This is a genomic window from Pseudomonas sp. LM13 (genome assembly GCF_041381355.1).
Classification (GTDB): Bacteria; Pseudomonadota; Gammaproteobacteria; order Pseudomonadales; family Pseudomonadaceae; genus Stutzerimonas; species Stutzerimonas frequens.
On the sequence record NZ_JACBXH010000007.1, the window covers coordinates 57672 to 114722 of the forward strand.

General features: G+C 61.5%; 49 protein-coding genes and 1 tRNA gene (2 of these 50 running past the window's edge). 18 read left to right on the forward strand and 32 right to left on the reverse strand.

The window, feature by feature from the left end:
* The 16 genes from HZR81_RS07790 to rpsU all read right to left on the reverse strand — a co-directional run.
* Positions 1-135 carry the beginning of a lysophospholipid acyltransferase family protein gene (locus HZR81_RS07790; RefSeq protein ID WP_500127750.1) on the reverse strand. Its footprint begins 810 nt before the window's first position, so only the first 135 of its 945 coding nucleotides appear in the window; it begins with the start codon at positions 133-135; the stop codon falls past the left edge of the window.
* Positions 132-947 (reverse strand): glycosyltransferase family 2 protein, encoded by an 816-nt coding sequence (locus HZR81_RS07795; RefSeq protein WP_500127751.1) that lies wholly within the window; start codon positions 945-947, stop codon positions 132-134. Before HZR81_RS07795 ends, HZR81_RS07790 begins: the two co-directional genes overlap by 4 nt.
* Positions 944-2620: an ApeI family dehydratase gene (locus HZR81_RS07800; protein WP_500127752.1), complete on the reverse strand. Its 1677-nt coding sequence runs from the start codon at positions 2618-2620 to the stop codon at positions 944-946. The genes HZR81_RS07795 and HZR81_RS07800 overlap by 4 nt, the downstream gene beginning before the upstream one ends.
* Positions 2617-3192 carry a COG4648 family protein gene (locus tag HZR81_RS07805; protein ID WP_500127753.1) on the reverse strand — a complete coding sequence of 192 codons (576 nt, stop codon included), beginning with the start codon at positions 3190-3192 and terminating at the stop codon, positions 2617-2619. Before HZR81_RS07805 ends, HZR81_RS07800 begins: the two co-directional genes overlap by 4 nt.
* A 49-nt stretch (positions 3193-3241) precedes the next feature.
* Entirely contained in the window at positions 3242-3499 is a 258-nt protein-coding gene (locus HZR81_RS07810) for an acyl carrier protein (protein ID WP_019405658.1), read from the reverse strand.
* 12 nt (positions 3500-3511) lie between these two features.
* Entirely contained in the window at positions 3512-3775 is a 264-nt protein-coding gene (locus HZR81_RS07815; protein ID WP_061373892.1) for a phosphopantetheine-binding protein, read from the reverse strand.
* The gene (locus HZR81_RS07820) at positions 3756-4562 is read right to left on the reverse strand and encodes a lysophospholipid acyltransferase family protein (RefSeq protein WP_256043113.1); all 807 of its coding nucleotides are present in this window, start codon (positions 4560-4562) and stop codon (positions 3756-3758) included. Before HZR81_RS07820 ends, HZR81_RS07815 begins: the two co-directional genes overlap by 20 nt.
* Entirely contained in the window at positions 4538-5263 is a 726-nt protein-coding gene (locus HZR81_RS07825; RefSeq protein WP_500127754.1) for a beta-ketoacyl synthase chain length factor, read from the reverse strand. Before HZR81_RS07825 ends, HZR81_RS07820 begins: the two co-directional genes overlap by 25 nt.
* Positions 5264-5459: 196 nt before the next feature.
* Positions 5460-5897 carry a thioredoxin TrxC gene (gene trxC, locus HZR81_RS07830; RefSeq protein WP_063539643.1) on the reverse strand — a complete coding sequence of 146 codons (438 nt, stop codon included), beginning with the start codon at positions 5895-5897 and terminating at the stop codon, positions 5460-5462.
* 69 nt (positions 5898-5966) lie between these two features.
* Positions 5967-7244, reverse strand: coding sequence for a bifunctional O-acetylhomoserine aminocarboxypropyltransferase/cysteine synthase (locus HZR81_RS07835; RefSeq protein ID WP_256043112.1), 1278 nt, complete (start codon positions 7242-7244; stop codon positions 5967-5969).
* Positions 7245-7336: 92 nt separating this feature from the next.
* On the reverse strand, positions 7337-9148 hold the full coding sequence (locus HZR81_RS07840; RefSeq protein ID WP_336604891.1) for an SLC13 family permease: 1812 nt from the start codon (positions 9146-9148) through the stop codon (positions 7337-7339).
* Positions 9149-9501: 353 nt separating this feature from the next.
* Complete coding sequence (locus tag HZR81_RS07845) at positions 9502-11352, reverse strand: reverse transcriptase domain-containing protein (protein ID WP_500127755.1); 1851 nt, start codon at positions 11350-11352, stop codon at positions 9502-9504.
* 124 nt (positions 11353-11476) lie between these two features.
* Positions 11477-11552, reverse strand: a tRNA-Ile gene (locus HZR81_RS07850).
* Between the two features lie 588 nt (positions 11553-12140).
* Positions 12141-13994 (reverse strand): RNA polymerase sigma factor RpoD, encoded by a 1854-nt coding sequence (gene rpoD, locus HZR81_RS07855; RefSeq protein ID WP_063539646.1) that lies wholly within the window; start codon positions 13992-13994, stop codon positions 12141-12143.
* A 67-nt stretch (positions 13995-14061) separates the two neighbouring features.
* The gene (gene dnaG / locus HZR81_RS07860; protein ID WP_208217432.1) at positions 14062-16014 is read right to left on the reverse strand and encodes a DNA primase; all 1953 of its coding nucleotides are present in this window, start codon (positions 16012-16014) and stop codon (positions 14062-14064) included.
* Between the two features lie 137 nt (positions 16015-16151).
* Complete coding sequence (rpsU, locus tag HZR81_RS07865) at positions 16152-16367, reverse strand: 30S ribosomal protein S21 (RefSeq protein ID WP_003290642.1); 216 nt, start codon at positions 16365-16367, stop codon at positions 16152-16154.
* Between the two features lie 195 nt (positions 16368-16562).
* Between rpsU and tsaD the strand changes: the two genes are divergently transcribed.
* Positions 16563-17588, forward strand: coding sequence for a tRNA (adenosine(37)-N6)-threonylcarbamoyltransferase complex transferase subunit TsaD (gene tsaD, locus HZR81_RS07870; protein ID WP_110778173.1), 1026 nt, complete (start codon positions 16563-16565; stop codon positions 17586-17588).
* Between the two features lie 11 nt (positions 17589-17599).
* On the opposite strand, the gene plsY is transcribed toward tsaD, so the two are convergent.
* A complete protein-coding gene (plsY, locus tag HZR81_RS07875) occupies positions 17600-18169 on the reverse strand; it encodes a glycerol-3-phosphate 1-O-acyltransferase PlsY (protein ID WP_063539649.1) in 570 nt (189 codons plus the stop codon).
* Between the two features lie 75 nt (positions 18170-18244).
* Between plsY and folB the strand changes: the two genes are divergently transcribed.
* Together folB and folK are read left to right on the forward strand one after the other, a co-directional pair.
* Positions 18245-18598 carry a dihydroneopterin aldolase gene (gene folB / locus HZR81_RS07880; RefSeq protein ID WP_063539650.1) on the forward strand — a complete coding sequence of 118 codons (354 nt, stop codon included), beginning with the start codon at positions 18245-18247 and terminating at the stop codon, positions 18596-18598.
* On the forward strand, positions 18589-19131 hold the full coding sequence (gene folK / locus HZR81_RS07885) for a 2-amino-4-hydroxy-6-hydroxymethyldihydropteridine diphosphokinase (RefSeq protein ID WP_063539651.1): 543 nt from the start codon (positions 18589-18591) through the stop codon (positions 19129-19131). The genes folB and folK overlap by 10 nt, the downstream gene beginning before the upstream one ends.
* Here folK and HZR81_RS07890 read toward each other — a convergent pair whose 3' ends face one another.
* From HZR81_RS07890 to ltrA, 12 genes are all read right to left on the reverse strand, one after another.
* Positions 19132-20307, reverse strand: coding sequence for a multifunctional CCA addition/repair protein (locus HZR81_RS07890; RefSeq protein WP_500127756.1), 1176 nt, complete (start codon positions 20305-20307; stop codon positions 19132-19134).
* A gap of 95 nt (positions 20308-20402) precedes the next feature.
* Positions 20403-21950, reverse strand: a complete 1548-nt coding sequence (locus HZR81_RS07895) for a SpoVR family protein (RefSeq protein ID WP_500127757.1) — start codon at positions 21948-21950, stop codon at positions 20403-20405.
* A gap of 10 nt (positions 21951-21960) precedes the next feature.
* On the reverse strand, positions 21961-23232 hold the full coding sequence (locus tag HZR81_RS07900) for a YeaH/YhbH family protein (protein WP_063539654.1): 1272 nt from the start codon (positions 23230-23232) through the stop codon (positions 21961-21963).
* Positions 23233-23314: 82 nt separating this feature from the next.
* A complete protein-coding gene (locus HZR81_RS07905) occupies positions 23315-25237 on the reverse strand; it encodes a PrkA family serine protein kinase (RefSeq protein ID WP_102839617.1) in 1923 nt (640 codons plus the stop codon).
* A gap of 271 nt (positions 25238-25508) precedes the next feature.
* Positions 25509-25838, reverse strand: coding sequence for a thiosulfate sulfurtransferase GlpE (gene glpE, locus HZR81_RS07910; RefSeq protein WP_102839618.1), 330 nt, complete (start codon positions 25836-25838; stop codon positions 25509-25511).
* Positions 25835-26662, reverse strand: coding sequence for a symmetrical bis(5'-nucleosyl)-tetraphosphatase (locus HZR81_RS07915; RefSeq protein ID WP_200600394.1), 828 nt, complete (start codon positions 26660-26662; stop codon positions 25835-25837). The genes glpE and HZR81_RS07915 overlap by 4 nt, the downstream gene beginning before the upstream one ends.
* Positions 26659-27042 carry a Co2+/Mg2+ efflux facilitator ApaG/CorD gene (gene apaG, locus HZR81_RS07920; protein ID WP_102839619.1) on the reverse strand — a complete coding sequence of 128 codons (384 nt, stop codon included), beginning with the start codon at positions 27040-27042 and terminating at the stop codon, positions 26659-26661. Before apaG ends, HZR81_RS07915 begins: the two co-directional genes overlap by 4 nt.
* Before the next feature lie 34 nt (positions 27043-27076).
* Positions 27077-27871, reverse strand: coding sequence for a 16S rRNA (adenine(1518)-N(6)/adenine(1519)-N(6))-dimethyltransferase RsmA (rsmA, locus tag HZR81_RS07925; protein WP_102839620.1), 795 nt, complete (start codon positions 27869-27871; stop codon positions 27077-27079).
* A 133-nt stretch (positions 27872-28004) separates the two neighbouring features.
* Complete coding sequence (gene pdxA, locus HZR81_RS07930) at positions 28005-28994, reverse strand: 4-hydroxythreonine-4-phosphate dehydrogenase PdxA (protein WP_230726039.1); 990 nt, start codon at positions 28992-28994, stop codon at positions 28005-28007.
* Between the two features lie 107 nt (positions 28995-29101).
* The gene (locus tag HZR81_RS07935; protein WP_253750042.1) at positions 29102-30409 is read right to left on the reverse strand and encodes a peptidylprolyl isomerase; all 1308 of its coding nucleotides are present in this window, start codon (positions 30407-30409) and stop codon (positions 29102-29104) included.
* The gene (locus HZR81_RS07940) at positions 30390-33161 is read right to left on the reverse strand and encodes an LPS-assembly protein LptD (protein ID WP_500127758.1); all 2772 of its coding nucleotides are present in this window, start codon (positions 33159-33161) and stop codon (positions 30390-30392) included. The genes HZR81_RS07935 and HZR81_RS07940 overlap by 20 nt, the downstream gene beginning before the upstream one ends.
* Positions 33162-33324: 163 nt before the next feature.
* A complete protein-coding gene (ltrA, locus tag HZR81_RS07945) occupies positions 33325-35010 on the reverse strand; it encodes a group II intron reverse transcriptase/maturase (protein ID WP_500127759.1) in 1686 nt (561 codons plus the stop codon).
* Positions 35011-36125: 1115 nt separating this feature from the next.
* Here ltrA and HZR81_RS07950 point away from each other — a divergent pair.
* From HZR81_RS07950 to HZR81_RS07960, 3 genes are read left to right on the forward strand one after another with little or no spacing between them, the layout of a single operon-like run.
* Positions 36126-37145, forward strand: coding sequence for an aminoglycoside phosphotransferase family protein (locus HZR81_RS07950; protein ID WP_264884347.1), 1020 nt, complete (start codon positions 36126-36128; stop codon positions 37143-37145).
* Positions 37142-37813: an N-acetylmuramate alpha-1-phosphate uridylyltransferase MurU gene (murU, locus tag HZR81_RS07955; RefSeq protein ID WP_200595933.1), complete on the forward strand. Its 672-nt coding sequence runs from the start codon at positions 37142-37144 to the stop codon at positions 37811-37813. The genes HZR81_RS07950 and murU overlap by 4 nt, the downstream gene beginning before the upstream one ends.
* 1 nt (position 37814) lies before the next feature.
* Entirely contained in the window at positions 37815-38582 is a 768-nt protein-coding gene (locus HZR81_RS07960; RefSeq protein WP_125866311.1) for a TerB family tellurite resistance protein, read from the forward strand.
* Between the two features lie 5 nt (positions 38583-38587).
* Here the strand turns inward: HZR81_RS07960 and HZR81_RS07965 are convergent, their stop codons facing one another.
* Positions 38588-39610, reverse strand: coding sequence for an alpha/beta hydrolase family protein (locus HZR81_RS07965; protein ID WP_500127760.1), 1023 nt, complete (start codon positions 39608-39610; stop codon positions 38588-38590).
* Between the two features lie 253 nt (positions 39611-39863).
* On the opposite strand from HZR81_RS07965, the gene gabT reads away from it, so the two are divergent.
* The 6 genes from gabT (at position 39864) to HZR81_RS07995 (ending at position 48248) form a co-directional block, all read left to right on the forward strand.
* On the forward strand, positions 39864-41144 hold the full coding sequence (gabT, locus tag HZR81_RS07970; RefSeq protein ID WP_500127761.1) for a 4-aminobutyrate--2-oxoglutarate transaminase: 1281 nt from the start codon (positions 39864-39866) through the stop codon (positions 41142-41144).
* Between the two features lie 103 nt (positions 41145-41247).
* Positions 41248-41922 carry a ribulose-phosphate 3-epimerase gene (rpe, locus tag HZR81_RS07975; protein ID WP_061373909.1) on the forward strand — a complete coding sequence of 225 codons (675 nt, stop codon included), beginning with the start codon at positions 41248-41250 and terminating at the stop codon, positions 41920-41922.
* Positions 41919-42620 carry a phosphoglycolate phosphatase gene (locus HZR81_RS07980; RefSeq protein ID WP_110778155.1) on the forward strand — a complete coding sequence of 234 codons (702 nt, stop codon included), beginning with the start codon at positions 41919-41921 and terminating at the stop codon, positions 42618-42620. The genes rpe and HZR81_RS07980 overlap by 4 nt, the downstream gene beginning before the upstream one ends.
* 180 nt (positions 42621-42800) lie before the next feature.
* A complete protein-coding gene (trpE, locus tag HZR81_RS07985) occupies positions 42801-44279 on the forward strand; it encodes an anthranilate synthase component I (RefSeq protein ID WP_500127762.1) in 1479 nt (492 codons plus the stop codon).
* Positions 44280-44425: 146 nt separating this feature from the next.
* The gene (locus HZR81_RS07990) at positions 44426-46579 is read left to right on the forward strand and encodes a putative bifunctional diguanylate cyclase/phosphodiesterase (protein ID WP_500127763.1); all 2154 of its coding nucleotides are present in this window, start codon (positions 44426-44428) and stop codon (positions 46577-46579) included.
* A gap of 481 nt (positions 46580-47060) precedes the next feature.
* Complete coding sequence (locus HZR81_RS07995) at positions 47061-48248, forward strand: tyrosine-type recombinase/integrase (protein ID WP_500127764.1); 1188 nt, start codon at positions 47061-47063, stop codon at positions 48246-48248.
* A gap of 66 nt (positions 48249-48314) precedes the next feature.
* Here HZR81_RS07995 and HZR81_RS08000 read toward each other — a convergent pair whose 3' ends face one another.
* Positions 48315-49169, reverse strand: a complete 855-nt coding sequence (locus HZR81_RS08000; RefSeq protein WP_500127765.1) for a hypothetical protein — start codon at positions 49167-49169, stop codon at positions 48315-48317.
* Positions 49170-49507: 338 nt separating this feature from the next.
* Here HZR81_RS08000 and HZR81_RS08005 point away from each other — a divergent pair, with 338 nt between their 5' ends.
* Positions 49508-49708, forward strand: coding sequence for an AlpA family transcriptional regulator (locus HZR81_RS08005; RefSeq protein WP_500127766.1), 201 nt, complete (start codon positions 49508-49510; stop codon positions 49706-49708).
* Positions 49709-49993: 285 nt separating this feature from the next.
* On the forward strand, positions 49994-50650 hold the full coding sequence (locus tag HZR81_RS08010; protein WP_500127767.1) for an inovirus Gp2 family protein: 657 nt from the start codon (positions 49994-49996) through the stop codon (positions 50648-50650).
* Between the two features lie 659 nt (positions 50651-51309).
* Here the strand turns inward: HZR81_RS08010 and HZR81_RS08015 are convergent.
* Positions 51310-52488: an NUDIX hydrolase gene (locus HZR81_RS08015; protein WP_500127768.1), complete on the reverse strand. Its 1179-nt coding sequence runs from the start codon at positions 52486-52488 to the stop codon at positions 51310-51312.
* A gap of 167 nt (positions 52489-52655) precedes the next feature.
* On the opposite strand from HZR81_RS08015, the gene HZR81_RS08020 reads away from it, so the two are divergent.
* From HZR81_RS08020 to HZR81_RS08035, 4 genes are all read left to right on the forward strand, one after another.
* Positions 52656-53540 carry a helix-turn-helix transcriptional regulator gene (locus tag HZR81_RS08020; RefSeq protein WP_500127769.1) on the forward strand — a complete coding sequence of 295 codons (885 nt, stop codon included), beginning with the start codon at positions 52656-52658 and terminating at the stop codon, positions 53538-53540.
* Positions 53541-53612: 72 nt separating this feature from the next.
* Positions 53613-55193, forward strand: coding sequence for a type I restriction-modification system subunit M (locus tag HZR81_RS08025; protein ID WP_500127770.1), 1581 nt, complete (start codon positions 53613-53615; stop codon positions 55191-55193).
* Positions 55190-56191, forward strand: a complete 1002-nt coding sequence (locus tag HZR81_RS08030) for a virulence RhuM family protein (RefSeq protein WP_290344248.1) — start codon at positions 55190-55192, stop codon at positions 56189-56191. Before HZR81_RS08025 ends, HZR81_RS08030 begins: the two co-directional genes overlap by 4 nt.
* Positions 56188-57051, forward strand: partial view of a restriction endonuclease subunit S gene (locus tag HZR81_RS08035; RefSeq protein WP_500127771.1) — the 5' portion only. The gene runs 378 nt beyond the window's last position; the window shows 864 of its 1242 coding nt (coding positions 1-864); its start codon is at positions 56188-56190; its stop codon lies off the right edge, out of view. Before HZR81_RS08030 ends, HZR81_RS08035 begins: the two co-directional genes overlap by 4 nt.

Genomic DNA, 57051 nt, shown 5'->3' on the forward strand with positions numbered 1-57051 from the left:
CACGATCAGATACAGCAGCGGCGCCATGGTGCGCCGACCAAGTACCCGTACCGCCCAGGCGGTCAGGCGCATCAGCGCGAAACTGCCGCGCTCGCGCTGCGCCGCCCAGTGCGAGGGCATTGGGGCTTCGCTCATCGCTGCAGGCGCCGGGCGAGCAGTTTTGGCGCGCGCAGCAGCATGCCGCAGAACAGCCGGGCATGCATGGCGGAGATCAGTGCATTGTCCAGCCAGAGGCGGAAGTGCGAGACGCCATCGGCCGGGTAATGCACCCGCGTCGGCAGCCAGACCATCGGCTGCTGCTGCCAGTGCAGGCGCACCAGGATCTCGGTGTCGAAATCCATGCGCCGGCCCAGGCGCACGCGGTCGAGCAATGCCAAAGTCGGCTCCAGCGGGTAGACACGGAAGCCGCACATGGAGTCGCGGATCGCCAGCGACAGGGTGTTGATCCAGACCCAGACATGGGTCAGGTAGCGGGCATACAGGCGCCCCTTGGGCACGCTGGCGTCGTATCGCGGATAGCCGCAGATCACCGCGTCCGGCGCCTGGCTGGCGCGGTCGAGGAACAGCTCGACACCGGACAGGTCGTGCTGGCCGTCGGCGTCGACCTGCAGCGCATGGCTGAAGCCCAGTCGCCGCGCCTCGCGCAGGCCGCTGATTACCGCACCGCCCTTGCCCTGATTGCGCGGATGGCGGAGCAGGAAGACGCCGTCTTGCTCCGCCAGTCGGTCGATGACCGTTGCCGCGGCAGGGGAGGAACCGTCATCCACCAGCACGCAGGGCAGGTCCGCCGCCCGCAGCGCGCCGACCACTGCCGGCAGGCTGCGCTCGTGGTTGTAAACCGGGATCAGCGCGCAGGGCTTGAACCAATCCTCTTCGTTGGGCAGAGCGGGCGCCACGCTGGCGATCGGCTGCTCCTCGACGGGCGGCAAGGGATTCGGCGTGGTCATGGGCGAGCTCCCAGCAGGATGCGGCCGGACGAGCAGGGCTTGCCGGCGTTGTGATAGGCGAAGTACAGCTTGCCGCGGGCATGATCGAAACGCAGGCTCAGCTCCAGGTGATCGCCCGGGCGAGCGAGCTGCTGGAACTTGAGCACTTCCATGCCACCGAAACGTGGCGGCAGGTCGTCGATCAGTTCGCGCGCGAGGTTCATCGCCCACTCGATCTGAACGACGCCAGGCAGGACCGGCGTACGCGGGAAATGGCCGCTGAAGTGCGCCAGGTCCAGCGGCACGCGCAGCTCGATCTGCCAGTGATCGTCCTGCCACTGCTGCTGCAGACGCTCCGGTTCGCGCGGGCGCGGCGCCAGCAGCAGAGCGTCGAGTTCGGCCTGAGGCAGTTTGCCCTGGGCATTGCCTGGTAGCTGATGCAGCAGTCGCCAGCGCCGCGGCAGGGCCAATGCTTCGCAGTAGTCGTTCAGATGCTGGCGCAGAGTCTGGGTGACGGCGCGCCGGCCCTGGTTGCGCAGGGCGAATATGCCAGCCTCGCTCAGCGCCACCAACGCGCCGAGATAGGCTCGCTGGTCCTGGATGACGCCCAGGCGGGCCTCGCTGACGTAGGCGTGCTCGGCCAGGGCGCTTTCCAGCATCGGTAGCGAGATCCGCTTCTCTTCCAGCTTGACGATGCGATCCAGCCGGCCACGCAGGGCGAAGCGGCCATCGGCATGCAACTCGGCACCATCGGCGGTCTGTTCGACGTGCCCGCCGGCGACCCAGGGCGAGGCCACGCGCAGCGCGCCCTGTTCGTCCTGGCCGAGCTCGACGCCCGGTAGCGGCTGCCACAGTTCGCCGCCCTGGCGCCAGGCGATGCCGCCGGTTTCGGAGCTGCCATAGATCTCCGTTGGCCACTGGCCGAGGCGCTCCCGCAGCAGTTGTGCGGCCTCGGCCGGCAGTGGCCCGCCAGAGGAGAACACCCGACGCACCTGGCGCAGCGCCGGCCAGTCGAGGTTGTCGCCCATGCGCTTGAGCAGGGCGGGACTGGCCACCCAGCAGAACGCCGGTTGTTCACGGCTGGCCCGCTGCATGTCCTCGGCGAACGGCAGGGGGCGGCGCAGCATCGGGCGGCCGGCGCACAGCGGCCAGAGCACACGGAACAGCAGGCCATAGATGTGTTGCGTGGCGACGCTGCCGATCACGCTGGCAGCTCCGAGGTCGGCGCCCCACAGCGCTTCCAGCGTCTCGATCTCACGGGCGAGCTGCGCCAGACGCTTGTCGATCAGTTTGGGCTGGCCGCTGGAGCCCGAGGTGCAGAGCGTCAGGCCGAGCAGCTGCGGATCGAGTTCGGCGGCACTCAAGGGTTCGCCCAGCAAATCCATCAGGCTGTGATCACCAGGCTGATCGGTCAGCCACAGCTCGGTCTGGGCGTCCAGGCGCTCGCGGTTCGCCGGCTGCAGGTCCGCCGGCAGCAGCACACGCGCGCCGGCGCGCCAGGCACCGAGCAGGGCGATCGCCAGCTGCGCGGCATCCTCCAGGTGCACGGCCAGGCTGCACACATTGCGTCGATGCAGCTCACCGGCCAGCTGCAGCGCCTGCAGTTGCACCTGGCCGAGCGACAGTGCGGGGGCATCGGTTACCCGCCGCGATTCGCCTGAAATCAGCAGTTCACACAGGCCGATCCAGCTCATGTGCGACCTCTGACCCGCTGACGTACCAGCCACTCGCCGGCGAACAGCAGGCCCATCAACAGATAGGCGATCAGCCCGTTGTACAGCGTCCACCAGGCCAGCGGCGCCCAGAGCGTCAGGGCGGCGGCTATGGTGCCGTTGATGACGAAGAAGCCCACCCAGACTTTGGTCACCTGCAGCGTATAGCGCACGCCAGCTTCCGCCAGATCCGGCTCCTGTAGCCGGGCCAGACGCTCGATCACCGGCATGCCGACGAACAGGCTACCGGCGAACAGCGCGAGCATGGCGGCGTTGATCAGGACCGGATACCAGCGCAGCAGGACATCGTCGTCGAGCAACGCCAGGGCAAGGCAGAACAGCAGGGCGACAACAGCCGTCGCGCGGCTGGCGGCGCGCTCGCTGCTCAGCAGGCGGGCAAGCCAGAGCGCCCCGAGTAGCGCGGCGAATACACGCGGCGAGAGGTGCTCGATACCGAAGTAGACGGCGAACGGATAGGCCAGCCCGGCGAGCAGCAGGGCGAGGCCGGCCATGCGGGCCAGGCCGGGCGGGATGGTGGATGAGCGTGGAAGCATCAGGAGTCCGAAAAACCGTGGTTGTGCTGCGGGGCGGGCGCGATGCCGGTCAGGCTGTCTCCGTGCTGGTCAGACGATAGACCGCCTCCACCACGTCACCGACGGTGCGCACGGCCTTGAACTCCTCGGCGGCAATCTTCTTGCCGGTCTGGCGCTTGATATGGTCGATCAGGTCGACGGCGTCGATGCTGTCGATCTCCAGGTCCTGATAGAGGTTGGCCTCGAGGGTGATGCGCTCGGGTTCGAGTTCGAACAGTTCCACCAGGGCGTCGCGCAGGGTTTGGAAAATCTCGTTGCGGCTGTTCACGGCAGATGCTCCTCAGGCGGTGGCGCGGCTGGCGCTGACGAAAGCTGCCAGGCTGTCGACGCTGGCGAAATGCTTGCGGGTGTCCTTGGCGTCGGCGTCGATCTTGATACCGAAGCGCTTCTGAATCGCCAGGCCGAGTTCCAGGGCATCCACCGAGTCGAGGCCAAGACCTTCGCCGAACAAGGGCTGGTCGGCAGCGATGTCGTCCGGGCCGAGGTCTTCCAGACCCAGGGCGTCGATGATCAGTTGCTTGATTTCAAGCGTCAGTTGGCTCATCGAGTGCGAGCTCCTTTATGAAGTGTCGGTGCAGATGGTCGTTGAGGCGGCGCGAAGCGATCGGGGCGGCGCCCAGGGCGGCGAATGCCTGCGGGTCGATGTCGTCGCCCACGCGTAGATGAAAGTGAAAGCGCCGCGAGGGGATGCGGTACCAGGGTTCGGCCTTGGTCAGGGTGGTCGGTGTCACGCTGATCACCACCGGCGTCACCAGCCGCGCGCCTCGCAGCGCGATGGCCGCCGCTCCGCGATGGAACTGCGGGGGCTGGCCGGGCGTGGTGCGGGTGCCCTCGGGAAAGATGATCAGCGTCTGGCCCTGCTGCAGGGCTTCGGCCGCTTCGTCGAGCATCTCGGCGCTGCCGTTGTTGCTGATGTACTGCGCGGCGCGGATCGGCCCACGGGTGAAGGGGTTGTCCCACAGACTCTGCTTGACCACGCAGTTGGCGTCGCGGATCAGCGCGATGAGCACCACCACGTCGATCAGCGAAGGATGATTGGCGATGATCAGCTGGCCGGGGCGCCCCAGCCGCTCGGCACCCTCGACCTCATAGGTCAGCACGCCGCTGCGGTACATGAACTGCACGAACAGCCAGAACAGCCGGCTGACGGTCTGCCGCGCGCGACGCCGCTGGGTGATGGCATCTCCCGGAAGGAGTGCGAGCAGCGGAAAGACCAGCACGCGCAGGCAAAGTCCGCCGATGCCGAACAGGGCGAACGACAGCCCGGTGGCGAACAGGCGCCACAGCCACGGCGCATTGGGCCGCTTCAGCGCGTCCGCTGCCAGGTCCATCTGCGCGTTTTCCAGTGATGTGTGAATCGGGTCCGGCCATCGAGCAGCGCCCGAATCAGCTCCAGCGCATGTGGCGTAGATGTCTGCAGGGCGGGCTCGCCGGCCGGCTGCAACTGCAGCTGCCAGGCGTCGCCAGCGGTCAGTCGCAGCGCCAGCGCGTAGGGAGTCTGGACATCATCGATCCACGGCCGGTAGGCGTCTGGTGGCGTTTCTTCGGCAATCACCAGCAGCACGGCCGGCGCGCCGTCGTTCAACAGAAGCATGGCTTCCAGCACCGCGTGCTCGAGCCCGTCACCTTCGGCGGCGAGGGCCGTCATTTCGCTGCCGTCGCCTTGAAAGATCGACCAGAGACCGATGATCGCATTGTGGACCGACAGGCTGAACTGGGTGGGCGATAGCGGCTGCTGTCCGGCGAGATCGCTGAGCAGGGCGAAATTGCGTGTGGTTTCACCGTGACGCGAGGCATAGACCAATGGCATCGGCGGCTGATCTTCGACCAGGGGCGCCGCGACGGCGAAGACCATGCGCGCCAGCCGGCTCAAGCGACGACGTTGCATGGCCGGAAGAAAGGAAACGTCTGGTTGCGCGTCAGGATCTTCCAGCCAGTCGTTGGCCTGCGCCCAGCGCGCCCAGTCTGTGCGGCAGGCGCGGCCCGGGGCCCAAGCCTGCCACTGCTCGATGTCGAAGCGTATTGCGCTCATGCTTGCGCGGCTCTCGTGGCGAGGCCAGCGCACAGACGTCCGTGTAATGCTTGCATTGGAAGTGCCGCTCGAAAAGTGCGGGCATTATCCAAGTGCTATCAACGCTAGGCAAACATTGCGATACAGATCCTGATAGGAGGTCGCAAATGCCTGCGGAACTCCGCGTCGCCATGACTGTCGCGCGAGAGTTGCCCCCTCACCGCACGCCCTGCTGCGCCAGCCAGGCGAGCAGTTGCGGCAGTGGCATGGCACCGCTCTGGCGCGCGACTTCGCGGCCTTCGCGAAAGAGGATCAGGCTCGGAATGGAGCGGATGCCGAGCTGCGTCGACAGTTGCGCGTTGGCTTCGCTGTCGAGCTTGGCCAGGCGGCAGCGGCCCTGCAGCTGGCGCGCGGCCTGTGCGAAGGTCGGGGCAAAGCTGCGGCAGGGGCCGCACCAGCTGGCCCAGACATCCACCAGTAGCGGCAGGTCGCCCTTGATCTGGTTGGCGAATTGCTCCTGTTGCAGGTCGAAGGGTTGGTCCGGCAGCGCCTCGGACTTGCAGCGCCCGCAGCGTGGCGCGTCATGTATGCGATCGGATGGGATGCGGTTGAGGCTGGCGCAGTGTGCGCAGGGGACGATCAGCGAATCGGTCATGGCGAGGCTCCCTCGGCGATATGCCGATAATGTGGAGCCTCGCTGGCGGATATCAAGCTGCGCGTCGTCTCAACACTTGGATGCGGCCAGTGCCTGGGCCAGGTCGGCGAGGATGTCGTCGATGTGCTCAATACCGATCGACAGCCGGATCAGGTCCTGCGACACGCCGGCGCGGGCCAGTTCGTCGGCATTCAGCTGGCGGTGCGTGGTGCTGGCCGGATGGCAGGCCAGGGACTTGGCGTCGCCGATGTTGACCAGGCGCACCACCAGTTTGAGCGCATCGATAAAGCGCGCGCCGGCCTCCATGCCGCCTTCGATGCCGAAGCAGAGAATCGACGCCGGCATGCCGCCCATGTAGCGGCGGGCCAGTTCGTGCTCAGGGTGATCCGGCAGTCCAGCGTACTTGACCCATGCCACCTGTGGGTGGGATTGGAGGAACTCGGCAACCTTGAGCGCGTTTTCGCAGTGGCGCTCCATACGCAGCGCCAGGGTTTCCAGCCCCTGCAGGATCAGAAACGAGTTGAACGGGGAAATCGCTGCGCCCATGTTGCGCAGCGGCACCACGCGGCAGCGACCGATGAAGGCGGCCGGGCCGAAGGCCTCGGTGTAGGTGACGCCGTGGTAGGACACATCCGGCGTGTTCAGCAGGGCGAAGCGCTCCTTGTGCTGTGCCCATGGAAATTTGCCGGAGTCGACGACGATGCCGCCGATGCTGGTGCCGTGGCCGCCCATGTACTTGGTCAGCGAATGCACGACGATGTCGGCGCCATGCTCGAACGGCCGGCAGAGCATCGGCGTGGCGACTGTGTTGTCGACGATCAGCGGCACACCGTGGCGGTGCGCGGCTTCGGCCAGGGCGGCAAGGTCGATGATGTTGCCCGCCGGGTTGCCGATGGATTCGCAGAACACCGCCTTGGTGCGACCGTCGATCAGCGCTTCCAGGGCTGCGATGTCATCGTGGGCGGCGAAACGCACCTCGATGCCCTGGCGCGGCAGGGTGTGGGCAAACAGGTTGTAGGTGCCGCCATAGAGTTTGGCCACCGAGACGATGTTGTCGCCCACTTCGGCGATGGTCTGGATGGCGTAGGTGATCGCTGCCATGCCCGAGGCTACGGCCAGTGCAGCCACGCCGCCTTCAAGCGCTGCGACGCGCTGTTCGAGCACGTCGGTGGTGGGACTCATGATGCGCGTATAGATGTTGCCCGGCACCTTCAGGTCGAACAGGTCGGCGCCGTGCTGGGTGTCATCGAAGGCGTAGGAGGTGGTCTGGTAGATCGGCACCGCCACCGCCCTGGTGGTGGGGTCTGGGCTGTAGCCAGCGTGGATGGCGAGGGTTTCCAGTTTCATGGCGCGCTCCTTTTTCTTGTTCGTCATGGCAAAGGCCCGAGAGCATGAAACTGAACACCTGACCGGTCAATGATCCAGCGCAAGCCTTGCCGTCAAATCGGCGTGAGTGGCCAGAACAGCGGGATCACCAGCGTTCCGACCAGCCAGAGCAGCAGGTTCAGCGGGATGCCGATCTTGAGAAAGTCGGCGAAGCGATAGCCCCCGGCGTTGTAGACGAAGGTATTGGTCTGGTAGCCGATCGGTGTGGCGAAGCTGGCGCTTGCTGCGAACATCACCGCCACCACGAAGGCGCGTGGGTCGACGCCCAGGTGCTGCGCCAGGCCGATGGCGATGGGGGTGATCAGCACCGCCACGGCGTTGTTGGACAGCATCTCGGTGAGCAGCGAGGTCAGCAGGTAGATGAACGACAGCATGAACAACGGCCCGGCCCAGGGCGTCACGGTGGTCACGTTCTGTACGATCAGCTGTACCAGACCTACCTTGTCCATGGCGATGCTGATGGCCAGCATGCCGAAGATCAGGCTGAGGATCTTCCAGTCCACGGCCTTGTAGGCGTCCTCGACATCGAGACAGCGCGTGGCCAGCACCGTGGCGGCGCCGATGATCGCCAGGCCTTCGATCGGCATCACGCCGAAGGCGGCGAGCCCCATCACTGCCAGCGTGGCGATGATGGCGATCGGCGCCTTGTCACGGCGGAACGCGCGTTCCTGTACGGCGTTGAGGCTGATCAGCTCGCCGTTGTCGGCGAAACGCTTGATCTGCGCCGGCGTGCCTTCGACCAGCATGACGTCGCCGAACTGCAGCTGAAAGTCATCGAAGTTGCCCTGAATGTTCTCGTCCTGGCGGTGCACCGCGAGCACGCTGATGCCATAGCGGGCGGACAGGTCGAGGTCGCGCATCGGCCGGTGGCTGTAGCGCGACCCGCGGCCGACAATGGCTTCGGCGAGAATCACGTCTTCACTGCTGATGGTCTCGAAGGCGTCGCCACGGTTGAAGGTCAGGTGGCCGCTCTCGCGCAGCTCCACCACATCCTTGACCTGCCCGTGGATCATCAGCAGGTCGCCGGCGCTGAGGACGAAGTCGTGCTCCGGGCGGCTGAACAGCTGGCTGTCGCGGTTCACTTGCAGCACCTGCAGGCCGCTGCCGCCGTTCAGGTTGGCCTCGGCGATGGTCTTGCCGATCACCGGGGAGTTGAGCGGCACGCGCAGTTCGGTCATGAAGTTGCGATCCAGGCGCGGGCCGAGCAGCTTGGACAGGGTGTCGCGCTCCGGTAGCAGATGCCTGCCGACCGTCAGCAGGTAGACCATGCCGGCAGCTGCCATGATCAGGCCGGCCGCAGTGATCTCGAACATGCCGAACGGCGCCAGGCCGGCCTTGCGCGCCACGCCATCGACGAGGATGTTGGTGGACGTGCCGATCATGGTCAGCGTGCCGCCGAGAATGGTCGCGTAGGACAACGGAATGAGCAGCTTCGACGGCGTGGTGCCGGCGCGCTTGGCCAGCGAAATCGCGACCGGCGTGAGGATCGCGACCACCGGGGTATTGTTCAGGCAAGCGGAAATCACCAGTGCGGTAATGGTCAGCCCGAACAGCACCCGTGTGGGACTGGTGCCGACCAGGTCGCCGAGCCAGGTGCCCAGTGCGTCGATGCAGCCGGTGCGTTCCAGCGCCGCAGAAATGATGAACATGCAGGCGATCGTCACCGGCGCCGAGTTGGATAGCACGCTTAGCACTTCGCCCGGCGTCAGTAGCTGCGTCGCCAGCAGGACGGCCACGGCGATCGCGACGACGATATCCGGGCTCCAGGTTTCCCGAACGAACGCCACCAGTAGCCAGATCAGCAGGGCGCAGACGAACAACAGCGGCAGCGATTCTGGGAGCATGGACGTCCTTAAGGATGGCAACTGCGGCGCGTCGAAACAACGAGCCCGCGGCGCAAGATAGAGACGTCAGCTTAGAGAGTCCAGAAACCTTTCCTGCTGTTTATATGCGATCTGGTTATTAGTCTGCGGTCAGCACGGCTGGTAAGCGAAGAGCCGGAACGAAGGTCTCCGCGAATCGCGTCATCAATAAAAGGGATAAACGAAAAAGCCGCGCGGTGCGCGGCTTTGAAGGTGGTGGGCCCACACGGACTCGAACCGTGGACCAAAGGAGTAGGATGGCCTGCCAGAACCTTCTCCTCACAGAGTTAGGCGACCAACAGGCTTCCTCCGAACGCAGCGTGCAGGTTTCCAAGCACTGCGCTCTCCAGATGTAATCAGGCCGCTGCCACATGAGGTAGGGCGAATTGGTTGAGGGAGATGCCGTCGTACTTCCCACTGTGTATCTTGTGGTGGCATTCGTGGCATACCGGTATTTGCTTTCTGTTTAGGATTGCCATTACCCGGTTGAACCCTTTTACCTCCTTACCCAACTTCCTTATGTGTTTCACGTGGTGCATGGCCACACGGTCGCCACTTCCGCAGATGACGCATAGTGATCCCAGTTTAGACCTCGTTCGAAGCCTGAGGTTGCGTTCGAGGAAGTTGATGTCAACTTCGTTCGTTTTAAACCTATCTGGCGATGATTTCCATGATTTTACAAGCGGGAGGCTCACCGTTTTAACCACTTCGCCAGCCTCATTTCTGACCCTAAATCGTAGGTTTGCACCGTGTTTAGAGAAGACCTTACTACGCGACGACCGATGTTTGGCCGCCAGTGTCTTGGCTGCTGCGTGTTGGAGGATGAACTGGATTCTTGAAAGCTTGGCGAATCCGTCCACGAAGGAGTAGTAGTTACTGATTCCCCTCCATACCGCTCCAACTTGCTCGACGATTTGTGTATCGTCCAGGTATATCCACTTGTTGATCGCTGTAGGTTTGCCTTCGGGGTCGCAAAACCCCTTGGCGTGTAGTCTCTTAATGATATCGCCTATAGGCGCGTACATTAGTGGAGTCCACCCGGCAACTCTCTTTTTGAATGTGGTGCCGTTTCGACGGACTTTCATGATCTTCGGTGATGCGGAACCCACCCTAAAGGTAGTTCCTAGGAATTTTGCCGATTCAGTCTTTGCATGTCGGATGTGAGTTTTCTCCAGGCTGAGTTCAAGACCCGTTGTGGAGAGGAATACACCGATTTCTGCTCGGATTTTCTCTGCTAGTTCCTTTGGCCCGTTGACCCCTATTACCCAGTCGTCGGCATACCGGACATACTTAACCCTGATGAATCCATTGCTCGCGATCAAGTTTGACGGCGTATCGAGCAGCTGTTTCTCCAGCGCCTTAATTTCGGCGATGGTAGCCTCTCTGTCTGCCCCCTCCCTCTTTTCTAGAGACTTTTGGAGGTAGGCTCTCCTCGATTGGATCTTCTTGTAGACTGGGTTGATGGCTTTTTTGCCGTCTTCACCGATTTCGTTTTCTTCAATTATTGCCTCTGCCTTACGGTCGAGTTGGTGCATGAAGATGTTAGCCAGTATGGGAGAGATAATGCTCCCCTGTGGCGTACCGATTTCGCCGGTGAAGAATGCCCCGTCCTCGAAGTAACCAGCGTTTAGAGCTTTCCTAACAAGGTTAATAAATCGCTCATCCTTGATTCGCTTAGCCAGTTCCCCGATCAGTTTTTCATGGTCAATATTATCGAAGCAGCCTTTAATGTCTCCTTCGATTATCCATGTTATTCCTGACCAGTTCTTCCGGATCTGCTTCAGAGCTGTGTGGCAACTCTTACCTGACCTAAACCCGTGACTGTTGTTGCTGAACGTGGGTTCGAAGATGGCTTCCAGGATCATTCGCATGACCTCTTGTACAACCTTGTCGGTAGGTGGCGCGACCGATAGTGCTCGGGTTTTGCCATTAGCCTTGGGGATGAGAACCCTTCTGGCGCCTCTGAATGAGAAACTTTCGTTTTTCATTTTATCGATGATGTTCTTAATCGTTCTTATCGAGAACTCATCTAGGGTCGTACCATCTGCGCCCGCAGTCATGTTGCCGGGTTTGCTCTTAATCTTCTCGTACGCGGCTATGTACAAGTCTTCCTTGAACATAAGCCGGTAGATACGATCATTCGCATAGGTAGGGTCGGCGTTGGCCTTCCTGATTGCCTCTATTCTGGTGAAGCTTTTATTTTGCATCGCGCATACCCCCACCGTCCTAGAAGCGTTACATCCTAGGTTCCTTCCCTTTCTCCGGTGATTAGCCGGACGTATATGCGGTGGGTGGCGATAGATGACGGGCACAGCCCCTCACCTCGAAAGATGGTGGGCCGGGCGGGATTCGAACCCGCACTCAACGGCTTATGAGGCCGCTGCATTAACCGTTATGCTACCGGCCCTTGCAAATAGGTACTACGAACCTTCCGTCACCATGGGGATTACTCCCTTTAGGTGATCCCGCAGTTAACACAACAACGTGCTCAGGTTTTAGGTCGCCCTTTCGGTTGTCTTTCACGCTACTAGCGCTAGTGCCTTCGTGGTGACTTGAGGGAAACTCATAATCGTTTTCCCTCACACAAAGGGAGTGGCGTCAATCTCAGTGCCACCCTGATGGCGAACTACCCACACTTCACCTAGGCTTCAAGCAATACAGCCTTGACCATGACCTGCACTAACTGACTTCCTCTCTTGGTGGTGAGATTCCACCGCAGGATGCCTTTTCACGGCATGCTCTTGTCCCTTGCGGGGTTTCCCCCTCCGGTAAGCCGCTGTTTTACTCCCAATGTCACAGGGAGGTGGCTATTAACCACAACGTTGTTGCGCCATCTTACGGCGCACTTATGAGTCCTCTGCTCTAACCAACTGAGCTATAGGCCCCCAGAAGGCCGGCGGATTATACCGGCGGTATGGCGGCTGCGCCAATCGAAGCGGGCCGCAAGACGGTGAGTAGGACAAAAAAACAACCCCCGGCATGCCGGGGGTTGGATTTACTCGTCGAGGAAGGAGCGCAGGTGCTCGCTTCGCGTCGGGTGGCGCAGCTTGCGCAGCGCCTTGGCTTCTATCTGGCGAATGCGCTCGCGGGTGACATCGAACTGCTTGCCGACTTCCTCAAGGGTGTGGTCGGTGTTCATGTCGATGCCGAAGCGCATGCGCAGCACCTTGGCTTCACGGGCGGTGAGGCCGGAGAGCACTTCGCGGGTGGCTTCCTTGAGGCTTTCCACGGTGGCTACGTCGATCGGCGACTGCATGGCCGAGTCCTCGATGAAATCGCCCAGGTGCGAGTCTTCGTCGTCACCGATCGGCGTTTCCATGGAGATCGGCTCCTTGGCGATCTTCAGAACCTTGCGGATCTTGTCTTCGGGCATTTCCATGCGCTCGCCAAGCTCTTCGGGCGTGGGCTCGCGGCCCATTTCCTGCAGCATCTGGCGGGAGATGCGATTGAGCTTGTTGATCGTCTCGATCATGTGCACCGGGATGCGGATGGTCCGCGCCTGGTCGGCAATGGAGCGAGTGATCGCCTGGCGAATCCACCAGGTGGCGTAGGTCGAGAACTTGTAGCCGCGGCGGTATTCGAACTTGTCCACCGCCTTCATCAGGCCGATGTTGCCTTCCTGGATCAGGTCGAGGAATTGCAAGCCGCGGTTGGTGTACTTCTTGGCGATGGAGATCACCAGGCGCAGGTTGGCCTCGACCATCTCCTTCTTCGCCCGGCGGGCCTTGGCCTCGCCAATGGACATGCGACGGTTGATGTCCTTGATGTCGGCGATGGCGAGCTCGCACTGCTGTTCCAGCTCGATCAGCTTCTGCTGGCAGCGCTGGATGTCTTCCTTGCGGTTGCCGATGGCCTCGGCGTACTTGCTCTTGCCGGCAGCCAGTTGCTCGGCCCAGTCGAGATTGGTCTCGTTGTTCGGGAACTGGCGCAGGAAGTCGGCGCGTGGCATGCGGGCATCACGCACGCACAGCTGCATGATGGCGCGTTCCTGGGCGCGGATCTGGCTCAGCGCATCACGCACGCGCTCGACCAGGGCATCGTACTGCTTGGGCACGAGCTTGATCGGCATGAACAGGATGGCGAGGGCTTCGAGTTCCTCGGTAGCCTGCTGGCTGGCGCGGCCATGCTTCTTGAGGGCCTTGTTGGCTTTCTCAAGCTGTTCGGCGACCGCGCCGAAGCGTAGGCGCGCGACTTCCGGATCGGGCCCGCCGTCGCCTTCTTCTTCTTCGCTCTCGGACTCTTCTTCGTCCTCGTCGTCCTTGTCATCGTCCACCGGCTTGCTGGTGGACTGCGGCGTCTGCGGCTCGACTTCCTGAGGCGCGGCGGCGCCGTCGTCGTCGGGGTCGATGTAGCCGCTGAGGATGTCGGACAGGCGGCCGCCTTCGTTCGTCACGCGCTCGTAGTCAGCGAGAATGCTGTCGACGGTGCCGGGGAAGTGGGCGATCGCGCTCATGACTTCGCGAATGCCTTCCTCGATGCGTTTGGCGATTTCGATCTCGCCTTCGCGGGTCAGCAGTTCGACGGTGCCCATTTCGCGCATATACATGCGCACCGGGTCGGTGGTGCGGCCGATGTCGGTCTCGACCGCCGCGAGTGCAGCGGCGGCCTCTTCGGCGGCAGCTTCATCGGTATCGGCTTCGGCCAACAACAGGGCATCGGCATCCGGAGCGGTCTCGAATACGTTGATGCCCATGTCGTTGATCATGCGAATGATGTCTTCCACCTGTTCCGGATCGGAAATATCCTCCGGCAGGTGGTCGTTGACCTCGGCGTAAGTCAGGTAACCCTGCTCACGGCCACGCTGGATCAACTCTTTGAGGCGGGACTGCTGTTGCGCTTTTCCGGACATATAACCCTATCCACTGAAGGTTCTGGCGGGCTGAAAACAAGCTGAGCATTATAGCCGAGCTAGGACCTCACGCGCCAGTTGAGGTCGGTGTAGCGGGTATTGCGTTGCGGCTCAATAGGTTACGCAGTTGGTCTTTTTCCTCTGCGCTGAGTTCACCCTGGCGAGCCTTGCGCAGCAGGTTTTCGAGGCGCCGTTCCCGCTGTCTGGCGGCAAGGCTATTAATGGTGTCGAAAAACTGCTGTTCAAGGTTATCGGCAGAGATCAGCCATTCTTTCTCTGCCAGTGCGCGTAAAAGTCGACCCTGATCCGTGCCGTGCCAGCGGGCGATCAGCTGCAGGCTGCGCAGCCTTGGGTTTTTCTGCAGGGTGCCGAGCAGCGCCACTAGCAGTTGGGCGTAGGTATCGTCTTCTGCGGCGAAATGACTGACGTCTTCCACCTTCTGCGCCAGCTCTGGGTGGTGCAGCAGGGTGCGCAGGGTGGTCAGTGCCGGAGGCTCGACCGTGGCGGGCGTGCGCGGCCCGCGTGGCATTAAGTCTGGACCCTGGCCGTTTTTTTTCCAGTCCTTTTTCCACTCTTTCTTGCCGGGCTTGCCGCTGCGCGGTTGCGGCTGCACGGGTTCCGGTGGCTCGAAGTGGTCGGGCTCGCCGTAGGCCGGGCTGGCGTCGTAGTAGGTGTAGTCGTCGTAGGTCGGCGTGCTGCTGGGTGCGGCTACGGGCGCAGCGGCCATGTGCTGCAGTGCTTCGCCGTTCAGTCCAGTGATCTCGGCGAGGCGCTGGCGCATCAGCGCGCGCAAGTTGTTGCCTGGAATCTTTTCGATGAGCGGTGCGGCGAGCGTGGCCAGGTGAGCCTTGCCTTCCAGGGAACGTGGATCGGCTTCTTCGCTCAGTTGCTGGAAGAAGTAGTCGGCCAGTGGCTGCGAGTGCTGCTGGATACGGGCGCGAAAGGCGTCGGTGCCCTCGGCGCGGACCAGGGTGTCCGGATCTTCGCCGTCCGGCAGGAACAGGAAGCGTGCGCGGCGCCCGTCCTGCAGGTTCGGCAATGTTGCCTCCAGTGCGCGCCAGGCGGCCTTGCGACCGGCGGCGTCGCCGTCGAAGCAGAACAGCACGCTGGGAACGATGCGAAACAGGCGCTTGAGGTGTTCCTCGCTGGTGGCGGTGCCCAGAGTGGCGACGGCGTTGCGCAGACCTTGCTGGGCCAGAGCGATGACGTCCATGTAGCCCTCGACCACCATGATCTCGTCGAGGTCGCGGTTTGCCTGGCGCGCTTCGTAGAGGCCGTAGAGCTCCTGGCCCTTGTGGAAGACCGGCGTTTCAGGCGAGTTCAGGTACTTGGGTTTGTCGTCGCCCAGTACCCGGCCGCCAAAGGCGATCACCCGGCCGCGACTGTCGCGGATGGGGAACATCACGCGGTCGCGAAAGCGGTCGTAGCGCTTGCCGTTCTCGGCGTTCTCGATCAGCAGGCCGGCATCGATCAGCGCCTTCTGCTGCAGGGTATCGCCGCCGAGATGCTTCATCAGGTTGTCCCAGCCCGGCGGTGCGAAGCCCAGGCCGAAGTCCCGGGCGATGACACCGGACAGTCCGCGGCCCTTGAGATATTCCACCGCGGCCTTGCGCGTCGGGTGACTCTTCAGCGCCTGGCGGTAATAGTCGGCGGCGGCAGCGAGCAGCGGATAGAGCGGCGAATCGACCGGCTGGCGGGGCTTGTGCTTGCGCCCGCTGTCCTCGCGTGGGACTTCCATGCCGGCGCGCTTTGCCAGCTCCTCGACCGCCTGGGGGAAGTCCAGCTGGTCGTGGTCCATGACGAAGCCGAGGGCGTTGCCGCCGGCGCCGCAGCCAAAGCAGTAGTAGAACTGTTTGTCCGGGCTGACGCTGAAGGACGGCGTCTTTTCCTTGTGGAAAGGGCAGAGGGCGCTGTAGTTCTTGCCGGTCTTCTTCAGCTGGATGCGCGAACCGACCACCTCGACGATGTCGGAGCGGTTGAGCAGGTCATCGATGAAGGATTGGGGGATCAGTCCGGCCATAGGGGTATCAGATTACGCTCAAAGCATGCGCCGGAAATGAAAAAAACTCCGACCTTTCGCCGGCTGGCGAAGCGGAGTCTGCATGCAATGCAAAACCCGGCCGAAGCCGGGTTTGATGCGACGTCAGCTGTACTGGATCAGTACAGGCGGACGCTACGGCGCTGCTCGCGCTGCACTTTCTTGGCGTGACGCTTGACTGCGGCAGCAGCCTTGCGCTTGCGCTCGGCAGTCGGCTTCTCGTAGAACTCGCGCGAACGGACTTCGGCCAGAACGCCGGCTTTTTCGCAGGAGCGCTTGAAGCGACGCAGTGCTACGTCGAAGGGTTCATTCTCTTTAACTTTGACAGCGGGCATCCAGGACTTACCTTCACTTGATTACCGGTGGCAACGCGCTTCGGCAATGACTCGCAAGCACGCTGGTTTTAAGGGTTGCGGATGTTACCCGCTCCAATGGTGGAATGCAAAGCCCCTGATCGAAAAGCGCTGGTCGGTCGACCGGCGCGACGATTAATATGCACGGCTTCATTCGCCTTCCGGAAGATTGAACCCATGCTGGTGCTGGGGTTGGAAACGTCCTGCGACGAAACGGGTGTCGCGCTTTACGACAGCGAACAGGGCCTGCTGGCCGACGCGCTATTCAGCCAGATCGACCTGCATCGCGTCTACGGCGGCGTGGTGCCGGAGCTGGCTTCCCGCGATCACGTGAAACGCATGCTGCCGCTGATCCGTCAGGTGCTGGCCGAGGCCGGCCGCGAGGCGGGGCAGATCGACGCGGTGGCCTACACGGCCGGTCCGGGCCTGGTCGGTGCCCTGCTGGTCGGTGCGTCCTGCGCTCAGGCGCTGGCGCTGGCCTGGGGGGTGCCGGCGGTCGGCGTGCACCATATGGAAGGCCATCTATTGGCGCCGATGCTCGAAGCGCAGCCTCCGGCGTTTCCGTTCGTCGCCTTGCTGGTGTCTGGCGGGCATACGCAGCTGGTGCGTGTGGATGGCATCGGCCGCTACGAGCTGCTCGGCGAGTCGGTGGACGATGCCGCGGGCGAGGCGTTCGACAAGACCGCCAAGCTCATGGGCCTGCGCTACCCGGGCGGGCCGGAGATCGCACGGCTGGCCGAGCAGGGCACGCCGGGACGCTTCCTCTTTCCGCGCCCGATGACCGATCGGCCGGGGCTGGACTTCAGCTTCAGCGGGTTGAAGACCTTCACGCTCAATACCTGGCAGCAGTGCCGCGATGCCGGTGACGACAGCGAGCAGACCCGCTGCGACATCGCGCTGGCCTTCCAGCAGGCGGTGGTGGAGACGCTGACCATCAAATGCCGGCGGGCCCTGAAGCAGACCGGGCTGAAATCGCTGGTCATCGCCGGAGGGGTCAGTGCCAACCAGTCGCTGCGTCAGGCGCTGGAAGCGATGCTTGCCGAACTCAAGGGGCAGGTGTTCTACGCACGGCCACGTTTCTGTACCGACAACGGCGCGATGATCGCCTACGCTGGCTGTCAACGCCTGCTAGCGGGCCAGCATGATGGGCCGGCGATCGCCGTGCAGCCACGCTGGTCGATGGAGACGCTGCCGGCGATCTGAATCGCATCGACCTAGAAGTGCCGTTCCCGGCCAGCGAACAGATCGCGCACATTGCTGCGGTGACGCCAGACAATCAGCGTTGCCAGCAGGCTCATCGGCAGCAACGCACCGGGCTGTTGCCAAGCCAGCAGCGGCAGGCAGAGCGGCAGGGCGATCAGGGCTGCCAGCGAGCTGGTGCGGGTCAGGCGGAACACCAGCAGCCAGGCGCCGATAGCCAGCAATGCGGCCGGTGGGTAGAGCGCAAGCAGGGCGCCAGCGGCGGTCGCTACGCCCTTGCCGCCGCGAAAACGGAAGTACAACGGATAGAGATGGCCGCAGACCGCCGCCAGACCGATCCAGGCCTGCTGCTGAACGCTCATGTCCAGCGAGGCGGCCAGCAGGACGGGCAGCAGGCCTTTGAGCAGATCGCCGAACAGCGTGCAGATCGCCAGGCGCTTGCCGGCCAGACGAAGCATATTGGTGGCGCCGGGGTTGCCGGAGCCACCGGCGCGCGGGTCGGGTATCCCGGCCAGGCGGCTGAGCAGTATGGCGAATGACAGCGAACCGATCAGGTACGCGAGCAAGGTCAGCAGCCAGAACATGGAATCCATCCGGGGCAGGGAGTCCCTGAGTCTAACGGCGCGTTTCGAGCTTGTCGTGCCGCAGGAGAACGTTGCGTGGATACAGTTTTCATCGAAGGCCTGGAAGTGGATACGGTGATCGGCGCCTATGATTGGGAGCGCGGCATACGGCAGTGCCTGCAGTTGGACCTGACGCTGGGCTGGGACATCCGTCCGTCGGCGCAGAACGATGAGCTGGACAAGGCCCTGGACTACGCCAAGGTCGCTGCGGCCATCGACCTGTTCGCTGCCGAGGCGCGCTTCGAGTTGGTAGAGACCTTCGCCGAGCGCCTGGCGCAGCGTCTGATGAGCGAGTTCGGCATTCTCTGGCTGCGCCTGCGGGTCACCAAGCCCGGCGTCAATGCGCGCGCCCGTGCGCTGGGCGTGGAGATCGAACGCGGATGTCGCTAACTCCGGTGCTGCTCGGCCTGGGCAGCAATGTCCAGCGTGAGCCCCATCTGCATGCCGGCCTCGATGCGCTGGCCGAGCTGCTGGTGAACATGCGTTGTTCGCCGGTGTTCGAGAGCCTGGCGGTGGGCTACAAGGGCGACAACTTCTACAACCTCGTGGTCGCCGGCGATACCGAGCTGCCGCTGACCGAACTGGACCGGCGGCTCAAGTTCATCGAGGCGGACAACGGGCGTTACGCGCCGGATCGCAAGGGGTTGCCGCTGGACATCGACGTGCTGCTCTATGGCGAGCTGGTCGGCAATTTCCACGGTTTGCTGCTGCCGCGTGCTGAGATTCTCAAGAACGCCTTCGTGCTCTGGCCGCTGGCGCTGCTGGCCCCGACCGTACGGCACCCGGCCGCGGATGCCAGCTTTGCCGAGCTGTGGGCGCAATCGACCATCGACCAACAGCTCTGGCCGGTGCCCTTCCAGTGGCGCGGCGCGGAGCTCACCCCGCCCGAGCTGATCCGCGCCCACCCGCCGCGTTGTGCCTGACTAGCCGTTATTCGCATTCTGCTGGCAATGCCGCCGCAGTGCCTCGAGTCGGGCAGCGGCGAGTGCCTTGCCCAGCTCGGCGCCCTGATGGCCCTGTTCCAGCAGCGGTTTGATCGCGACGTCACGAGCTGTTTTCGCCGCCGCCCGCAGGTAGTCAACCTGGGGTAAGGGTTGCGCGGCGCGGTCTGCCGGGGCGGTCATTTCGCAGGCCGCGATGAAGTGCTCGAAGCGCTCCGGACGGCGATAGATATCGAAGTGCTGCAGCATGTCGAGCAAGGCATCGGCGGACAGGGCTCGCGCATCGAGCGTGTCCTGATGGTAGCGGCCGAGCAGCATCGCCAGTTCCTGGCATTCCCGCGGCGCCTTGCAGCGCTGGTTCAGCGTGGCGATGGCGTGGAGACGTTCCTCCTGGCTAGCGGTTGGGCCTGCGCAGCCGAGTAGCAGGCAGGCCCAGCGTACCGGCAATGGCTGGGCGTGCTTCGCACAGCGCCGCAGTGCGCCGAGCAGACTTTCGCCATGTGCGCCTTGCTCCTCGAAACTGGCAGCCAGTTCGGGGAACAGCTCCGGCAGGGCGTGACAGGCCTTAAGTACCTGAATGAAGACATCCGGGCGTGGCTCCATCAATGCGCGGGAAATCTCCTTCCAGCTGCGTTCGGCGGTGAGTGCCGACAGCTCGCCGGAGCGCGCCAGCTGACGCATCAGCTCAAGGGTTTCGTCGGCGATGCGGAAGCCGAGCTCGGCGTAGCGCGCGGCGAAGCGCGCCACGCGCAGCACGCGCAGCGGGTCTTCGGCGAAGGCCGGCGACACGTGGCGCAACAGTCGGACCTGCAGATCGCGCTGGCCACCGTAGGGGTCGATCAATCGCCCCTGCTCGTCTTCGGCAATGGCATTGATGGTGAGGTCGCGTCGCTGCAGATCCTCCTCGAGGGTGACCTCAGGGCTGGCATGGAAGGTAAAGCCGCCATAACCGCGGCCGCTCTTGCGCTCGGTACGCGCCAGGGCGTACTCCTCGCCGCTCTGCGGATGCAGGAACACCGGAAAGTCCGCGCCCACCGGGCGGAAGCCCTGGGCCTGCATTTCCTCTGGAGTGGCGCCGACCACCACCCAGTCCACTTCACTGACCGCACGCCCCAGCAGGCGATCACGCACCGCGCCGCCGACTTTGTAGATATGCATAACCACCTCCGTAGGCGCGGAGGATAAAGGATATCGGTCGTACGGCCACAGATTGGTGCCGAGGAAGGCGCCGCGGGCACTGCCCGCGGTGTCGGTCAGGCGAAGTTCATGCCGGGGAAGCGGCTGTCGGTTTCCGTCTCGTTGCTGGCGCGCGGCGGCATGTGATGGGTGTTGACCAGCTTGTCGTCCTGCATCGATTGCAGATGCACGTCGAACCCCCACAGCCGGTGCAGATGCTTGAGTACCTCGTCGGTGGATGCGCCCAGCGGCTTGCGGTCATGCTGCATGTGACGCAGGGTGAGCGAGCGGTCGCCGCGGCGATCGACATTCCACACCTGCACGTTGGGCTCGCGGTTGCCGAGGTTGTACTGCGCCGCGAGCAGTTCGCGAATGGTGTGGTAGCCACTTTCGTCGTGGATGGCCGGGACCAGCAGCTCGTCCTTGCGGTCGTCGTCGAGGATGCTGAACAGCTTCAGGTCGCGGATCACCTTGGGCGAGAGGAACTGCAGGATGAAGCTCTCGTCCTTGAAGTTGTTCATGGCGAATTTCACAGTGGTCAGCCAGTCGCTGCCAGCGATGTCCGGGAACCAGCGCTTGTCCTCCTCGGTCGGGTTCTCGCAGATCCGGCGGATGTCCTGATACATGGCGAAGCCCAGGGTGTAAGGGTTGATGCCGCTGTAGTAGGGGCTGTCGAAGCCGGGCTGGTAGATGACGCTGGTGTGCGACTGCAGAAACTCCATCATGAAGCCGTCGGTGACCAGTCCTTCATCGTAGAGGTCATTGAGCAGGGTGTAGTGCCAGAAGGTGGCCCAGCCTTCGTTCATCACCTGGGTCTGGCGCTGCGGGTAGAAGTACTGTGCGATCTTGCGAACGATGCGTACGATCTCCCGCTGCCAGGGTTCCAGCAGCGGCGCGTGCTTCTCGATGAAATAGAGAATGTTCTCCTGCGGTTCGGCCGGAAAGCGCTGGTTCTCGGCCTGCCCGTCGCCCTTGCCGGCGCCTTTGGGAATGGTCCGCCAGAGATCGTTGATCTGCCGCTGCAGATGTTCCTCGCGGTCCTTCTGCCGCCGCCGTTCTTCCTCTGCCGAGATGGGGTAGGGGCGCTTGTAGCGGTCGACGCCGTAGTTCATCAGCGCGTGGCAAGAGTCGAGCAGGTCTTCCACCGCATCGATGCCGTGGCGTTCCTCGCATTGCATGATGTACTGCTTGGCGAATACCAGGTAGTCGATGATCGAGCTGGCGTCGGTCCAGGTGCGGAACAGGTAGTTGCCCTTGAAGAAACTGTTATGGCCGTAGCTCGCATGGGCGATCACCAGCGCCTGCATGCACATGGTGTTCTCTTCCATGAGGTAGGCGATGCAGGGGTCGGAGTTGATCACGATCTCGTAGGCCAGGCCCATCTGACCGCGCTTGTAGTGCTTTTCGGTATGCAGGAACTGCTTGCCGTAGGACCAGTGGTGATAGCCCAGCGGCATGCCCACCGAGGCATAGGCGTCCATCATCTGCTCGGCGGTGATCACCTCGATCTGGTTCGGATAGGTGTCCAGCGCGTAGCGCTCGGCAATGCGGGCGATCTCGCGGTCGTATTGCCGAATCAGGTCGAAGGTCCATTCCGAGCCGGTGGAAATGGGCTGTCGCTTCATGCTGCACACCTCAGCTGGTCATGCGCCGCTGGAAGAGTTCGCGGAACACTGGGTAGATGTCTCCGGCGCTGACCAACTGCTGTTGGGCGAACGCGTCGGAAAAGGCTTCTGCCACCTGGTTGTACTCGTACCAGAGCGCCTGGTGTTCGCGCGGGGTGATTTCGACGTAGGTGAAGTACTGTACGAACGGCATGATCTGGTTGATCAGGATATCGCGGCACAGCGGCGAATCGTCGTTCCAGTTGTCGCCGTCGGAAGCTTGCGCGGCGTAGATGTTCCACTCGTTGGCCGGATAACGCTCGGCCATGATCTCCTGCATCATCTTCAGCGCGCTGGAAACGATGGTGCCGCCGGTTTCGCGCGAGTAGAAGAACTCTTCCTCGTCCACTTCCTTGGCGCTGGTGTGGTGGCGAATGAATACCACGTCGATCTTGTCGTAGTTCCGCTTGAGGAACAGGTACAACAGGATGAAGAAGCGCTTGGCGATGTCCTTGGTGGACTGGGTCATCGAACCGGAAACGTCCATTAGGCAGAACATCACCGCCTTGGAGCTGGGGTTGGGATGCTTGACCAGCAGGTTGTACTTGAGATCGAAGGTGTCCAGAAATGGCACGCGGTTGATGCGCGCCTTGAGCCGTTCGATCTCTTCTTCGGCAGCCTTGATGTCGCCGAAATTGTGCGGCTCCTCCAGGCGTAGCCGCTCCAGCTCCGCCTTCAGCGCCCTGAGCTGGGCACGGCTGCTGCCCGACAGCGCGATGCGGCGGGCGTGCGCCGAGCGCAGGGTGCGGACAATGTTGATGCGCGAGGGGTTGCCCTCGTTGGCGATGCCGGCGCGCACCGTCTTGAAGGTATCCGTGCCGGTGAGGTGACGCTTGACCAGGTTGGGCAGCTCCAGGTCCTCGAACATGAAGTCGAGAAACTCCTCCTGGGTGATCTGGAAGACGAAGTCGTCCATGCCTTCGCCGCTGTTGCTGGCCTGGCCAGCGCCTTGTCCGCCACCGCCGCCCTGCGGGCGCGGGATGCGTTCGCCGGCGACGAACTCCTTGTTGCCGGGGTGGACGATGGTCTGGCGTCCGCCGCGGCCGTGGTGGAGCACCGGCTCGTCGATGTCGCGTCCGGGAATGCTGATCTGTTCGCCATGTTCCATGTCGGTGATGGAACGGCGGCCAACGGCTTCCTCTACCGCTTTCTTGATATGCCCACGGTACCGCTGCAGGAAGCGCTGGCGGTTCACCGTGCTCTTGTTCTTGCCATTCAGGCGACGGTCGATCACGTAGCTCATAGGCCCTCCGGGCTAGGCTGAAAAGCATAGACCCGAAGCCGAAAGCGGAGCGTTCCGTTCCCGGCTTCAGGCTTCCAGCCGCTTACTGCGATTTACGCACCCGCAGATACCACTCGGAGAGCAGGCGAACCTGCTTCTCGGTATAGCCGCGCTCGACCATGCGCACGACGAAATCGTTGTGCTTCTTCTGGTCTTCCTTGCTGGCCTTGGCGTTGAAGCTGATGACTGGCAGCAGGTCCTCGGTGTTGGAGAACATCTTCTTCTCGATCACCACGCGCAGCTTCTCGTAGGACAGCCACGACGGATTCTTGCCGTTGTTGTTGGCGCGGGCGCGCAGCACGAAGTTGACGATCTCGTTGCGGAAATCCTTCGGGTTGCTGATGCCAGCCGGCTTCTCGATCTTCTCCAGCTCCTCGTTGAGCGCCACGCGGTTGAGGATCTCGCCGGTTTCCGGGTCGCGGTATTCCTGATCCTGGATCCAGAAGTCGGCGTAGAGCACGTAGCGATCGAAGATGTTCTGCCCGTACTCGCTGTAGGACTCGAGGTAGGCGGTCTGGATCTCCTTGCCGATGAACTCGATGTAGCGCGGCGCCAGGTATTCCTTGATGAAGCGCAGGTAGCGCTCGCGCACCTCGGCGGGGAACTGTTCCTGCTCGATCTGCTGCTCCAGCACGTAGAGCAGGTGCACCGGGTTGGCGGCGATCTCGTGCGGGTCGAAGTTGAACACCTTGGAAAGAATCTTGAAGGCGAAGCGGGTGGAAAGCCCGTTCATGCCCTCATCGACGCCGGCGGTGTCGCGGTATTCCTGGATCGACTTGGCCTTGGGATCGGTGTCCTTGAGGTTCTCGCCGTCATAGACGCGCATCTTCGAATAGATGTTGGAGTTCTCTGGCTCCTTCAGGCGCGACAGCACCGAGAACTGCGCCAGCATTTTCAGCGTGTCCGGCGCGCAATGAGCCCTGGACAGCGAGCTGTTGGCCAGCAGCTTGTCGTAGATCTTGATCTCATCCGACACGCGCAGGCAGTACGGCACCTTGACGATGTAGATGCGGTCGATGAAGGCCTCGTTGTTCTTGTTGTTGCGGAAGCTGTGCCACTCCGACTCGTTCGAGTGCGCCAGCAGGATGCCGCTGTAGGGAATCGCGCCCAGGCCCTCGGTGCTGTTGTAGTTGCCCTCCTGAGTCGCGGTCAGCAGCGGGTGCAAGACCTTGATCGGCGCCTTGAACATCTCGACGAATTCCATAAGGCCCTGGTTGGCCCGGCACAGCGCGCCCGAGTAGCTGTAGGCGTCGGCATCGTTCTGCGGGAATTCCTCGAGCTTGCGGATATCCACCTTGCCCACCAGCGAAGAGATGTCCTGGTTGTTCTCGTCACCTGGCTCGGTCTTGGCCACGGCGATCTGGTTAAGGATCGACGGATAGAGCTTGACCACGCGGAACTTGGAAATGTCGCCGCCGAATTCCTGCAGGCGCTTGGTGGCCCAAGGCGACATGATCGAGTTCAGGTAGCGTGGCGGAATGCCGTAGTCCTCTTCGAGGATTTGCGCGTCCTCCACCGGGTTGAACAGCCCCAGCGGCGACTCGAAGACAGGCGAGCCCTTGATCGCGTAGAAGGGCACCCGCTCCATCAGCTGCTTGAGCTTTTCAGCCAGCGACGACTTGCCGCCACCCACCGGGCCGAGGAGATAGAGGATCTGCTTCTTCTCCTCCAGGCCCTGTGCGGCGTGGCGGAAGTAGGACACGATCTGGTCGATGCATTCCTCCATGCCATGGAAATCCTCGAAGGCCGGATAACGGCGGATCACCTTGTTGGAGAAGATGCGCGACAGTCGGGGATCGGTCGACGTGTCCACCAGCTCGGGCTCGCCGATCGCCATCAGCAGGCGCTCGGCTGCGCTGGCATAGGTCCTTGGATCCGCCTTGCAGAGATCAAGGTACTCCTGGAGCGAATATTCTTCCTGGCGGGTCGCTTCGAAACGTTGTTGGAAGTGGCTGAAAATGCTCATGACTTCACCTCGATCGATGCACGAATAGGCGCGTCATCAGGCACTCTGGAGCCCGGCCGAAGTGGCGGCCAGTGGAGTTCCCCCGAACACCTAATGGTCGAAACCCTGAATTCCGTCAGCCGTTTCCCGGCTTCGTTTATTTGGATGGCCTGAACTCAAGGATAGTTCGGATTCGGCAAGATCAAGGGCGGAGAGGGGATTTCCGCGCTGCCGTTCGGCTGTTGATAGCGCCTAGCCCGCGGATGGCGGGCGATCGGAGGGAAATAAATTTTTACGCTTGTTCGTCGCGCGCGACATCGGCCGGGTAGGTATGCCGCCAGAGTTCGAAACCGCCGTCGAGGCTGTAGACGTCAGAAAAACCCTGATTGACCAGATAGGCCGCGGCGCTCTGGCTGGAATGGCCGTGATAGCAGGTGACGATCAGCGGGTGATCGAGATCGGCTGCGGCGATGAAGTCCGGCAGCGAATGGTTGTCCAGATGCAGTGAGCCACTGATGTGACCATTGGCATAGCTCTGCGGGTCGCGAATATCCACGATCACCGCGCCATTGCTGCGCATGGTCTGGGCTTGTTCCGGCGGGATGCGTTTGAAGTCTGTCATGCGGGCTTACCGTGTTCACATTCGCAGCGATGTATTTCGCCACTGTCGAGGTTCATCAGCGTCATGGCGTTGCCCCAGACGCAGCCAGTATCCAGCGCGAAAACGTTCGGCTCGTCGCACTGGCCTTCCAGCGCCGCCCAGTGGCCGAAGATCAGCTTGACGTTGCGGGTCTTGCGGTTGCTGTGGCTGAACCAGGGCGCGTAGCCGGCGGGTGCGCTGTCGGCGCCTTCCTTGGCGTCCAGTTCAAGGGTGCCGTCCGCCTTGCAGAAGCGCATGCGGGTGAAGTAATTGGTGATCAGGCGCAGGCGCGGGACGCCGTGCAGCTCCTTGTTCCACTTCGCCGGCTGGTTACCGTACATGCCATCGAGAAAGGGCAGCAGCAGGGCATCGTCCTGCAGCGCCTGCTCAACCTCGGCGGCGCGACGCAGGGCCTTTTCCAGCGACCATTGCGGCGGGATGCCGGCGTGCACCATGGCGGTGTGCCGCTCGGCATCATAATGAATGAGCTTCTGCTGGCGCAGCCAGTCGATCAGGTCTGCGCGATCCGGTGCGTCGAGGATCGCCTGCAAGGTATCGGACTTGCGCATGCGCTCGATGTTATGCGCCACCGCCAGCAGATGCAGGTCGTGGTTGCCCAGCACGGTGATCGCCGAAGACTTGAGATCGCGCACGAAGCGCAGTGCTTCCAGCGATTGCGGGCCGCGGTTGACCAGATCACCGGCCAGCCACAGGCAGTCGCGCGAGGGGCTGAAGTCGACGCGCTCCAGCAGGCACTTCAGGGGCTCCAGGCAACCTTGCAGGTCACCAACGGCATAGGTCGTCAATGCAATGCTCCGGGTACGGCCAGGCGGAACGGTGCAATGACGGCATCGAAGCTGTGCCCGTCCTCGGCCACCATCCGATAACTGCCCTGCATGCTGCCGACACAGGTCGGCAACAGCGTTCCACTGGTGTAGACGTGGTGCTCGCCAGGCGCAATCAGTGGCTGCTCGCCGACGACGCCGGCGCCACGCACTTCCTGCACCTGGCCGTCGCCGTCGGTGATGATCCAGTGTCGCGACAGCAGCTGCGCCGCCACCTCGCCTTTATTCTCGATAGTTACGGTGTAGGCAAAGGCGTAGCGGTTTTGTTCCGGCTCGGATTGCTCGGCCAGATAGCGGGGCGTGACGCTGACGTCGATGCGGTAGCGTTGTTCTTCGGGCATGGACGGCTCGCTGGTCGGCAGAGGGGGCTGACCCCTAGCTGCGCTCGGTCAGTTGATCGGAAAGGCGGACAAAGGCCGCCAGGTCCAGTTGCTCGGGTCGCAGACTGCCGTCCACGCCCGCGGCCTCGATGGCCTCGGCATCCAGAAGGCCCTTCAAGGTGTTGCGCAGGGTCTTGCGTCGCTGATTGAACGCCTCGCGCACGACGCGCTCCAGCTGGCGGTGATCGCGCGCCGGATGCGGCAGGGTTTCGTGTGGTACCAGGCGCACGATCGCCGAGTCGACTTTCGGCGCCGGGTTGAACGCTCCCGGGCCGACATTGAACAGATGCTCCACCCGGCAGTGGTACTGCACCATGATCGACAGCCGACCCCAGTCACCGCCGCCGGGCTGCGCGGCCAGCCGCTCGACCACTTCCTTCTGCAGCATGAAATGCATGTCACGGATCAGCTGGGCGTGCTCGAGCAGGTGGAAGATCAGCGGGGTCGAGATGTTGTAGGGCAGGTTGCCGACGATGCGCAGGCTCGCCGGCTCCTGGCTGAGACGGCTGAAGTCGAACTTCAGGGCATCGCCCTGATTCAGGTTGAAGTTCTCGCGCCCGGCGAACTTGGCTTGCAGGATGGGAATCAGGTCCAGGTCGAGCTCGACGACATCCAGATGTGCACCGCTGTCGAGCAGTCCTTCGGTGAGCGCTCCCTGCCCAGGGCCGATCTCCACCAACCGTTCACCGGGCTTGGCGTGGATCGCCCGCAGAATGCGATGGATCACCCCCGCGTCGTGCAGGAAGTTCTGGCCGAAGCGTTTGCGCGCGCGGTGTTGGTAATCGGACATGAAGGCAGCTCCAGGCTTCAAGCCGCAAGCGTCAAGCAAGAGCGTAAAGCGAAAAATGAAAGGTGCGAAGCTTACCAGCTGAGTCGCCGGGCCGGCACCCATTGCGAAACGGATGCCGGGGCGGAGCGGCTTCCTAAGCGGTGCCTGACATCTGATAGGCCGTTTCCAGGGCGACTTGCAGGCTGCCGATGTCGACACGGCCGGTTCCGGCCAGGTCCAGCGCGGTGCCGTGGTCCACGGAAGTGCGTACGATCGGCAGACCGAGGGTAACGTTGACCGCTGCCCCGAAACCCTTGTACTTGAGCACCGGCAGGCCCTGATCGTGATACATCGCCAGCACCGCATCGCAGTGTTCGAGGTGCTTGGGGGTGAACAGCGTGTCGGCGGGAAGGGGGCCGATCAGCTCGATGCCTTCCTTGCGCAGACCCGCCAGCGCCGGCTCGATGATTTCGATTTCCTCGCGGCCCAGATGGCCGCCTTCGCCGGCGTGGGGGTTCAGGCCGCAGACCAGGATGCGCGGCCGAGCGATGCCGAACTTGCCCACCAGGTCCGCGTGCAGGATGCGCGTGACCCGCTGCAGACGCTCGGCGGTGATCGCATCGGCGACGTCCCTGAGCGGCAGGTGGGTGGTCACCAGCGCCACACGCAGGCCGCGGGTGGCGAGCATCATTACCACCTGTTCGGTGTGGGTCAGCTCGGCGAGAAATTCGGTGTGTCCGGAGAAGGGAATGCCGGCTTCGTTGATCACGCCCTTGTGCACCGGGGCGGTGATCATGCCGGCGAAACTGCCGTCCAGACAGCCGCGTCCGGCGCGGGTCAACGTCTCCAGCACGTAGTGGGCATTGCGCGGGTCGAGCTGGCCGGCCGTCACTGTGGTGGCGAGCGGTGTGTCCCATACGTACAGACAGTTGGCAGGCGCGGGGTGGCCTGGCCAGTTCTGCGGTCCGGCATCGCGCAGTTCGATGTGCAGTCCAAGCTGTACAGCGCGCTCGGCCAGCAGCGCGCGGCTGGCGATGGCTACCAGTGGCTGCGGTTGCGCCTGGCGTGCCAGCAACAGACACAGATCCGGGCCGATGCCGGCCGGTTCGCCGGGCGTCAGAACGAAGGGGCGGGACGTGGGCATCGAGATTCTCCGCTAGGCATCTGGCGGTGATCCGCCGGAAATGAAAACGGGGTGGCGACCCTTCGGTCATCACCCCGCCTTCCTGTTGCTTAGGTGCAGCGTGCAGTTTAGAGCTTGATCTCGACGTAGGCCTCGTCGCGGATCTGGCGCAGCCAGGCCTGCAGTTCTTCATCGTACTTGCGGTTGCGCAGCAGGCTCAGCGCCTGTTGCTCGCGGAACTGCTCGCTGGTGTCGGTCGCGCGGCGGCCGAGCACTTCCAGGATGTGCCAGCCATAGGGCGACTTGAACACCGGGGACAGTTCGCCGCTCGCCGTATTGGCCATGACTTCGCGGAACTCGGGTACCAGCGAGGCCGGGTCGATCCAGTTCAGGTCGCCGCCGTTGAGCGCCGAGCCCGGGTCTTCGGAGAAGCTCTTGGCCAGCTCGGCGAAATCCTCGCCGGCCTCGATGCGGTCACGCAGGCGCTGTACCAGCAGGCGTGCTTCTTCTTCGCTACGGATCGCGCTCGGCTTGATCAGGATGTGGCGGACATGCACTTCGTCGCGTACCTGGGTTTCGCCACCACGCTTGTCCAGCAGCTTGACCATGATGAAGCCTGGCGGCGTGCGCACCGGTTGGGTCACTTCGCCGACCGCCAGCTCCTGAACTGCTGTATCGAACGGCGGTGGCAACTGTGCCGCTTTGCGCCAGCCCATGTCGCCGCCCTCGAGAGCGTTCTCGCTGGCCGAGCGGGATACGGCCAGGCGAGCGAAGTCGGCGCCCTGCTGCAGCTGCTGATAGGTATCCATTGCAGTGCGTTCGGCTGCCTGGATGGTGGCGGCATCAGCAGATTCCGGAACCGGAATCAGGATGTTGGCGAGGTGGTACTCCTCCGACAGCTGCAGCTTGCCGAGGTCCGAGGCGAGAAAGTTCTGCACTTCCTGGTTGGACACCTGGATGCGTTCGGCAACGCGGCGCTGGCGCACGCGGCTGATGATCATCTCGCGGCGGATCTGCTCGCGGGCGGTTTCCAGGCTCAGACCATCACGGGTCAGCGCCTCGCGGAACTGCTCCAGTGACATGTTGTTGCGCTGGGCGATGGTGCCCATGGCCTGGTTGAGTTCTTCGTCGGAGATGCGGATGCCGGAGCGCTCACCGATCTGCAACTGCAGGTTCTCGGTGATCAGGCGCTCAAGCACCTGCTGCTGCAGGACGTCGGTCGGCGGCGCATCGGCGCCGCGCTTCTCGATGGTCTGCTGGACTTCGCGCATGCGCTGATCCAGTTGGCTTTGCATGATGACGTCGTTATCGACGATCGCCACCACGCGATCCAGTGGTTGAACCTGGGCGAGGGCCGCAGGCGCGAGGGTCGCACCGCTCAGCAGCAGTGCGCCGAGCGCGAGCGGGCGCAGTACTTCAGAAAGCTTGGTCTTCACGTTCACGGTAGCCTTGGATGCCTTCGTCGAGGAAAGTTTCGGTCGCATTGCCGACTACGCCGCCGAGTCCCTTGAGGACGATCTGCAGGAAGATGCCGCGGTCCGGCTCGTCGTTGCGGTCGGGGTTGAGGCTGGTCTCGTCGTAGTGGATCCAGTAGCGATTGATCAGGCGCAGCTTCCAGCAGCAACTGTCGTACTCGAAGCCACCGAAGGCCTCCAGGGTGCGGCTGCGGCTGTAGTCATGCTGCCAGCGGGCGATAACGCTCCATTGCGGGACCACCGGCCAGATGACCGAGAAGTCGTGCTGGTTGATCTTGTAGTAGTCCTTGATGTACTCCGGGGTGCCTGGCGTGCCGTAATCGCCGCCATAGGTCCACTGTCCTGTTGCCTGATCAAAGCGGATCGCGTCATTGCGATAGCGATAGCCCAGGTTGATGATCTTGTTGGGGTTGTCTTCCGGCTGGTAGTGCCACATGGCGCTGCCCGAGCGGGTACTGCTCGCATCCGGATCCCAGTTGAAGGTGGAGGTGAAGCGCCAGTCGCGGTTGTATCGGTACATGTACTCCAGTGCGTAGGGCGACACGTCTGCTCTGGCATCGGCGCGGCCTGCAATGGTCATGCCAGGCAGCTGGACTTCGCGGTCCCGGAAGTAATAGCTCTGACCGATGCTGAAGCGCTGGCGCTCAAAACCGTTGGGCTCGACCCAGCGGCTGGTGACACCGAGCGAAACCTGATTGGCATCGCCGATCCGATCATTACCGGAGAAGCGGTTCTCGCGCCAGAGCGAGGAATAGCTGAAGCTGCTTTCACCGGTATCGAAAACCGGAATATCGTCCTGATCTTCCTTCGGCACATAGAGATAGAACAGGCGCGGCTCGAGGGTCTGGCGATAGTCCTGGCCGAACCACTGGGTGTCTCGGTCGAAATACAGACCGCTGTCGACACTAAGGATCGGTACGCTTCGATCAGGTGAGCGTTTGAAGTCGGTGACCCCGCCGAATGCCGGATCTCGCCCGCGAGCGTCCAAATCCAGATCATATTGGGTGTAAGCGTACTTCAGCGATGGGGTAATGAATCCCCATGCCCAGTTCAGCGGCAAACTGACACCGGGCTCTAGGTGCACGCGTTCGCCTTCGGCGCGGTTCAGGCCGCTCAGCCGATCGTCATACCACTGCTCCGGATTGCCATCTTCATTGATGAAGTTGCCGCTGCGCAGGCTGCGCTGGAAGCTGACGAACTCGGTCTTGTAGGCGAAGTTCAAGCCGCCCGGCTGGAAAGGCAGGCGCCCGTCCAGGGTCAGCTGTGGCAGGCGCTCGTACGGCGTGATGTCGGCCACCGTGGCACGCTCATAGGCGTGCATGTTCAAGCGCGCGGTATAGGTGTCGCCGCGGTAGGAGAGTGTGCCGCGCTGATCGAGATGATCAGGTTGGTCGATGTTGAGGTTGGTATCCAGATCCTGGAAGTAGTAAGGATCGCTGATATCGGTGTAGTTGACCTCGGCGAGCCAGCGCGAATCCAGACCAGTACGGTTCTGCCAGCTATACATCCAGCGCTGGTCCTCATACTCGGACTGCAGCTTGCGGTCGTCGTTGCTGTCGTCCAGGTAGGCGGCGCCGAACTGTCCCTCGCTGCTGCGCGTCAGGTAGCGGAACTCGCCTTCCATCAGCAGGCCGCGGTCAGTCATCAAGTGCGGATACAGCGTGGCGTCGAAATTCGGCGCCAGGTTGAAGTAATAGGGCGTCTGCAGCGAGAAGCCGTTGTCGCTGGACGAGCCGATGCTCGGTGCGAGGAAGCCGGACTGGCGACGATCATCGATGGGGAAGTGGATATAAGGGGTGTAGAACACCGGAATATCCTTGACCCGCAGCGTCACGTTGGTCGCCGAACCGAAGCCGGTGGCCGGGTTCAGGGTGACGTTGTTGCCCTTCAGGTGCCAGCTGTTCTCGCCCGGCTCGCAGCTGGTGTAGGTGCCGTCCTTCAGGCGGATGATTGCGGTTTCCTCACGCTTGGCGTACTGCGCGCTGCCGCGGACCTTGCCAGAGTGCACCACGTATTCGGCGTTCTCCACCTTGGCTTCGCCGCTGTCGAGGAAGATCTCGGCGTGGTCGCCGACCAGCAGTGCATCGCGGTCGCGAAAGCGCACGTTGCCGGTCAGCTCGCCGCGGTTCTCCAACTGGTGCAGGCTGGCTTCGTCCGCCTCGACCTGAATGCTGCCCTGGCGCAGGACCACATCGCCAGCTAGGGTGGCGATCTCCTGCTCCTGCTCGTAGCGGGTGGCCTTGGCCGACACGTAGGTGGGCGCTTCGCTCATCGGCGTGGTGTCGAATTTGCCTGGACGGTCCGGCTCGACATAGGTGCCTGCGCAGTACGGGCCGGTTTCGGCGAGCTGAGCAGGCGTCAGCTGATCGCGTGGCACCCAGTCCAGATGGCTATAGTCGGCGCTGCGCGAGGCCAGCGCGCGGCCCTTGCTCTCGGTGACCAGCTTGGTCGTGGCGGTCGGCTCTTGCGTCTTGGCAGTGGCTGACTTGGCTGTCCCCGTCGTGCTCACGACGCTGCCGCTATGGGTCGGGCGCGGTGGCAGTGCGGGGCTGGCTGCGTTGGAGGCACAGTTCCAGCCACCGGATGCGTCCGGCTGGCAGGCGAACTGTTCGGCGGCGATGACAAAAGGAACAGCTACCGGTTGCAATGCAAGCAGACCGCCAGTAACCAATAGAGGGAATTTTTTACGAAACGCGGGGTATTTGACTGCCATCTTGTTTTTTGGTCCGTGCTTGCGGCGAGCCATCGGCCGGCTGGGCCGCACGCCTCTCGATGGGCTGAGAGTCGGGTAGGAGCCGGCCATTGCTGGCCCGCTCCCCCCTAAGAACCGTACGTGCGCCTTTCAGCGCATACGGCTCAAGCCTTTACAAAGCCCCCTAGAGGGCCGGCTTGCTCACTTTCAGGCCATGTATGTGGAGTTGTGTATGACAAATTGGGTGCAATAGTACCCGGTTGTCCAGGGAGTCTCTACCACCTTGTGAGCGGTAGATAATGTGGTGGTCGTGCCACCCTGTTTCCCTGGTAATCGGTTGTTTGCACAGCTGACACAGTCCTTTTTGACTCTGGAACAGGCTGACAACTTGAGTCCGATACTTCAGCTTTTTCAGCATCCGCTCCATCCGCAGTTTTTCGCCCATTTCTTCCATGGAAGGATCGAAGGGGTTGTACTCCCCGCTAACCTTCTTGTGTCGCTCGATTGGCGTACCCGCGAGCGGGTACAGCGCAATTTCCCGTTTTGCCCCACTTTCCTCCGTTGCCATGGTGGCGAACACCCAATTTCTGTCGCCAGTGGTGCGGAAATACCGCTTTTGCACCCATTCCAGCGATTTGTTTGGGTGTCGCCGTTTCGCCCAACGCCAGAGCTTGAGGAACACTCTGCTGTCCATGCGGCTGTATGCCTGTTTGGCAACTACGGGCTGGTGATATAGCGCCCAGCCTCGCAGCATCGGGTTCAGCACTCGGATTAGATCCTCCTGTCTTGCCGTTTTGCTGCTCTCGATAACTTCCTTGACCTTGCTGTAAAACGCCTTGACGTTCTTCTTGCTCGGCTTGATCAGGAGCTTCCCTTGATACTTGCGGAAGCTCCATCCCAGGAAGTCGAAGCCTTGGTCGATATGGACGATCTGCGTCTTCTCGGGTGACAACTGCAGCCCGCGTATTGCCAGGAACTGCTCTACCCAAGGTTTGACCTCGTTTTCCAGCACCTCCGGGGAGGTACCTGTAATCACGAAATCATCTGCGTATCGCACCACATTGACTTTCAGCTTCTTGGCCCTTGTCACGCTCAGATGCTGCTTGAGCTGTGATTCCAGACCATCGAGTACCACGTTTGCCAAAGTTGGCGAGATGATCCCGCCTTGTGGCGTACCGGCGTCCGTTGCCCGTAGCTGACCCTTGTGTATCACGCCAGCCTTCAACCATTTCCGAAGGATCGCCTTGTCCGTTGGGACGTTGGCGATCAACCAGTCATGGTTGATGTGGTCGAAGCATCCCTGTATATCCGCCTCCAATACCCATTGGGCCGAAGCCTTCTTGGATAGGCAGACGAACAGTTGACTCATTGCATCCGCCGTCGAGCGTTCGATCCTGAAACCGTAGCTGTTTGGATCGCCGTTGGTTTCTGCAATGGGCGCCAGTGCCAGCAGATACAACGCCTGCATGGCCCTGTCGGTCATGGTCGGGATGCCCAGAGGGCGCTCCTTCCCATTCGACTTCGGAATGAACACACGCCGTAAAGGCCGTGGCTGGTATCCATGCCGCTTCAACCCTTGTGCCGCTTTCCATTTCGCGTCGGGTGTATCCCAGAGCACGCGGTCGACTCCCGCCGTGCGCTTGCCTTGGTTTTCAGTGACTCGTCGTACGGCCAAGTATCTGGCCGACTTCGAGCGGGTCAGCATCCGTTGCAAGGCTTTCACCCTGCGCCATTTGCCTTCCCGACAAGCCTTCGCAATCCGCACCTGCATTTCCCGGACATTCCGCTGCACACGACACCAGTCGATGTCGTGCCACTGCTGCGGAACACCGGAAAGCGCAGACCCGGCCTGTTGGCTGAGCTCTTTCATGCTGCTTTCCTCTCAAGATGGTTGAGCCATCCCGAGCGGAAGACACACGCAGGTCCCTGACGGGATGCGCATATCCCGCCAGGGTTGGTTAAGTTGGACTCGATGGAACCGAGCCCTAGGTTCATTGAGACAGGGTCAGTCAGAGGTCATGCGACGAAAGACCACGCAGAAGTCTGCCCGGTTTCCCGTGGGGTGATGTTCCAACCCCTATCCGAACCATTACAGCCCGGCATTCGCTTTCTCTGCGATCCCATACCCGCACCGCCAACAGCTCGCCTTGCGGCTCACCTGCCACGAGGGCGGCGATACGGGCTTACCACGTTCCCTATCTGTCACACGACTGGGTTAGGACTCGCCTTTTCACCGGAGGCGCTGATGACGACGTATCCCCACATCCCACAGAGATAACCGGCCTCGTACCTTTTGGTTCATGCCTGACAGCAGTTTTGGCATGGCTATCCTTACGGTGTTTATCAGCGGTTCACTTGTGTTGCCCATACCAGCCAGCCTAGCGCCTCAACCCGGTACTGCTCCGAGTATCCACGGCTTGCCTCACGGCAGAACCGCACCCTGACGGGGGCTACATTGTCGGGAAAGCTTCATACCCCACCGTTACCAGTGACGCATGTTTCCCTAGGCTATCGTTGGTCGCACAACGAGTCCGCTACCACCCCATGCCGGCAGTGGTTGGACAATGACAGACAGAGCTTTCGCTCATGTCTCCGGTTTGGAATGAGAAGCGGGACTGCTGACACAGCCGTTCTCTAGGTTGATGCCCTCTCGTTCAGTAGCGAGAGGAACCCCTGCGGGGATTCCCCCGCATGGGTTGATATTTAGGAGGCTCTCCAGAACCGATATTGCTGGTTCTGCGGTCGTGCTACCGAGAGCGAGACGACCTTGGGATGCGCTGTCCGCCGCAGCGGGAACCCTTCTAAGCGCAGGGTTTCAGGGACGGTTTTGATTCCTCGGGGAACCCCCTTGGCTTATGGTTTCCTTCCGGTCACCATCCTCGCTGACCGCACAGCGAGGTTTTGGAGACACGCCACGCGTGTCGCACAAGATGCAGGATAATAAAGCATGACCCGCCTATCGGCTAGCGCCGTGGAGACCCCTGGATGCCGCATCAAGATCAACGTCTGCTGGACCTCAGCGCCTGGCTGGACCAGCAACTACCGGAACTCTTTGCCCGTTGCGGCTGGGGCGAAGTACCGACCGCGGAGCTCACCGCGGCGAGCAGCGATGCCAGTTTTCGTCGTTACTTCCGCTGGCAAGGCGGCGAGCGCAGCCTGATCGTGATGGACGCGCCGCCACCCCAGGAAGACTGCCGTCCCTTCGTCAAGGTGGCGCAGATGCTGGACGAAGCCGGTGTGCATGTACCGCAGGTGCTGGCTGCTGACCTGCAGCGCGGCTTTTTGCTGCTGACGGACCTCGGACGTCAGACCTATCTGGACGTGATCGACGCGGGTAACGCCGATCAGCTGTTCGACGATGCCATCGAGGCGCTGCTCAAGTTCCAGCTGCAGCCGGTCGCGCAGACGATGCCGGCCTATGACGAGGCCTTGTTGCGGCGTGAGCTGCAGCTGTTCCCCGAATGGTACGTGCAGCGCCACCTGGGGCATGCGCTCAGCGAAGCGCAGCAGGTCGCGTGGGAGCGCATCTGCCGGCTGCTGATCGACTCGGCCCTGGCGCAGCCACGGGTTCTGGTGCATCGCGACTACATGCCGCGCAATCTGATGATCAGCGAGCCCAACCCTGGCGTACTGGACTTTCAGGACGCGGTGCTCGGCCCGGTCAGCTACGACATCACCTCGCTGTTCAAGGACGCCTTCCTCAGCTGGCCCGAGCCGCAGGTACGGGCGTGGCTGGAAGCGTATTGGGGCCGTGCCCGTGCGGCGGGCGTGGCGCTGCCCGACTCGTTCGAGGAATTCCTGCGCGCCAGCGATCTGATGGGGGTGCAACGTCACCTCAAAGTAATCGGCATCTTCGCCCGAATCTGCCATCGCGACGGCAAGCCCCGTTATCTCGCCGATGTGCCGCGTTTCTTCGCCTATATCGAGGCCGTGCTGGCGCGGCGGCCGGAGCTGGGCGAGTTGCGGCAGCTGATCGCCGAGCTGCCAAAGGCGCCGCAGGCATGAAGGCCATGATCCTCGCCGCGGGCAAGGGCGAGCGCCTGCGTCCCTTGACCCTGCACACGCCCAAGCCGCTGGTGCGCGCCGCCGGCGTGCCGCTGATCGAGTATCACGTTCGCGCCCTGGCGGCTGCCGGCTTCGCCGAACTCGTCATCAACCATGCCTGGCTCGGCCAGCAGATAGAGGACTACCTCGGCGATGGCAGCCGCTTCGGCGTGGCGATCCGCTATTCGGCCGAAGGCGAGCCGCTGGAGACTGGCGGCGGAATCCACCGGGCCCTGGGCCTGCTTGGCGATGAGCCCTTCCTGGTGGTCAATGGCGATATCTGGACCGACTACGATTTCGCCCGGCTTCGCAAACCGCTCGATGGGCTGGCCCACCTGGTGCTGGTCGACAATCCGCCGCACAACCCCGGCGGCGATTTCCGCCTGGCCGCCGAGCGTGTCGCGACAGCCGAAGGGGAGGGCGACGCGCTGACCTACAGCGGTATCTCGGTGCTGCATCCGGCCTTGTTCGAGGGCTGCCAGGCGGGTGCGTTCAAGCTCGCGCCCCTGCTGCGGCGTGCCATGGCCGACCAGCAGGTGAGCGGCGAGCGTTTCGCAGGCATCTGGATCGACGTCGGCACCCACGAACGGCTGGCGGATGTCGAACGGATACTTGAGGCTCGGCGCTGAGATGTTCTGGCCCATTACCCTGTTGGGGCTGTTGATCGGCTGGTTGCTCGCCAGCATTCCTGGTGCGCTGCTCGGTGGTCTGCTGGGGCAGGTAGTGGATCGCCGCCTGGGCCTCGATTCATGGGCTAGCTTGCGTGAGCGCCTGGCTGGCAAGTCGGCGCTGAAGGGCAATGAGCTGCTGTTCTTTCTACTCGGGCGCCTGGCCAAAAGTGGCGGGCGGGTCAGTCCTGCGCATATCCAGGCGGCACGCGAGGAGATGCGCCGCCAGGGCCTCGATGCGTCGGGGCAGCAGCGGGCCATCGCCGCGTTCAATCGCGGCAAGGCCAGCGGCGACGGCTTGCGCGTGACCCTGCAGCGGCTACGTGGGCAGCGTGAGGAGGGGCGGCGCCTGATCCAGGCCTGTTGGCGCATGGCCCGAGCCCAGGGAAGCATGGGCGCACGTGAGCATGAACTGGTGCTGCTCTGGGGCAAGTGGCTGGGTTGGAATGCTGCCGAGGTGGCGGCGCTCGATCAGGGCGCGGCGCGGCGCAACGAGGCGCCGGCCGGGCGCGGCGGAGCCTACGAGCAGGCCTTGCAGCTACTGGGTGTGCGCCAAGACAGCGACCCGCAGCTGATCAAACGGGCCTATCGCCGCCTGCTGAGCAAGCATCACCCGGACAAGCAGGCTGGCGCGGGAGCGAGCCCGGCGCAAGTTCGCGAAGCGACCGAGCGCACCCGCGAGCTGCACAGCGCCTATGCACTGATCCGCGAGCGCCGCGGTTTTCGCTGAGCCGGTCAGCGCACCGGCTTGCGCTCGAGCCAGCCGCGCACCCGGCGCACCAGCTGCTCCTGATCGGCGTCGCGACCGCCACCCAGGTTCGGCAGGGCGACCTGTCGATAATCCGGATGCCCGGCACGACGCGCCGCATTACGTCGTTGCAGCGCCTGCTGTTTCGCCGCTGCACGGGTACCGGTATAGAAGTCGCCGATGCCCACTGGCAACGCCGCGACTAGGCTCTCCAGCGGCTGTTCCGCCTGCAACGGCGCGCGCGGATCAATCACCACGACCTGCCCGACATCCTTTGGCTGACGCTGCGCCAGATACTGGCTTGCCCAGTAGGCGCCGGTGCCATGGCCGAGCAGAACGATCATAGGCGCCTGCAGTGTGCGCGCATGCTCGATGGCCGCATCCAGGCGCGCCAGCATGCGCTCGGCATCCGTTGGCGGCGGGGTGTCCTGCTCGGCTTGTGGCGGCGTCGAGTCGTCGTTGTCCGTGGCTGCGGTCTGCTCGGGCAAGTAGCCTGCCGAAGTCGTCTGCATCGCGGTTTGGGCATCGCTAGCGTCAGGCTCGGCGCCTTTCTCCGTGTCGGGCTTTTCTTCCGCAGTTGGGGCTTCGGTCGCTGGCGGGCGCGGGCCAGGGCTCGACGTCGAGTCCGCGGGCGTCAGGCTCAGGGTATGCCAGCCGTGCTCGGGAAGGCCGCGTCGTAGCGGTCCGACTGCGCGTGGCCAATCGGCGGTTTCGCCTTCGCTTGGCACGATGATGAGCACGCCACGGGCCTTTGGAGTGTTGGCCGGCTGCCAGAGGGCAAGAAAGCTGTCGTCACTACCCAGCTCGATCTGCGCTGTCCTTTCGAGCTGCCGCTGCAGTCCGGCAGCCAAGGCATCGCCCCGTGTCTGCGGCGCCGGACGCTCGCGGGCCGCCGGCTCGTCCGTCGGCACTTGCTCTACGCTTTCCGGCTCCTGCGCCAGGACAGCGGATGGCATGCCGCCGGCGAGCGCTGCGTTGAGCAGAAGCGCGAGTGCGGGCAGGCGACGCATGGTTGTCTCCTTGGGTAAAGGTGCTGGTGAGTGCTCGGTATGAGACATGTCGGCACGCACGGCCATTATATGAGTGTCGATCTGTCGTGCTGGCCAAGAGGTTGGCCCAAATCAAGCGTGCAAAATAATGCACGGAGTTTTACTGTAATCCGAACGCTCCGGATGGCGCGGCAGTCGATCATCGTATGCTGCCGCGCCCGCTCCTGGCGTTCTTCATGACCCGTGCCGACGATGAGCGGCTACCGAGGAGCTTATGAGCAAGACCAACGAATCCCTGATGCAACGCCGTGTCGCCGCTGTTCCCCGTGGCGTCGGCCAGATCCACCCGATCTTTGCCGACCACGCGAAGAACAGCAGCGTGGTGGATGTGGAGGGCCGCGAGTTCATCGATTTCGCCGGCGGCATCGCCGTGCTGAATACCGGCCACCTGCATCCTAAGATCGTCAAGGCGGTGGAAGACCAGCTGCACAAGCTCACCCACACCTGCTTCCAGGTGTTGGCCTACGAGCCGTACGTCGAGCTGTGCGAGAAGATCAACGCGCGGGTGCCGGGTGATTTCGCCAAGAAGACTCTGCTGGTCACCACCGGCTCCGAGGCCGTGGAGAACGCGGTGAAGATCGCCCGCGCCGCCACCGGCCGTGCCGGTGTGATTGCCTTCACCGGCGCCTATCACGGCCGCACCATGATGACCCTCGGCCTGACCGGCAAGGTCGCCCCGTACTCCGCCGGCATGGGCCTGATGCCGGGCGGGATCTTCCGTGCGCAGTATCCCTGCGCAATCCATGGTGTCAGCGTCGATGACTCGATCGCGAGCATCGACCGCATCTTCAAGAACGACGCCGAGCCGCGCGACATCGCCGCGATCATCGTCGAACCGGTGCAGGGCGAGGGCGGCTTCAATGTCGCGCCGAAGGATTTCATGGCCCGCCTGCGCGCGCTCTGCGACGAGCACGGCATCCTGCTGATCGCCGACGAGGTGCAGACCGGCGCCGGGCGCACCGGCACCTTCTTCGCCATGGAGCAGATGGGCGTGGTCGCCGACCTGACCACCTTTGCCAAGTCGGTCGGCGGCGGCTTCCCGATCGCCGGCGTGTGCGGCAAGGCCGAGATCATGGATGCCATCGCGCCCGGCGGGCTGGGCGGCACCTATGCCGGCAACCCGCTGTCCTGCGCGGCGGCGCTGGCGGTCATGGAAATCTTCGAGGAGGAGCATCTGCTCGACCGCTGCAAGGCGGTGGCGGAGAAGCTCACCACCGGCCTCAAGGCGATCCAGGCCAAGCACAAGGAGATCGGCGAGGTGCGCGGCCTCGGCGCGATGATCGCCATCGAGCTGTTCGAGGATGGCGACCTGGCGCGACCGGCCGCGGCGCTGACGTCGCAGATCGTCGCCCGGGCGCGGGACAAGGGGCTGATCCTGCTGTCCTGCGGTACCTACTACAATGTGCTGCGCGTGCTGGTGCCGCTGACCGTCGAGGACGAGCTGCTCGAGCGCGGCCTGGCCATCCTCGGCGAGTGCTTCGACGAGCTGACCTGATCCGACCTGGCGCGCTGGCATTCGTGAGCGGATGTCAGGCGCGCCGCAACCCTGACCCCTCGGGTACAATGCGCGGCATCTTGCCGTGCTACCCGAGGTCGTCATGCAGCCGTTCGCCATCGCCCCTTCGATTCTTTCCGCCAATTTCGCCCGCCTGGGCGAGGAAGTGGACAACGTGCTGGCCGCCGGCGCCGACATCGTCCATTTCGACGTGATGGACAACCACTACGTGCCCAACCTCACCATCGGCCCGATGGTCTGCTCGGCGCTGCGCAAGCATGGCGTCACCGCGCCCATCGACGTGCACCTGATGGTCAAGCCGGTGGATCGCATGATCGGCGATTTCCTCGAGGCCGGCGCCAGCTACATCACCTTCCACCCGGAAGCCTCCGAGCACATCGACCGTTCGCTGCAGCTGATCAAGGACGGCGGCGCGAAGGCCGGTCTGGTGTTCAACCCGGCGACACCGCTGGACGTGCTCAAGTACGTCATGGACAAGGTCGACATGGTTCTGCTGATGAGCGTCAACCCCGGCTTCGGCGGGCAGAAGTTCATTCCCGGCACGCTGGACAAGCTGCGCGAGGCGCGCGCCCTGATCGACGCCAGCGGCCGCGAGATTCGCCTGGAGATCGATGGCGGCGTCAATCCGAAGAACATCCGCGAGATCGCCGCAGCAGGCGCCGACACCTTCGTCGCCGGCTCGGCCATCTTCAACCAGCCGGACTACAAAGCGGTGATCGACCAGATGCGCGCCGAGCTGGCGCTGGCCCGCCCATGACTCGCCTGGAGCAACTGTTCGACGGCACGCTACCGCGGCTGGTGATGTTCGATCTGGACGGCACCCTGATGGACTCGGTACCGGACCTGGCGGCCGCGGTGGACAAGATGCTGATGCTGCTCGGCCGCCCACCGGCCGGTGTGGCCCGCGTGCGCGACTGGGTCGGCAACGGTTCGCGAGTGCTGGTGCGCCGCGCCCTGGCCGGTAGCTACGAGCATGCCGGTGTCGATGAGGACGAGACCGATGCCGCGTTGGCGCTGTTCATGCAGGCCTATGCCGGCAGCCATGCCTTGACCACCGTCTACCCTGGGGTGCGTGAGTGCCTGGATTGGCTGGCCGCGCACGAGGTGGCACTGGCGGTCATCACCAACAAGCCGGCACAGTTCGTCGCGCCTCTGCTGGAGGAGAAGGGTCTGGGCGGTTACTTCGGCTGGCTGGTTGGAGGCGATACGCTGCCGCAGCAGAAGCCTGATCCGGCGGCGCTCTTCTGGGTGATGGACAAGGTCGGCGCGACGCCCGCCGAGTCGCTGTTCATCGGTGATTCGCGCAATGACGTGCGGGCCGCGCAGGCCGCCGGTGTGCCCTGCGTCGGGCTGAGCTACGGCTACAACCATGGCCGGCCTATCGAGGAGGAGCGCCCGGATCTGGTACTCGACGACCTGCGCCTGCTGGTTGCTTCGGATTCGGGGCTGCGCTAGTGTGGCCGGACTCTTTTTGCCCCGCCTCAAGAGACAAACTCGTGGTGATTAGCCGCAAACAATGGATGAACGTCATCAAGGCCCTGGCCCGTTGGCGCTGGCGCGCCTGACTCTTCCTGCCGGCCCGGCCGGTGCGTTAGCCGTTGTTCGATCGAATCCTCCTCAGACCACGAGGCTGACATGACCCGCGAAGAATTCCTGCGTTTGGCCGACGAAGGCCACAACCGCATCCCCCTGTCGTTCGAGACGCTCGCCGACTTCGACACCCCGCTGTCGCTGTACCTGAAACTGGCCGACGCGCCGAACTCCTATCTGCTCGAATCCGTCCAGGGCGGTGAGAAGTGGGGGCGATACTCGATCATCGGACTGCCTTGCCGCACCGTGCTGCGCGTTCACGGCTATCAGGTGCGGGTGACCGTCGATGGGATCGAGACGGAAAGCCTGGAGGTCGAGGACCCGCTGGCCGTCGTCGAGGCCTTCAAGCAGCGCTACCGGGTTGCGCCGGTCGAAGGGCTGCCGCGCTTCAATGGCGGACTGGTGGGCTATTTCGGCTACGACAGTGTGCGCTACGTCGAGCGTAAGCTCGGCAACTGTCCCAACCCTGACCCGCTGGGTACGCCGGATATCCTGCTGATGGTCTCCGACGCGGTGGTGGTATTCGATAACCTCGCCGGCAAGCTGCACTGCATCGTGCTTGCCGACCCGGCCGCCGAGGACGCCTACGCCCAGGGCCAGGCCTACTTGGCACAGCTGCGCCAGCGCTTGCGCCAGCCGGTCGTGCCGCGCCTGGGGCTGGACTTCGAGGCCGGGCCCGGCGCGGAGCCGGCGTTCCGCTCGAGCTTCAGCCGCGAGGATTTCGAGCAGGCGGTTTGCCGCATCAAGGACTACATCCTGGCTGGTGACTGCATGCAGGTGGTGATTTCCCAGCGCATGTCGATCCCGTTCAGGGCTGCGCCGATCGATCTCTACCGCGCGTTGCGCTGCTTCAACCCGACGCCCTATATGTACTTCTTCAACTTCGGCGACTTCCATGTGGTCGGCTCGTCGCCGGAAGTGCTGGTGCGCGTCGAGGACGGCCTGGTGACCGTGCGACCGATCGCTGGCACCCGTCCGCGCGGCGCCAGCGAAGAGGCTGACCTGGCGCTGGAACAGGACCTGCTGTCCGACACCAAGGAACTGGCCGAGCACCTGATGCTGATCGACCTGGGTCGCAACGATGTCGGGCGGGTCGCCGAAACCGGCTCGGTGAAAGTCACCGAGCAGATGGTCATCGAACGGTACTCCAACGTCATGCACATCGTCTCCAACGTCACCGGCCAGCTCAAGGCGCCGTTGTCGGCGATGGATGCGCTGCGCGCGATCCTCCCGGCGGGCACGCTCTCCGGCGCACCGAAGATCCGTGCCATGGAGATCATCGACGAGCTGGAGCCGGTCAAACGTGGCGTCTATGGCGGCGCGGTGGGCTACCTGGCGTGGAACGGCAACATGGACACCGCCATCGCCATCCGCACCGCTGTGATCAAGGACGGCGAGCTGCACGTACAGGCCGGTGCCGGCATCGTCGCCGACTCGCAGCCGGCGCTAGAGTGGGAAGAGACGCTGAACAAGCGCCGCGCCATGTTCCGCGCAGTGGCGTTGGCAGAGAAGGGTAGCGACTGACCCGGACGCGGCGCGATTCACTTATCCGGTGAAATGCGACTAAAGTCCGCGTGCTCCGTATGGTAATGGCAGTTGGCTATGCCTATAGTCGGTGAAGGCCGGGCTAGAGCGCCTGGCTGCCAACTTCCACAATCTTCGACCTGCCGATGCCCCTGACTCCCAGCTCCGGTTCTGCCAATCCACCGCGTCAGTTATGGGCTTCAGTGCTGGCCGTCGCGCTCACCGGACTGCTGGTGCTGGTCTACCTGCTCTCGAGCCTGCTGGATTTCAGAGGTAGTCCGGTTTGGTTTCCGTTGCCCCTGCACGTCGTCATGGAAACCTTCGCCATCACCGTGGCGATTCTGGTGTTTGCCGTGGCTTGGCACAGTCAGCAACCGGTGCATCTGTCCAACCCACTGCTGGCCTGTTCGTTTCTCGCCATCGCGCTGCTCGATATGGCGCACACGCTTTCCTACCAAGGCATGCCTCTCTGGGTGACGCCTGCGTCACCGGAGAAGGCGATCGCGTTCTGGCTGGTGTCCCGCTTCGTGCTCGCGCTGACGCTCTTGGTCATAGCCTGCCGCCTGTGCGTGACCCTGCCACGCTATGTGCTGCTCGTATCGGCACTGGGCCTGGTGGCCCTGGTGGGCTATCTGCAGCTTTTCCAGCCGCAGCTGTGGCCGCGTACCTTCATCGAAGGTCAGGGGTTGACCGCTTTCAAGGTCAGCATGGAATGGCTGTTGATCGCGTTGTTCGCGCTGGCCGCCTGGCTGTTCTGGCGTAACCGTGCAGAAAGCGACGCAGCCTATTTCGACGGTTTGCTGGCCGCGACGCTGATCTCGATCCTCGCCGAGCTGTGTTTCACCGCCTACACCAGCGTGAACAGCTTCTACAGTCTGCTCGGACATGCTTACAAGATCGTGTCCTACTGCTTCATCTACCAGGTGGTGTTCGTTTCCAGCGTGCGCGCCCCGTACCAGCGTCTGGCCATTGAAATGAACGAGCGGGTGGCGGCACAGCAGCGTGCCGATTACGTCACCTATTTCGACAGCCTGACGGGACTGCCCAATCTCAGTCTGCTGGAAGAGCGTACACGCCAGGCAATCGCAGCGGCCCATAGCCTGAAGGGGGCCGTGGCGGTGCTCTATATCGACATCGACCACTTCAAGATGGTGAACGACTCCTTTGGACGCGCGTTTGGCGATGAGTTGCTGCGTATCACCGGCTCCCGACTGCGGGCGGTACTGCCCGACAGTGCCGTGCTGGCTCGTGCAGGTGGCGACGAGTTCGTCGTGCTGCTGGCGGACCCGAGGGATGCCGATGGTGCTTCCGCAGTGGTTCAGCATGTGCTGGAGAGGTTGGGCGAACCCTTCATGATCCAGAAGCAGCAGATGGTGGTCTCGATCTCGGTCGGGGTCGCGGTCGGGCCTGACGACGGAATGGATTTCACCTGCCTGCTGCGCAATGCGGAAATGGCCATGTACAAGGCCAAGGAAGCCGGCCGTCGCACCTGGTGTTACTACAATCCTGAGCTCGATACGGAGGTGCGCGGCCGGCTCTTGCTGATCAACGGGCTGCGCTTGGCGATCGAGCGGCAGGAGTTGCTGCTCGAGTATCAGCTGCAGCTCGATCTCGGCAGCGGCAAGGTGGTCGGTGCGGAGGCACTGGTTCGCTGGCAGCACCCGCAGTGGGGGCTACTGTCGCCGGGGCGGTTCATCCCGGCGGCGGAGCAGAGCGGCCTGATCGTCGATCTCGGCAAGTGGATCATTCTGGAAGCCTGTCTGCAGGCTGCCCGGTGGCGTGCCGAAGGGCTCGATGTTCCGCAGGTCGCAGTGAATGTCGCGGCGGTCCAGCTGCACCAGGGATCGCTGGTGGACACCGTAGCCGCAGCACTTGAGCAGAGCGGCCTGCCTGCGGCGGCCCTCGAGCTGGAGCTGACCGAATCCAGCCTGGTCGAAAATACCGAGCAGGTGATGGCTACCTTGGCAGGGCTCAAGGGCCTGGGTGTGAAGCTGGCAATCGATGACTTCGGTACCGGCTATTCCTGCCTGGCATACCTTCGCCGCCTGTCGGTGGACACGCTGAAAATCGATCGCTCCTTCGTCAATGACCTGGCGGACGAGGATGGCCATGCCATTGTCGCCGCGATCATCCAGATGTCCGAGTCGCTGGGGCTCAATACGCTGGCCGAAGGGGTGGAAAATGCCGAAACTGCAGCAGAGTTGCGCCGGCTAGGCTGTCGCCAGGCCCAGGGATTCCTGTATGCGCGGCCGGTTCGCGCAGCGCAGCTGCCTGACGCGATTGCCTCCCTGAGTAGCTAGGTTCGCCATCGCTTGTCGATGGCTGTCGGGTATCGCTCTGGTATAGTCCGTTGAAAACGTGGCCTGGCATGGGCTACTTTGCGCTGACCGCCCTGCGAGGCCTTTCCGTGATATTCAGCAGTATTCTCCTGATGCGCCTGTTCAAGGCCAATGCCCGGTGGCGTTGGCGCGCCTGATCCCCATCGTTGGCTCCGTGCCGAAATAGCCATTCACGCCTGCCCTTCGAGCGCTTCCCGCGTCGCTACCGCGACGTCCGAAGCTCGCGGCGGGCGCTGGATCAGCCTCAAGCCTTTAGGGTGACGCAAATGCTGCTAATGCTGGATAAGCAGCATCGACTTCTTGTGGTGTCCGTTGGCGTCTACGCTATTCCTTAAAGCCCCTAATTCAGGGGCTTTCACGTTTGTTGGCGTCCATGCCGTCCGTTGGCATCTACGGATAATGCGGGTATCGTTGCGGGTATCAATGTACGGATACCCGCACCATGCCTCTAACCGATGCCAAGATCCGCAACACTAAGGCTGGCGATAAACCTCTCAAGCTCACCGATGGCGGCGGCCTGTACTTGGAGGTTCGCCCGAGCGGTGCCAGGCTGTGGCGTTTACGCTATCGCATAGACGGTAAGGAGAACGTGTTTGCTATCGGTGGTTATCCGGAGATCGGCCTGGCAGATGCGCGTGATGCGCGGGAAAAGGCCAAGCCGCTGATTCGTCAGGGCATCCATCCATCGCACAATCGGCAGGCTGAGCGACTGGCTAACAGCGCAGCCAATGCGAACACTTTCGAAGCGGTCGCCCGCGAGTGGATCAAGAAAAAAGCCCCAAGTTGGACGCCATACTACTTACGGCAGGTTGAGCGGTTCATGGTGGCCGACGTGTTCCCTTTTGTGGGGAAGTTGCCGATACGCAATGTTTCTGCTGCGCATTTGCTTGAGATCCTCAATCGAATTGAAGGGCGAGGGGCCGCCACAGTTGCCTTGCTCGTAAGGCAGTGGTCATCGGCAGTGTTTCGATATGCCGTCGCGACACTGCGTGCAGATACCGATCCGGCTGCCGCTCTGAAGGGGGCTATCCATCGGCCCAAGGTTCAGCATCACAAGCCGCTAACCCGTGATCAGATAGCGGAGTTTTCTAAGGCCTTGGAGCAATACGGCGGCTACAGAGCTACGGTAATCGCGCTTCGTCTGATGCTGCTTACATTCGTTCGAACAGTAGAGTTGCGCAAGGCAGAGTGGATTGAATTCGACCTGGATCGTGCTGAATGGCGAATCCCGGCTGAGCGCATGAAGATGCGTGAGCCCCACATAGTTCCTCTATCGACTCAGGCGGTTGAACTGCTGCGTGAGCTGGCCACCCATACAGGCGGTCGTCGCCAGCTCTTTCCGAACCTTCGCAATCCGAACGAATGCATGACGGCAACGACATTGAATCGGGCGCTTGAGCGCATGGGGTTCAATGGAAAGAACAGTATCGGCTTTTCGGCTCATGGCTTCCGCGCAACAGCTTCGACAATGCTGAACGAGATGGGATACCGCACAGATGTTGTCGAGCGGCAGTTGGCGCATGCCGAGAGAAACAAGGTGCGCGCAAGCTATAACCAGGCGGAGTATCTGGAGGAGCGACGGCAGATGATGCAGGCATGGGCGGACTGTGTCTGTACGCCCATCAAGTAACTTTCTGTGTTGTCCAGTTGACAATCCTTTCGAGGTCTTTGGGTTCGAATAAGGAGGTTATGGATTTTAAAGATCGCCTAGGCGATTTAGATGCTTGGATATGTACTCTCCATTTTCACTCTCCATTTTTAGAAGTATTTCGAGTACTTCTGTTCGTTTTATTTCGTGCGTTTCGGCTAGCTTGTCAAGACGGTTAATGGCTTTGTCTGAAAGTATGAAGTTGTATTGATTTTTGCCATTTTGCTTTGCTCGGTATTTGTTTTGGCTCCATCTTTTTTTGATTGACTCGATGAGTAGTATCTTTTCTGGGGTGGTGAGAATTGATAAATCAAGGGTGATTAATAATTCATTCTTCGTTTTTGGTGGGAAGTGCTGGCTAGTGATCTCTGGATTTTTCTTGTCAATAATTTGCCATGCAATTTTTGTTTTAGATTCTTCATCCGTGCCGTCGAACCAATCGAAATATTTATCATTGCTTATCAATTTTTCCCATGACTGCTTTATATTGCCAACTAGTTCGTTTTTCTCGTGAATTCCATTCCCAGCAAATAAGGTGTCGATAGTTGCTATTGAGGCTTCTCTGTGCTCTAGAGTGTTGATAAGGGGGCAGAGATGCCCTGTCGCTAAGTATGTTGAGTGTTGTATATATTTACTTTGCCTTTCATTTCCTTTAATCCATGTTAGGGCGCTCTCGGGTAATAGATATTGGTTAATTTTTAGTAGTATTTCGTTTTTAATTGATGGATTGCTTTCAATTGCCTCTGCAATTTGATCACGCCTCTTGGGGGCGTTGATATCACAAGTTATTCCTTGGGCTGGCCGCATGACGTTTATGAAATACCATAGCCAGATTTCTGCTCGCCTATCGATATTTATTTTAGGGAGAGCTCTTTGAAGCCTATCATTTACTCTTACTACCACGCCAGGCATCCTTATTAGCAATATGTATCGGTGGTCGGCATCTCTAGTAGATTTATAGCAAAAAAATAGGGTTTTTTAGTGGTTTTCAGGTGGATTTCTAGAGTTTTTATAGCGCAGGTCGGAGATGTGGTAGTCAGTATATACGGGGTTTCTGGTGCTGGAGCCACATAGGGACCAGTTTTGTTGGCGTCTCTAGGGTATGGATGATTCGTCGGGTGCTAGTTGGAAGCTTGTGAATCTTGGGGTGGTGGGTTTCGTATAAGGCAAAGAAGATGGCGTGTTGTGGGGGGTGAAAAATATAAATCCCCATATGTGGTGAGTTAAATTAGGGGCTCATCATGAAAGTTATTCGACTGCAGCAGGTAATGCAAATGACTGGCCTTGGGCGATCTACGGTCTATAAGTACGTAAGTGAAAATTGGTTTCCGAAGCCAATTCCTTTGGGCGGGCGAAGTGTGGGTTGGCTTGAGAGTGAGGTGGTGGAGTGGATAATGGCCAGAGTGTCCGAGCGGGATATTCGAACGAGTGAGTTGATCTGAGTTGCTGCTCATTGCGTAAACTGTTTAAGTGTTACTGCAGTCAGGAACCTCCTGACTGTAGTAATATTATTTTTACAGAGTTGTTTTTTGGCATGTGACTGTCTTTTTGTTAGGGCGGCTGTGTTGAGTTTTTATCTTATAGAGTTATTTGCATTCGGTATTGGTAGTATGTGTTAGGGGTAGTCGTAATGCGAATCTGGTGCGGGCTGTTGATTTGATTGTATCGCTAAATTTAAAAAAACTCGTTGTTGTAAATGTTTGAAAATAACAGCGAGGTATTTAAGTATGAAGCGACACTCTCAAAATCAGAACCTGGTGATCCATGATGAAAGTGACTATTCTGGTTTGCCTGTCCAAGTAGGCAAGGGGCCTTTCGTTAAACAGTATCTTGAAAAGCTCTACAGTGCTATTGGGTTGGCGGTTGGGCAATATTCACGCGTGTTTGCCTTTAGGGTCGACTTGAGGTTTCCCAAAGATGCGGAGCTGCCTGAAAGCGTCTATACGAATCAAGTTATCAATCGATTTATCGAGTCATTCAAGGCGAAAACTCGTCACAATCGACAAAAGGCGCGCCAAGAGAACAAGCAGGCGCATGACAGTGAGGTTCGTTTTGTATGGGCGCGGGAAATAGGTGGGGATGGAAGGCCTCACTATCACGTGGCTATTTTGCTGAATTTCGATGCCTTTAATGCTCTTGGCAAGTTCGAGACGGGAAGGGATAACATCTTCAACCGACTAGAGCAGGCATGGGCAAGCGCCTTGGGGCTTTCAGTAGACTGTGTCAGGGGGCTGGTTGAGATACCAGCCAATCCAGCCTACTGCTTGCGTCGTAATGATCCGCAGAGCCAGGCTGATTTTTTCTACAGGGCCAGTTACCTATGCAAGGTTGCTACCAAGGTCTATGGGAGTGGTCAGCATGGTTTCGGGGCAAGCAGGCTCTGATAGCCAGTTGCGTTGCTGCTTGGGTGGGTTGAGCCCCAACTGGGCTTAAATCACTCAGGCAGGTGGGCAGGGCGTCACACTGGCACTGGACGGATGCCTAGGAACTTGTTCCAAGCACCGCCTGTGCCTTGTGAATAACTTCCAGCAGCAGGCGCTCTTCAGGTTCGTTGCCTAGTCTATATGATAGCTGGCAGAGTCGATCTTGAGCTTTGCGCAAAATCTCTCTTTCTGCTCGGTCTGTTTTTCGGGCGAGACTGTCCAGATCAATCAGTAGCGCTTGTATCTCGCCGGTAGTCATTGCCGCACTTCAGCCAGGCAGCGGCTGCGCATCGCGGAGTCTTGAATCGCATAGCAGCGACCTGGGTCATTGTGCGCGAGAGCCAGGCAGTAGGTCCTAGCATCAGCCTCAGCAATGGCGCAACAGCTGGAGGTATCAGCTGCGTTTGCTGTGGCTGTGAGACCAAGCAGCAGGCCGGCAAGGTAGTGACGGATCATGGGGGCTCCCGGTTGCTTGAGTTATTTGTCCAGCGTCATGCCAGCCAATCGGGAGGCAGGCCAGATAGACAGAAATTCATCCCACAGGGTGTATTCTTTTTGAAAATCGCTCATTGTGCTTTCGCCTTACGTGTAATTCGGATGGTTTGGCAGAACCATTGGAGTCAGCTTGCGGGGCAAAAGATCAGCAGTTGCTCAATGATCGTATCCAGCAGCGCAAGATCCTCGCGTTCATCGGTTGCTGTGTATTGTCCGCTGTGCCGATTGATTTCCACTTGCCATGCTTGCCATCCGCTATCGCAGGGCTTGAAGTGAACTCGGAAAATGCAGATGCCTGTCCAGCTGCGGTGACAGTGCAACACGCCGTCTTCGTAGAAGATGAACCACTTCTCTTCCATCTCGGTCGGCACGAAGCCGCGGATGATGGTGGCCATTTCCTGAGGCGAGTAGCGGGTTTCCAGCGGCACCGTGACTCGTGCGGCTGGCATGAATCTGCTTTGCCAGTCGGTACGGCGAGCCATAGCACGTTTCAGTGGAGGCTCGGCTGGCAGAAGGGCCAGCGCGGCCCGGAGAATGGCAAGGTCGCGCTCTAATCCTTTACTGTTGGTTGATTGTGCGATCAATCGCTTGGCCTCCTCTGGGTTTGCCCAGATCAGGCGCTCAGTCTCCCGGTTACCAAAGGTGAGGTCTGGTGTTCCACGGCCTGTCAGCATCAGGAAGAAGCGATTGATCGTGGTGCCGCCAGAAAATTCACCGGGTATGGCTGAGAGAATGGTGGCGTCAATGCCCATTTCTTCGCGTACTTCGCGCAACGCGGTCTGCCTTGGGCTTTCCCCTTTATCCTGGCGGCCTTTGGCAAATGTCCACACATAGCCATCGAAGTGGTTTTTCACCTCGCGCATCAGCAGGTAGCCATTGGGGTCGATCACCACGCCGCCATAGGCCACGGCTTTACCGGTGCTGGCGCTTTGTTGCCAGGGAAGGCCCTCGAAGCCTTTCGGATGGGGTTCGCTGAGATCATCCGACATATCGTAGAGCGCCGACCAGACTCTGCCGTAGCGTTTGGCGCGATCTTTCCCAAGGCTAAGCGCTACTTCGTCTTTGAAATTCGCATAGTCAATGTCCTGCGCAATGGCACTCATCGCCTCCGCCAGGGCGGAAGCAGACGCCGTGGCTCGCCAGGGGTAATCAGTGCCCTCATGGGCTCGGGAGGCAGAGAGTGAAGGCAGATAGTGATTGCGAAGACGGTCCAGGTCGCTGCGTGTGCGGCTGCGAATGGTCAGGTCATCGCTGGTGCCTTTCTTTACAACGGAAAAGAAACCGAATTTGGTAAACAGCCACATGTGCATGCCCGTCCCTGAGGTTGTGGATCGGGCAGCGAGGCGCCCGGAGATTGCGTCAGGCTATTACGAATCAAAATGATCTGTAAATGGTGCGTTTGTGATTTTTAATTGCGGGTGTTGTGATCGCAATTTATGCTGTCCCGGCTTTAACTTAGGCCAGTCCAACCATGATCACTGAAGCTCTCTCGCAGCTAACGCAAGCCCAGCGCGATCGCCTGGCCTACCTGGAGTTGCGTCTGCGATTCGTAGGAGAGATAGGCCGGCAGGACCTGATTCAGCGCTTTGGCATTCAAACGGCGGCCGCCACCCGTGACCTCGCCACCTATCGCGAGCTCGCCGGCAACAACCTGGCGTATGACCGCAGCAGCAAAATCTATACGCCGACCAAAGAGTTTCGGCCGATCTTCACCTTCTCCGCTGACCGGGTACTGGCCTGGCTGGCAGAGGGATTTGGTGATGGAGAACCTGAAAGCAGTGCGCCGGGAATCTCCTGCGTAACGTCCGGGCGTCTTAACCAGCCGGATCTGGACACACTGGGTATCGTGACGCGTGCCATTTACCACCGCTGCCCTCTGCGTGTGGAGTACTACTCCCTCGGCAGCGGCAAGACCCAGCGGGAGATCGTGCCGTTTGCCCTCATCGATACGGGTTTGCGTTGGCATGTGCGTGGTTACGACCGCAAGCGCGGTGCGTTTCGGGATTTCGTAGTCACGCGCATCAAGCGGCCGAAGCTGCTGATGGAGTCTCCCGTCGCCGAGCACGAGCGGCCGGAGCAGGATGTCCAGTGGAGCCGGATAGTGGAGGTCGAACTGGTGCCGCACCCCGACCAGCCGCATCCGGACATCACCGCCATGGATTACGCCATGCAAGACGGTGTGCTGCGCCTGAGGCTGCGCGGGGCCACGGCGGGTTACGTACTGCGCAAATGGAGCGTCGACTGTTCGCCAGATCATCGGCTGCGTGATCCGGAGTACCGCCTCTGGCTGAAAGATCCCCTGCTGCTCTACGGCGTGGAAACAGCGGTGCTGGCGCCCGGTTACCGAGCGACCTGAGCGAACGATTACATACACGCCGCGATGCGTTAGTCATCCGGCGACACGAAAACTGAGAGTGATTACCGTCCCATGAGCAATACCCGAGATCTTGAACGCGCCGAACTGCACAAAACCATCTGGCGCATCGCCAACGACCTGCGTGGCAGCGTTGATGGCTGGGACTTCAAGACCTACGTTCTTGGCATGCTGTTCTACCGCTTTATCTCGGAGAACCTGACCAACTACCTCAACGAACAGGAGCGCCTCGCGGGCAGTGCGGATTTTGACTACAGCGATTTGGCAGACGCCCACGCTATCGTGGGTCGTTACGAAACGGTTCAGGAAAAGGGCTTCTACATCCTGCCTTCGCAACTGTTCGCCAATGTGCGCAAGCGCGCCCGCCATGACCCAAACCTCAACGAAACCCTGTCGCAAGTGTTCAAGGACATTGAGGCCTCGGCGTTGGGCGCTGGTAGCGAGGACGACTTCAAGGGGCTGTTCGATGACCTGGACGTCAACAGCAGCAAGCTCGGCCCCACTGTGGCCAAGCGCAACGAAAAATTGGTCAAGCTGCTCGACGCCATCGGCGATCTGCCGCTGGGCAACAGCTCGGGCAATTTTTCCGACAACAGCATCGACCTGTTCGGCGACGCCTACGAATACCTGATGCAGATGTATGCCTCCACTGCCGGCAAGTCCGGTGGCGAGTTCTACACCCCGCAGGAAGTCTCCGAACTGCTGGCCCGCATCACGGTGGTAGGCAAGAAGGAGGTCAACAAGGTTTATGACCCAGCCTGTGGCTCCGGCTCGCTGCTGCTCAGCTTTTCCAAGGTGCTGGGACACAACAAGGTGCGTCAGGGCTTTTACGGGCAGGAAATTAACCTCACTACCTACAACCTGTGTCGGATCAACATGTTCCTGCACAACGTGAACTACGAGAAGTTCAACATCGCCCACGGCGACACGCTGACCGACCCAGCCCACTGGGATGACGAGCCCTTCGAGGCCATCGTCTCCAACCCGCCGTACTCGATCAAATGGGATGGCGATGCCAACCCGCTGCTGATCAACGACCCGCGCTTCGCGCCGGCCGGCGTGCTCGCGCCTAAGAGCAAGGCCGACCTGGCCTTCACCTTGCACATTCTCAGCTGGCTGGCAGTCAACGGCACGGCTGCCATTGTCGAGTTCCCCGGTGTTCTCTATCGCGGCGGTGCGGAAGCCAAGATTCGCCAGTACCTGATCGACAACAACTACGTCGATGCCGTCATCCAGTTGCCGCCGGATCTGTTCTTCGGCACCACCATCGCGACCTGCATCGTCGTGCTGAAGAAGTCCAAGCGCGACAACGCCACGCTGTTCATCGACGCCTCCAGCCTGTTCGTGCGCAGCGGCAACAAGAACAAGATGTTGCTCGATCACCAGCGGAAAGTCCTCGACGCATTCACCGCTCGCCAGAACATCGACCATTTCGCACGCATGGTGGAGAACGGTGACATCGCCGCCAACGGCTACAACATCGCCGTCTCCAGCTACGTCGAGCAGGCCGACACCAGCGAAGCGGTAGACATTCGTGAGCTCAACGAGAAAATCAGCGGCATCGTTGCCCGGCAAACGGAGCTGCGAAAGCAGATCGATGCCATCGTTGCGGATCTGGAAGGAGCCCAGGCATGAGCGAGCAACCAGCAGGGGAGATCATTCTTTACCAACGTGGCGATGCAACCGCCATCGATGTACGGCTAGACGGCGATACGGTCTGGCTGACCCAGGAGCAGATGGCGGAGCTGTTCGGCAAGGCCAAGTCGACCATCAACGAGCACATCAAGAACGTCTTCGAGGAAGGCGAGCTGGTGCCGGAGCAGGTGATGAGAAAAATCGGAATTTCCGAATTTTCTACCAAGCCGACCAACTTCTATAACCTCGACGTCATCATCTCGGTCGGCTACCGGGTCAAGTCGCAGCAGGGCACGCGCTTCCGCATCTGGGCCACCGAGCGCCTGCGTGAATACCTGGTCAAGGGCTTCACCATGGATGACGCACGCCTGAAGAACCTGGGCGGCGGCAGCTACTGGAAAGAACTGCTGGATCGCATCCGCGACATTCGCTCCAGCGAGAAGGTGCTCTACCGTCAGGTGCTCGACCTGTACGCCACCAGCGTGGATTACGACCCCAAGGCCGAAGCCAGCGTGGTGTTCTTCAAGGCCGTACAGAACAAGCTGCATTACGCGGCCCACGGCCAGACGGCGGCGGAGGTGGTCAGGCAGCGTGCCGATGCCGGTAAGCCTTTCATGGGCCTGTTGTCCTTCAGTGGCAAGCAGCCCACCAAGGCCGAAGTCACCAACGCCAAGAATTACCTCAACGCCGACGAGCTAAAACGCCTGAATACGCTGGTTTCGGCCTATTTCGACGCCGCCGAATTTCGCGCCATGAACCACGAGCCGACCTATATGAAGGATTGGCTCGCGCACCTGGAACAACTGATCCTGGCCATGGGCGGCAAGGCCCTGGAAGGCGCCGGCAAGGTCAGCCACCAGCAGGCCATTGCTCACGCCGAAACGGAATACGCCAAGTTCCGTGCCCAGTTGGCTGAGCAGCCCAGTGAGGTGGAAACGGCCTATCTGGAAGCCGTGAAGACGGTGCAGAAGAAAATTACCGGGAAGAAAAAGCCATGAGCCGGATTGATGCGCTGATCGCTGAGCTTTGCCCGGATGGGGTGGAGTTCAAGGCCCTCGAAGAGTTGGGTATGACCTACGGCGGGCTAACCGGAAAAACTAAGGCTGACTTCAGCGACGGTAATGCCCGATTTGTTTCCTACAAGAACATTTTCAATAACCTCGCGGTCAATCTTGACCTCAATGACTTTGTCAAAGTCGGTCCTGACGAGAGCCAGAATTCTCTGGCGATTGGTGATGTGCTTTTCACGGGCTCATCGGAGACACCTGATGAAGTAGGAATGTCAGCGGTAGTCTTGGAGAAGCCATCGGAAGCCACCTTTCTCAATAGCTTCTGCTTCGGCTACCGGTTCAATGACGATGAACTGCTTTTGCCAGGTTTTTCGAAATACATTTTTCGGAGCGATGTTGTTCGCCAGCAGATTGTCATGAGCGCGAGTGGTGTGACGCGCTTCAATATTTCTAAGAAGCGATTTTTGAAGGTACGTATTCCAATTCCGCCTAAAGAAATTCAGCAGAAAATTGTGAAAATTCTTGATGCGTTTACCGAGCTTGAGGCGGAGCTTGAGGCGGAGCTTGAGGCGCGTCGCTGGCAGTACAAGTACTACCGCGACGCCTTGCTCGCTTTCAGCGATCAAGATATTCGCTGGGCCGCGATGGGCGAGGTCGGCGAGTTCTTCCGAGGTCGGCGTTTCACCAAGGCTGACTATGTAGATGTCGGCGTTCAATGCGTTCACTACGGTGACATCTACACGCAGTACGGCACTGCTACCGAAAAGACGGTCTCACATGTGCGCCCTGATATGACTTCGTCGCTCCGCTTTGCGCAGCCAGGCGATTTGATAATCGCTGGCGTGGGC

Coding starts and splice junctions, on each gene's coding strand:
- ltrA (WP_500127759.1), bottom strand. CDS start 35,010: ATGAAAGAGCTCAGCCAACAGGCCGGGTCTGCGCTTTCCGGTGTTCCG.
- pdxA (WP_230726039.1), bottom strand. CDS start 28,994: ATGCCCACGTCCCGCCCCTTCGTTCTGACGCCCGGCGAACCGGCCGGC.
- glpE (WP_102839618.1), bottom strand. CDS start 25,838: ATGACAGACTTCAAACGCATCCCGCCGGAACAAGCCCAGACCATGCGC.
- trpE (WP_500127762.1), top strand. CDS start 42,801: ATGACCCGCGAAGAATTCCTGCGTTTGGCCGACGAAGGCCACAACCGC.
- HZR81_RS08030 (WP_290344248.1), top strand. CDS start 55,190: ATGAGCGAGCAACCAGCAGGGGAGATCATTCTTTACCAACGTGGCGAT.
- HZR81_RS07980 (WP_110778155.1), top strand. CDS start 41,919: ATGACTCGCCTGGAGCAACTGTTCGACGGCACGCTACCGCGGCTGGTG.
- HZR81_RS07950 (WP_264884347.1), top strand. CDS start 36,126: ATGCCGCATCAAGATCAACGTCTGCTGGACCTCAGCGCCTGGCTGGAC.
- HZR81_RS07820 (WP_256043113.1), bottom strand. CDS start 4,562: ATGGACCTGGCAGCGGACGCGCTGAAGCGGCCCAATGCGCCGTGGCTG.
- HZR81_RS07905 (WP_102839617.1), bottom strand. CDS start 25,237: ATGAGCATTTTCAGCCACTTCCAACAACGTTTCGAAGCGACCCGCCAG.
- HZR81_RS07895 (WP_500127757.1), bottom strand. CDS start 21,950: ATGAAGCGACAGCCCATTTCCACCGGCTCGGAATGGACCTTCGACCTG.
- HZR81_RS07795 (WP_500127751.1), bottom strand. CDS start 947: ATGACCACGCCGAATCCCTTGCCGCCCGTCGAGGAGCAGCCGATCGCC.
- HZR81_RS07990 (WP_500127763.1), top strand. CDS start 44,426: ATGCCCCTGACTCCCAGCTCCGGTTCTGCCAATCCACCGCGTCAGTTA.
- rpsU (WP_003290642.1), bottom strand. CDS start 16,367: ATGCCCGCTGTCAAAGTTAAAGAGAATGAACCCTTCGACGTAGCACTG.
- HZR81_RS08005 (WP_500127766.1), top strand. CDS start 49,508: ATGAAAGTTATTCGACTGCAGCAGGTAATGCAAATGACTGGCCTTGGG.
- rpe (WP_061373909.1), top strand. CDS start 41,248: ATGCAGCCGTTCGCCATCGCCCCTTCGATTCTTTCCGCCAATTTCGCC.
- HZR81_RS08010 (WP_500127767.1), top strand. CDS start 49,994: ATGAAGCGACACTCTCAAAATCAGAACCTGGTGATCCATGATGAAAGT.
- HZR81_RS07960 (WP_125866311.1), top strand. CDS start 37,815: ATGTTCTGGCCCATTACCCTGTTGGGGCTGTTGATCGGCTGGTTGCTC.
- gabT (WP_500127761.1), top strand. CDS start 39,864: ATGAGCAAGACCAACGAATCCCTGATGCAACGCCGTGTCGCCGCTGTT.
- HZR81_RS07995 (WP_500127764.1), top strand. CDS start 47,061: ATGCCTCTAACCGATGCCAAGATCCGCAACACTAAGGCTGGCGATAAA.
- rsmA (WP_102839620.1), bottom strand. CDS start 27,871: ATGTCCGATTACCAACACCGCGCGCGCAAACGCTTCGGCCAGAACTTC.
- murU (WP_200595933.1), top strand. CDS start 37,142: ATGAAGGCCATGATCCTCGCCGCGGGCAAGGGCGAGCGCCTGCGTCCC.
- HZR81_RS07815 (WP_061373892.1), bottom strand. CDS start 3,775: ATGAGCCAACTGACGCTTGAAATCAAGCAACTGATCATCGACGCCCTG.
- HZR81_RS08025 (WP_500127770.1), top strand. CDS start 53,613: ATGAGCAATACCCGAGATCTTGAACGCGCCGAACTGCACAAAACCATC.
- HZR81_RS08015 (WP_500127768.1), bottom strand. CDS start 52,488: ATGTGGCTGTTTACCAAATTCGGTTTCTTTTCCGTTGTAAAGAAAGGC.
- tsaD (WP_110778173.1), top strand. CDS start 16,563: ATGCTGGTGCTGGGGTTGGAAACGTCCTGCGACGAAACGGGTGTCGCG.
- HZR81_RS07890 (WP_500127756.1), bottom strand. CDS start 20,307: ATGCATATCTACAAAGTCGGCGGCGCGGTGCGTGATCGCCTGCTGGGG.
- plsY (WP_063539649.1), bottom strand. CDS start 18,169: ATGTTCTGGCTGCTGACCTTGCTCGCGTACCTGATCGGTTCGCTGTCA.
- rpoD (WP_063539646.1), bottom strand. CDS start 13,994: ATGTCCGGAAAAGCGCAACAGCAGTCCCGCCTCAAAGAGTTGATCCAG.
- HZR81_RS07825 (WP_500127754.1), bottom strand. CDS start 5,263: ATGAGCGCAATACGCTTCGACATCGAGCAGTGGCAGGCTTGGGCCCCG.
- apaG (WP_102839619.1), bottom strand. CDS start 27,042: ATGCCCGAAGAACAACGCTACCGCATCGACGTCAGCGTCACGCCCCGC.
- trxC (WP_063539643.1), bottom strand. CDS start 5,897: ATGACCGATTCGCTGATCGTCCCCTGCGCACACTGCGCCAGCCTCAAC.
- HZR81_RS07900 (WP_063539654.1), bottom strand. CDS start 23,232: ATGAGCTACGTGATCGACCGTCGCCTGAATGGCAAGAACAAGAGCACG.
- dnaG (WP_208217432.1), bottom strand. CDS start 16,014: ATGGCCGGACTGATCCCCCAATCCTTCATCGATGACCTGCTCAACCGC.
- HZR81_RS07940 (WP_500127758.1), bottom strand. CDS start 33,161: ATGGCAGTCAAATACCCCGCGTTTCGTAAAAAATTCCCTCTATTGGTT.
- HZR81_RS07800 (WP_500127752.1), bottom strand. CDS start 2,620: ATGAGCTGGATCGGCCTGTGTGAACTGCTGATTTCAGGCGAATCGCGG.
- HZR81_RS07845 (WP_500127755.1), bottom strand. CDS start 11,352: ATGCAAAATAAAAGCTTCACCAGAATAGAGGCAATCAGGAAGGCCAAC.
- HZR81_RS07965 (WP_500127760.1), bottom strand. CDS start 39,610: ATGCGTCGCCTGCCCGCACTCGCGCTTCTGCTCAACGCAGCGCTCGCC.
- HZR81_RS07805 (WP_500127753.1), bottom strand. CDS start 3,192: ATGCTTCCACGCTCATCCACCATCCCGCCCGGCCTGGCCCGCATGGCC.
- HZR81_RS07835 (WP_256043112.1), bottom strand. CDS start 7,244: ATGAAACTGGAAACCCTCGCCATCCACGCTGGCTACAGCCCAGACCCC.
- HZR81_RS08020 (WP_500127769.1), top strand. CDS start 52,656: ATGATCACTGAAGCTCTCTCGCAGCTAACGCAAGCCCAGCGCGATCGC.
- folK (WP_063539651.1), top strand. CDS start 18,589: ATGTCGCTAACTCCGGTGCTGCTCGGCCTGGGCAGCAATGTCCAGCGT.